The sequence below is a fragment of the Corynebacterium sp. MSK158 genome, assembly GCF_030229085.1.
Lineage (GTDB): Bacteria > Actinomycetota > Actinomycetes > Mycobacteriales > Mycobacteriaceae > Corynebacterium.
In genome coordinates, this window is sequence record NZ_JASPHJ010000006.1 from 1 (window position 1) to 57,032 (window position 57,032).

At 58.1% G+C, this 57,032-nt stretch carries 58 protein-coding genes and 1 tRNA gene (1 of these 59 running past the window's edge); 10 read left to right on the top strand and 49 right to left on the bottom strand.

Features of this window, described 5'->3' with window-relative positions; genetic code table 11:
• Positions 1-63: 63 nt before the first annotated feature.
• From QP915_RS06000 to QP915_RS06010, 3 genes are all read left to right on the top strand, one after another.
• Complete coding sequence (locus QP915_RS06000; RefSeq protein ID WP_502869324.1) at positions 64-705, top strand: nitroreductase family protein; 642 nt, start codon at positions 64-66, stop codon at positions 703-705.
• Positions 706-773: 68 nt separating this feature from the next.
• Complete coding sequence (locus QP915_RS06005; RefSeq protein WP_284768624.1) at positions 774-1,406, top strand: hypothetical protein; 633 nt, start codon at positions 774-776, stop codon at positions 1,404-1,406.
• A gap of 18 nt (positions 1,407-1,424) precedes the next feature.
• Positions 1,425-2,258, top strand: a complete 834-nt coding sequence (locus QP915_RS06010) for an aldo/keto reductase (RefSeq protein WP_284768625.1) — start codon at positions 1,425-1,427, stop codon at positions 2,256-2,258.
• An 86-nt stretch (positions 2,259-2,344) separates the two neighbouring features.
• Here the strand turns inward: QP915_RS06010 and QP915_RS06015 are convergent, their stop codons facing one another.
• Positions 2,345-2,818 carry a ribose-5-phosphate isomerase gene (locus QP915_RS06015; protein WP_005327249.1) on the bottom strand — a complete coding sequence of 158 codons (474 nt, stop codon included), beginning with the start codon at positions 2,816-2,818 and terminating at the stop codon, positions 2,345-2,347.
• 116 nt (positions 2,819-2,934) lie between these two features.
• On the opposite strand from QP915_RS06015, the gene QP915_RS06020 reads away from it, so the two are divergent.
• Positions 2,935-3,339 (top strand): MFS transporter, encoded by a 405-nt coding sequence (locus QP915_RS06020; RefSeq protein ID WP_284768628.1) that lies wholly within the window; start codon positions 2,935-2,937, stop codon positions 3,337-3,339.
• Here QP915_RS06020 and QP915_RS06025 read toward each other — a convergent pair.
• Positions 3,336-3,959: a mycothiol-dependent nitroreductase Rv2466c family protein gene (locus tag QP915_RS06025; protein ID WP_284768630.1), complete on the bottom strand. Its 624-nt coding sequence runs from the start codon at positions 3,957-3,959 to the stop codon at positions 3,336-3,338. The two genes, QP915_RS06020 and QP915_RS06025, sit on opposite strands and share 4 nt — an antisense overlap.
• 97 nt (positions 3,960-4,056) lie before the next feature.
• Between QP915_RS06025 and pepN the strand changes: the two genes are divergently transcribed.
• Positions 4,057-6,573, top strand: a complete 2,517-nt coding sequence (gene pepN, locus QP915_RS06030; RefSeq protein ID WP_284768632.1) for an aminopeptidase N — start codon at positions 4,057-4,059, stop codon at positions 6,571-6,573.
• On the opposite strand, the gene QP915_RS06035 is transcribed toward pepN, so the two are convergent.
• The 7 genes from QP915_RS06035 to QP915_RS06065 all read right to left on the bottom strand — a co-directional run bounded on the left by QP915_RS06035 (position 6,566) and on the right by QP915_RS06065 (position 14,553).
• On the bottom strand, positions 6,566-7,348 hold the full coding sequence (locus QP915_RS06035; protein ID WP_284768634.1) for a GntR family transcriptional regulator: 783 nt from the start codon (positions 7,346-7,348) through the stop codon (positions 6,566-6,568). The two genes, pepN and QP915_RS06035, sit on opposite strands and share 8 nt — an antisense overlap.
• 75 nt (positions 7,349-7,423) lie before the next feature.
• Entirely contained in the window at positions 7,424-8,140 is a 717-nt protein-coding gene (locus QP915_RS06040) for an SDR family oxidoreductase (RefSeq protein WP_284768636.1), read from the bottom strand.
• Positions 8,141-8,205: 65 nt separating this feature from the next.
• On the bottom strand, positions 8,206-9,420 hold the full coding sequence (locus QP915_RS06045; RefSeq protein WP_284768637.1) for an alkylhydroperoxidase domain protein: 1,215 nt from the start codon (positions 9,418-9,420) through the stop codon (positions 8,206-8,208).
• 29 nt (positions 9,421-9,449) lie between these two features.
• Positions 9,450-11,072, bottom strand: coding sequence for a dipeptide ABC transporter ATP-binding protein (locus QP915_RS06050; RefSeq protein ID WP_284768640.1), 1,623 nt, complete (start codon positions 11,070-11,072; stop codon positions 9,450-9,452).
• Complete coding sequence (locus QP915_RS06055; RefSeq protein ID WP_284768642.1) at positions 11,072-11,884, bottom strand: ABC transporter permease; 813 nt, start codon at positions 11,882-11,884, stop codon at positions 11,072-11,074. The genes QP915_RS06050 and QP915_RS06055 overlap by 1 nt, the downstream gene beginning before the upstream one ends.
• Complete coding sequence (locus tag QP915_RS06060) at positions 11,881-12,894, bottom strand: ABC transporter permease (protein ID WP_284768643.1); 1,014 nt, start codon at positions 12,892-12,894, stop codon at positions 11,881-11,883. Before QP915_RS06060 ends, QP915_RS06055 begins: the two co-directional genes overlap by 4 nt.
• 3 nt (positions 12,895-12,897) lie before the next feature.
• A complete protein-coding gene (locus QP915_RS06065; protein WP_284768645.1) occupies positions 12,898-14,553 on the bottom strand; it encodes a TIGR04028 family ABC transporter substrate-binding protein in 1,656 nt (551 codons plus the stop codon).
• A 202-nt stretch (positions 14,554-14,755) separates the two neighbouring features.
• On the opposite strand from QP915_RS06065, the gene QP915_RS06070 reads away from it, so the two are divergent.
• Positions 14,756-16,624 (top strand): FAD/NAD(P)-binding protein, encoded by a 1,869-nt coding sequence (locus tag QP915_RS06070; RefSeq protein WP_284768647.1) that lies wholly within the window; start codon positions 14,756-14,758, stop codon positions 16,622-16,624.
• A 35-nt stretch (positions 16,625-16,659) separates the two neighbouring features.
• Here the strand turns inward: QP915_RS06070 and QP915_RS06075 are convergent, their stop codons facing one another.
• Positions 16,660-17,817, bottom strand: a complete 1,158-nt coding sequence (locus tag QP915_RS06075; protein ID WP_284768649.1) for a cystathionine gamma-synthase — start codon at positions 17,815-17,817, stop codon at positions 16,660-16,662.
• 144 nt (positions 17,818-17,961) lie between these two features.
• Here QP915_RS06075 and QP915_RS06080 point away from each other — a divergent pair, with 144 nt between their 5' ends.
• Positions 17,962-18,972, top strand: a complete 1,011-nt coding sequence (locus QP915_RS06080) for a mechanosensitive ion channel family protein (protein ID WP_284768651.1) — start codon at positions 17,962-17,964, stop codon at positions 18,970-18,972.
• Positions 18,973-19,356 carry a globin gene (locus tag QP915_RS06085; RefSeq protein ID WP_284768654.1) on the top strand — a complete coding sequence of 128 codons (384 nt, stop codon included), beginning with the start codon at positions 18,973-18,975 and terminating at the stop codon, positions 19,354-19,356.
• Between the two features lie 101 nt (positions 19,357-19,457).
• Here QP915_RS06085 and ald read toward each other — a convergent pair whose 3' ends face one another.
• The 6 genes from ald to QP915_RS06115 all read right to left on the bottom strand — a co-directional run bounded on the left by ald (position 19,458) and on the right by QP915_RS06115 (position 26,617).
• Positions 19,458-20,549 (bottom strand): alanine dehydrogenase, encoded by a 1,092-nt coding sequence (ald, locus tag QP915_RS06090; RefSeq protein WP_284768656.1) that lies wholly within the window; start codon positions 20,547-20,549, stop codon positions 19,458-19,460.
• Positions 20,550-20,824: 275 nt separating this feature from the next.
• Positions 20,825-21,463, bottom strand: a complete 639-nt coding sequence (locus QP915_RS06095; protein WP_005327272.1) for a DUF8185 domain-containing protein — start codon at positions 21,461-21,463, stop codon at positions 20,825-20,827.
• 42 nt (positions 21,464-21,505) lie between these two features.
• Positions 21,506-21,922 carry an acyl-CoA thioesterase gene (locus QP915_RS06100; RefSeq protein WP_284768659.1) on the bottom strand — a complete coding sequence of 139 codons (417 nt, stop codon included), beginning with the start codon at positions 21,920-21,922 and terminating at the stop codon, positions 21,506-21,508.
• A 25-nt stretch (positions 21,923-21,947) separates the two neighbouring features.
• Complete coding sequence (gene ettA / locus QP915_RS06105) at positions 21,948-23,618, bottom strand: energy-dependent translational throttle protein EttA (RefSeq protein ID WP_204611117.1); 1,671 nt, start codon at positions 23,616-23,618, stop codon at positions 21,948-21,950.
• A 119-nt stretch (positions 23,619-23,737) separates the two neighbouring features.
• A complete protein-coding gene (locus QP915_RS06110) occupies positions 23,738-24,382 on the bottom strand; it encodes a single-stranded DNA-binding protein (protein WP_284768662.1) in 645 nt (214 codons plus the stop codon).
• A 183-nt stretch (positions 24,383-24,565) separates the two neighbouring features.
• Positions 24,566-26,617: a bifunctional copper resistance protein CopD/cytochrome c oxidase assembly protein gene (locus QP915_RS06115; protein WP_284768663.1), complete on the bottom strand. Its 2,052-nt coding sequence runs from the start codon at positions 26,615-26,617 to the stop codon at positions 24,566-24,568.
• A gap of 66 nt (positions 26,618-26,683) precedes the next feature.
• On the opposite strand from QP915_RS06115, the gene QP915_RS06120 reads away from it, so the two are divergent.
• Together QP915_RS06120 and QP915_RS06125 are read left to right on the top strand one after the other, a co-directional pair.
• Entirely contained in the window at positions 26,684-27,601 is a 918-nt protein-coding gene (locus QP915_RS06120; RefSeq protein WP_284768665.1) for a LysR family transcriptional regulator, read from the top strand.
• A gap of 39 nt (positions 27,602-27,640) precedes the next feature.
• Positions 27,641-27,714 (top strand) — tRNA-Arg (locus tag QP915_RS06125).
• 181 nt (positions 27,715-27,895) lie between these two features.
• Here QP915_RS06125 and QP915_RS06130 read toward each other — a convergent pair.
• The 33 genes from QP915_RS06130 to QP915_RS06290 all read right to left on the bottom strand — a co-directional run.
• Positions 27,896-28,255, bottom strand: coding sequence for a hypothetical protein (locus QP915_RS06130; RefSeq protein WP_284768667.1), 360 nt, complete (start codon positions 28,253-28,255; stop codon positions 27,896-27,898).
• A 2-nt stretch (positions 28,256-28,257) separates the two neighbouring features.
• Entirely contained in the window at positions 28,258-28,686 is a 429-nt protein-coding gene (locus QP915_RS06135) for a hypothetical protein (protein ID WP_284768669.1), read from the bottom strand.
• Positions 28,687-28,688: 2 nt separating this feature from the next.
• A complete protein-coding gene (locus tag QP915_RS06140; RefSeq protein WP_284768671.1) occupies positions 28,689-29,054 on the bottom strand; it encodes a hypothetical protein in 366 nt (121 codons plus the stop codon).
• Positions 29,055-29,867: a peptidoglycan recognition protein family protein gene (locus tag QP915_RS06145; RefSeq protein WP_284768673.1), complete on the bottom strand. Its 813-nt coding sequence runs from the start codon at positions 29,865-29,867 to the stop codon at positions 29,055-29,057. It lies immediately after the preceding gene.
• Between the two features lie 124 nt (positions 29,868-29,991).
• A complete protein-coding gene (locus tag QP915_RS06150; RefSeq protein ID WP_284768674.1) occupies positions 29,992-30,303 on the bottom strand; it encodes a hypothetical protein in 312 nt (103 codons plus the stop codon).
• Positions 30,304-31,239: a collagen-like protein gene (locus tag QP915_RS06155; RefSeq protein WP_284768675.1), complete on the bottom strand. Its 936-nt coding sequence runs from the start codon at positions 31,237-31,239 to the stop codon at positions 30,304-30,306.
• 146 nt (positions 31,240-31,385) lie between these two features.
• On the bottom strand, positions 31,386-32,975 hold the full coding sequence (locus tag QP915_RS06160; protein ID WP_284768676.1) for a hypothetical protein: 1,590 nt from the start codon (positions 32,973-32,975) through the stop codon (positions 31,386-31,388).
• On the bottom strand, positions 32,975-33,946 hold the full coding sequence (locus QP915_RS06165) for a hypothetical protein (RefSeq protein ID WP_284768677.1): 972 nt from the start codon (positions 33,944-33,946) through the stop codon (positions 32,975-32,977). Before QP915_RS06165 ends, QP915_RS06160 begins: the two co-directional genes overlap by 1 nt.
• 78 nt (positions 33,947-34,024) lie before the next feature.
• Positions 34,025-34,759, bottom strand: coding sequence for a phage tail family protein (locus QP915_RS06170; protein ID WP_284768678.1), 735 nt, complete (start codon positions 34,757-34,759; stop codon positions 34,025-34,027).
• Positions 34,760-41,857, bottom strand: a complete 7,098-nt coding sequence (locus tag QP915_RS06175) for a phage tail tape measure protein (RefSeq protein ID WP_284768679.1) — start codon at positions 41,855-41,857, stop codon at positions 34,760-34,762.
• A 25-nt stretch (positions 41,858-41,882) separates the two neighbouring features.
• A complete protein-coding gene (locus QP915_RS06180; RefSeq protein ID WP_284768680.1) occupies positions 41,883-42,581 on the bottom strand; it encodes a hypothetical protein in 699 nt (232 codons plus the stop codon).
• Entirely contained in the window at positions 42,581-42,919 is a 339-nt protein-coding gene (locus QP915_RS06185) for a hypothetical protein (RefSeq protein WP_284768681.1), read from the bottom strand. Before QP915_RS06185 ends, QP915_RS06180 begins: the two co-directional genes overlap by 1 nt.
• A gap of 135 nt (positions 42,920-43,054) precedes the next feature.
• The gene (locus QP915_RS06190) at positions 43,055-43,879 is read right to left on the bottom strand and encodes a hypothetical protein (protein ID WP_284768682.1); all 825 of its coding nucleotides are present in this window, start codon (positions 43,877-43,879) and stop codon (positions 43,055-43,057) included.
• A 71-nt stretch (positions 43,880-43,950) separates the two neighbouring features.
• On the bottom strand, positions 43,951-44,382 hold the full coding sequence (locus QP915_RS06195; protein WP_269966536.1) for a hypothetical protein: 432 nt from the start codon (positions 44,380-44,382) through the stop codon (positions 43,951-43,953).
• On the bottom strand, positions 44,372-44,671 hold the full coding sequence (locus tag QP915_RS06200) for a hypothetical protein (RefSeq protein ID WP_284768683.1): 300 nt from the start codon (positions 44,669-44,671) through the stop codon (positions 44,372-44,374). The genes QP915_RS06195 and QP915_RS06200 overlap by 11 nt, the downstream gene beginning before the upstream one ends.
• Complete coding sequence (locus tag QP915_RS06205; RefSeq protein ID WP_284768684.1) at positions 44,661-45,029, bottom strand: hypothetical protein; 369 nt, start codon at positions 45,027-45,029, stop codon at positions 44,661-44,663. Before QP915_RS06205 ends, QP915_RS06200 begins: the two co-directional genes overlap by 11 nt.
• Positions 45,026-45,451, bottom strand: coding sequence for a Gp19/Gp15/Gp42 family protein (locus QP915_RS06210; RefSeq protein WP_269966533.1), 426 nt, complete (start codon positions 45,449-45,451; stop codon positions 45,026-45,028). The genes QP915_RS06205 and QP915_RS06210 overlap by 4 nt, the downstream gene beginning before the upstream one ends.
• Before the next feature lie 18 nt (positions 45,452-45,469).
• Positions 45,470-45,802 (bottom strand): hypothetical protein, encoded by a 333-nt coding sequence (locus QP915_RS06215; RefSeq protein WP_284768685.1) that lies wholly within the window; start codon positions 45,800-45,802, stop codon positions 45,470-45,472.
• Complete coding sequence (locus QP915_RS06220; RefSeq protein ID WP_284768686.1) at positions 45,802-46,749, bottom strand: phage major capsid protein; 948 nt, start codon at positions 46,747-46,749, stop codon at positions 45,802-45,804. The genes QP915_RS06215 and QP915_RS06220 overlap by 1 nt, the downstream gene beginning before the upstream one ends.
• 29 nt (positions 46,750-46,778) lie before the next feature.
• Positions 46,779-47,195, bottom strand: a complete 417-nt coding sequence (locus tag QP915_RS06225; RefSeq protein ID WP_284768687.1) for a hypothetical protein — start codon at positions 47,193-47,195, stop codon at positions 46,779-46,781.
• Positions 47,196-47,207: 12 nt separating this feature from the next.
• Positions 47,208-48,626 carry a head maturation protease, ClpP-related gene (locus tag QP915_RS06230; protein ID WP_284768688.1) on the bottom strand — a complete coding sequence of 473 codons (1,419 nt, stop codon included), beginning with the start codon at positions 48,624-48,626 and terminating at the stop codon, positions 47,208-47,210.
• Positions 48,627-48,631: 5 nt separating this feature from the next.
• Positions 48,632-49,969, bottom strand: a complete 1,338-nt coding sequence (locus QP915_RS06235; RefSeq protein ID WP_284768689.1) for a phage portal protein family protein — start codon at positions 49,967-49,969, stop codon at positions 48,632-48,634.
• A 13-nt stretch (positions 49,970-49,982) separates the two neighbouring features.
• Positions 49,983-51,536 (bottom strand): terminase large subunit domain-containing protein, encoded by a 1,554-nt coding sequence (locus tag QP915_RS06240; RefSeq protein WP_284768690.1) that lies wholly within the window; start codon positions 51,534-51,536, stop codon positions 49,983-49,985.
• A gap of 16 nt (positions 51,537-51,552) precedes the next feature.
• The gene (locus QP915_RS06245; protein WP_284768691.1) at positions 51,553-51,876 is read right to left on the bottom strand and encodes a P27 family phage terminase small subunit; all 324 of its coding nucleotides are present in this window, start codon (positions 51,874-51,876) and stop codon (positions 51,553-51,555) included.
• A gap of 159 nt (positions 51,877-52,035) precedes the next feature.
• On the bottom strand, positions 52,036-53,238 hold the full coding sequence (locus tag QP915_RS06250) for an AAA family ATPase (RefSeq protein WP_284768692.1): 1,203 nt from the start codon (positions 53,236-53,238) through the stop codon (positions 52,036-52,038).
• Positions 53,239-53,831: 593 nt separating this feature from the next.
• On the bottom strand, positions 53,832-54,428 hold the full coding sequence (locus QP915_RS06255) for a hypothetical protein (RefSeq protein WP_284768693.1): 597 nt from the start codon (positions 54,426-54,428) through the stop codon (positions 53,832-53,834).
• A 78-nt stretch (positions 54,429-54,506) separates the two neighbouring features.
• Complete coding sequence (locus QP915_RS06260; RefSeq protein ID WP_284768694.1) at positions 54,507-54,851, bottom strand: hypothetical protein; 345 nt, start codon at positions 54,849-54,851, stop codon at positions 54,507-54,509.
• Positions 54,848-55,063 (bottom strand): DUF3310 domain-containing protein, encoded by a 216-nt coding sequence (locus tag QP915_RS06265; RefSeq protein WP_284768695.1) that lies wholly within the window; start codon positions 55,061-55,063, stop codon positions 54,848-54,850. The genes QP915_RS06260 and QP915_RS06265 overlap by 4 nt, the downstream gene beginning before the upstream one ends.
• Complete coding sequence (nrdF, locus tag QP915_RS06270; RefSeq protein ID WP_284768696.1) at positions 55,057-56,043, bottom strand: class 1b ribonucleoside-diphosphate reductase subunit beta; 987 nt, start codon at positions 56,041-56,043, stop codon at positions 55,057-55,059. The genes QP915_RS06265 and nrdF overlap by 7 nt, the downstream gene beginning before the upstream one ends.
• Complete coding sequence (locus QP915_RS06275) at positions 56,040-56,336, bottom strand: hypothetical protein (RefSeq protein WP_284768697.1); 297 nt, start codon at positions 56,334-56,336, stop codon at positions 56,040-56,042. Before QP915_RS06275 ends, nrdF begins: the two co-directional genes overlap by 4 nt.
• Positions 56,329-56,688: a hypothetical protein gene (locus tag QP915_RS06280; protein WP_284768698.1), complete on the bottom strand. Its 360-nt coding sequence runs from the start codon at positions 56,686-56,688 to the stop codon at positions 56,329-56,331. The genes QP915_RS06275 and QP915_RS06280 overlap by 8 nt, the downstream gene beginning before the upstream one ends.
• A complete protein-coding gene (locus QP915_RS06285; RefSeq protein ID WP_284768699.1) occupies positions 56,681-56,860 on the bottom strand; it encodes a hypothetical protein in 180 nt (59 codons plus the stop codon). Before QP915_RS06285 ends, QP915_RS06280 begins: the two co-directional genes overlap by 8 nt.
• Positions 56,861-56,907: 47 nt before the next feature.
• On the bottom strand, positions 56,908-57,032 hold the 3' portion of the coding sequence (locus tag QP915_RS06290; protein WP_284768700.1) for a hypothetical protein. 25 nt of this gene lie beyond the right edge of the window; 125 of the gene's 150 nt are visible here — the last part of the coding sequence; its start codon lies beyond the right edge, outside the window — the gene reads right to left on this strand; the stop codon is at positions 56,908-56,910.

Genomic DNA, 57,032 nt, shown 5'->3' on the forward strand with positions numbered 1-57,032 from the left:
AGCATATACTTTCCGGAAACCTACAGGTCAATCCGTGAAAATCCGCGATTCCGGACACACTTTTTGACCCTTAACCCGGAACCCATGCCGGTAGAAGACATCAAGCAGGTCTTGGAGGACGCTCAATCCGCACCGTCCAATTCCAATACCCAACCGTGGAACGTGCACGTGGTGGGCGGAGAAAAGCTCAAGGAGCTTAGCGCCGCATTGATCAAGGAATTCGATACCAACGGCCTTAGCCCAGACTTCACCACAGATTATGGTGAGGGCATCCATCCCCAGCGTTCCCAAGAACTGGCCGCCAAGATGTACGGGCTGCTTGGCATTAAGCGCGAGGATAAAGAAGGCCGCGTAGAGTTCGTCCGCGAAAATCTGCGCTTCTTTGGCGCGCCCCATGCGGTGCTGCTTTTTATCCCGCCGATGGGCGACCGCATCCGCGCCGCCTTTGACCAGGGAACCTACACCGAAAACTTCCTGCTTTCCCTCGAGGCACATGGTTATCACGGCATCCCGCAAGGCATGATTTCCCTGATTGCGCCAACCGCACGTAAATTCCTCGGCGTGGACGAGGACTACAAGCTGGTCACCGCCATTACCTTTGGTACGGCCGATGAATCTAGCCCAGTCTTTAATACGGCTCCGGGCCGCGCGCCGCTCTCAGAGACCGTAACTGTGCACGGCATCGAGGGACTAGAGCTCGACTAGATCCGCGGCGGTGATTTGTGTGGGCAAAGGTGGCCGAAGGGGGCGTCGGCAAGCATAGAATTGAGTCCATGGATATCACTCTTGCGACCTTTGACCATGCGCCGGAGTCCGCACTGCGCGGCGTTCGGTTTAAAAACACGTGGGTGCCTTCGGAGAACTATGCGGACTCCCGCCGCGGTACCCTGACCGGACAGTACCCACAGCGCCAAGCCACCACGCGCATCAGTGAGGTTTTTGCTGGGGTGGGCTACGAGGTGCGTGAAGACACGCACCCTGCCGGTGAAGACGTCTTTCGCTTGCTAGAACAGCCCAGCCTGGAGGAACTCGACCAGGTTGAAGGCGTCATTGCCGTCTGCTCCCTGCTAGGTGGAAATGCCCCGATGTCGGTGTTGTGGCCGGGCGTGGCGGAAAGCGGGGAGAATAACGAGCTGGTCTCCCCTATTGACTTGGCGCCCACCCTCGCCGCCATTGCCGGGCTGGATGTGCGACCCAATGCGCGCCTGTCCTTCGATGGGTTGAACTTGGTTCCGGTGCTGCGCCACGGCGCCTCGGGGCACGCCGCGTTGTTCTTTGACAATGGCGTGCGCATGATTGACGCCGCGCTTATCGACGGCACCGCTACCCCACCCCACGAGCGCGCCCGCCTGCAAGATGAGTGGGAGACATGGAATAAATTCATCACGCTCGGCCCACTGCAGTAGGCAGGTAGTCTGGGGCGCATGAGCGTACCTAACATCACCCTTAATGACGGCAATACCATCCCGCAGCTGGGCTTCGGCGTATTCCAGATGGATCCGGATAAGACCGAAGAGCTGGTAGCCGAGGCCCTGCGCGTGGGCTATCGCCATATCGATACCGCCGCTATCTATGGCAACGAGGAAGGCGTGGGCCGGGCAATTGCCAAGTCCGGCATCCCGCGCGAGGAACTTTTTGTCACCACCAAGCTGTGGAATGACCGCCAGACCGATGCCGCCGCAGCTCTTGATGAGTCTTTGGACAAGCTCGGCCTAGAGTATGTAGATCTCTACCTCATCCACTGGCCTACCCCGGCGAAGGGAACCTACGTCGAGGCCTGGCAACAGCTCATCGAGCTGCAGAAGCAGGGCAAGGCAAAGTCCATCGGCGTCTCCAACTTCGAACTCGAGCACCTGGACCAGCTGGAGCTCAAGACCGACGTCAAGCCGGCGGTCAATCAGGTTGAGCTTCACCCTTACCTGCAGCGCTGGCGCGAGCTGGACGCCTTCCGCGCCCACACCGTAGCTATCGAGGCATGGGGGCCTTTGGGCCAGGGTAAGAGCGATATCTTGGACGCGCCCGAGGTCACCGACGCCGCTGCGGCGCACGATGTCAGCCCAGCGCAGGTCGTCATCCGTTGGCACCTGCAAAATGGCGTCATCCTCTTCCCTAAGTCCGCCACGCCATCGCGCATCGCGGAGAATTTCGACGTCTTCGGCTTTGAGCTCACCGAGGACGAGATGTCTGCCATCACCGCCTTGGATGAGGGCGAAGAGGGACGTGGCGGTCCGCACCCGAATGACATGAATGACGCCTAAACCTTAGCGCCTCGGCCGACTCAGCCGGTGCGCACACAGAAACGCCGCGAAACCAACTTTGGTCCGCGGCGTTTATTCTTCGTGGCTTAGGCCTCCGGCAGCTCCGGAGCGATGCCGGTGCGCTCGTATTCCGCCAAGATGTCAATGCGACGCTGGTGGCGCTCCGCGCGGGACCATTCTTGGTCCAGGAAAGCATCGACGATTTCCAGTGCCTGCTCCTCAGTGTGCATACGACCACCGATGCCGATGAGCTGGGCATTGTTGTGTTCGCGGGCAAGGCGGGCGGTCTCTGCGGACCACGCCAGTGCGCAGCGAGCACCCTTGACCTTATTGGCGGCAATCTGCTCGCCGTTGCCGGAGCCGCCAAGCACGATGCCCAGGGAGCCCGGGTCATTGACGGTGCGTTGTGCCGCTTCGATGCAAAATGCCGGGTAGTCATCCTCGGCATCGTAGGTATGGGCGCCGCAGTCAATGACTTCGTGGCCCTGCTTGGTGAGGTGTTCAGCAATCAGGTTCTTGGTTTCGAAACCTGCGTGGTCTGCTCCTAGATATACGCGCATGGCCCATATCCTACCGGCCCGGCGCGCCTTGAGGAGGCTTAGCGCCCACCCTGTTTCGTATTACATTTTCCTGATAAGCTCGCGGGCAGCCACGATCGCTATAAAGGAGGAAAGCCATGCCTATAACCAAACCAGTCCTTGCGCTCTACGGCGGGAGCCTTCTTGCCTGCATCATCCTGCTTGGCGTTCAGGTTTCCGGCGCCGGAGGCTTCCTCCTCCCGCTTATCGCGAGCATTCTTGCCACTTTGGCTCACCTAGGCCTGGGTGTGTGGTGGATTGCACAAAAGGTGCGCGGGAACCCGCGGGCCAACGGGGGAGCGATTGCGGCCGGCATTATCGCGCTTCTCGCTGGAGCCTCGTGGGCCTCCTGGGCGCTTGTCGCGTGGGACGACTTTCGGACCGGCATGGAACTTCCCTCTATCAATATCGCAGGTCTGCCGGCATTTATCTTGACCCCGCTGACCATCGCACTGTGCGTCGGCGCCGCGATTCAGCTGCGCCGACGTGAAAAGACCGCTTAGTCCTCCTCCACCTGCGGCATCTCGGTGCGGGAGCGCTTGAGCTCGAAGAAGTAGGGGTACTGGGCAAGGCGCAGGGAGGCGTCGAAAAGCTCGCCTGCTTCTTCACCGGTAGGGATGCGGGTAATGACTGGGCCGAAGAAGGCGGTCTCGCCCAGCTTGATAACCGGGGTGCCTACCTCATCGCCCACAGAAGAAATGCCGTTGTGGTGGTACTCGCGCAGCTTTTCGTCACATTCCTCGGTATTGGCTACCTCGGCGAACTCTGCTGGGAGGTCCACCTCCGCTAGGGCCTGAGCGATGATGTCATCATAAGCGCCAAAGCCGGTGCGCCCGCCATTGCCCTTGGCGTGAACCAGGGTGCCCATCGCAGTGTAGAGCTCGTCTACCTTCTCAGGGCGTTCGGCCTTGACCTTGGCAAAGACGCGGGCTGGGCCCCAGTTAGCCTTCATCATGTCCATGTAGGTGGAGTCTAGATCGCGGCCGTCGTTAAGCACGGACAAGGACATAGGCTCGAACTCCACCTCAATGTCGCGCACCTTTTCCACTTCCTTAATCCAGCGCGAGGTGGCCCAAGCGAAGGGGCAGGATACGTCGAACCAGAACTTTACTGCGTCAGCCATAAATACTCCTCTGATTGAAAAAGTTTGCCCCACCAGCCTAGGTGCACGACTACTGTGGATGCAGAACTATTTTCGACTTAGAAGGAGAATATAGGCCATGACCTCTATAAACCTGACTCGCGAGGAAGCGGTTCAGCGCTCCCGAATGATCGAGGTGGACCACTACGATGTCACTTTAGACCTCAAGTATTCAGACACCCACTTCCTGTCCACCACGAAGGTGAGCTTTACCTCGCGGGAAATCGGCTCGACTTTTATCGATCTACGCGCCGAGGAAATCCAGGAGGTACGTCTCAACGGCAATCCCCTGCCCACTGCTTCCTATAACCCCACCTACGGCATTCCCCTGTCTGGCCTCCAGGTGGCCGACTACACGCTTGAAGTCACCGCCACGATCCCGTATTCCCGCACCGGTGAGGGCCTGCACCGCTTTGTAGACCCCGCCGATGACAAGGTCTACCTTTATACCCAGTTTGAAACCGCCGATGCCAAGCGCGTCTTTGCTTGCTTTGACCAGCCGGATATGAAAGCCACCTACGCGCTGCATTTCAAGGCGCCCGAAGAGTGGACCATCATTAGCAATGGCCCGATGAGCTGGGAGGGCGATGTAGCCAGCACGGCTATTGACTACCCACTATCTACCTACCTGGTTGCCTTGTGCGCCGGCCCGTACCACGAGGTCACCGATACCTGGCGCGGCGAGCTGACCGCACACCCAGAGGGTAAGCCGGCCCAAAAGCTCGAGGTGCCACTCGGCATCTATTGCCGCGCTTCGCTGGCCCACGCGCTGGATGCCGAGCGCGTGTTCACGGAGACTAAGCAGGGCTTTGATTTCTACCACCGCAACTTCGGTTTCCCCTACCCCTTTGGCAAGTATGACCAAATATTCGTGCCGGAGTTCAACGCCGGCGCGATGGAAAATGCCGGCTGCGTCACCATCCGCGATGAGTACGTCTTTACTTCCCAGGCCACGCACTATAAGTACGAGCGCCGCGCCGATACCGTCCTACACGAGTTGGCCCATATGTGGTTCGGTGACTTGGTCACCATGCAGTGGTGGGACGATTTGTGGCTCAATGAGTCCTTCGCCACCTGGTCCGCCGCCATCTCCCAGGCGGAGGAAACCGAATACGATACCGCGTGGGTGACCTTTGCCAATGTGGAAAAATCCTGGGCCTATCAGCAGGATCAGCTGCCGACTACCCACCCGATTTCCACCGACGCCAGCGATATCGAAACGGTGGAGCAAAACTTCGATGGCATCACCTATGCCAAGGGCGCTTCGGTGCTCAAGCAGCTGCAGGCTTATGTCGGCCGCGACAACTTCCTCGCCGGTGTGCGCCGCCACTTCGCCGCCCATGCATGGGGCAATGCCACCTTTGATGATCTGCTGCGCCACCTAGAAGAGGCCTCCGGCCGCGACCTTTCCTTCTGGGCGCAACAGTGGCTCAAGACCTCCGGCATCAATACGCTCAGCGTGGCGCTCAATGCGGATGAGTCTGGCACGATTACCCATGCTTACCTCACCCAGGCCGGCGATACCCTGCGCACCCACCGCGTGGCGGTAGGCCTGTATAACCTGCAGGACGGCAAGGTGGTGCGCACCGATCGCATCGAGATGGATATCGATGGCGCTACCACCGAGATTCCAGAGCTCATCGGCCGCCAGTTGGGAGACATTGACTTCCTCCTACCCAACGACGATGACCTGACCTATTGCCTCATCGAGCTGGACGCGGGTTCCCTGCAATTCCTGCTGGACAATATTGATAAGTTCGCCGATCCCATGGCCCGCACCCTGTGCTGGTCCACCGCCTGGGAGATGACCCGCGCCGGCACTATGCGGGCCCGCGATTTCATCCAGCTGGTTGCCCGCGGCATGCAGGCGGAGACGGAGCTCGCCGTCCTCGAACGCATTGTCCTGCAGGCCTCTAGCGCGCTGAAGAACTATGCCGATCCACAGTGGGCGGCTCAGAGCACCCTGCTTGCCGACGCCCTCCTCGACGGCGCCCACAGCCCCGATGCCCAGCGCTCCATCATCTGCACCCAGGCGCTGGCGAAGATTCGCCTGCATGATAGCGCACGCGAGTACCTGCGGGGCGTACTCGAGTCCTCCGCGGATGCGGGGCTGCGCTGGTCCGCACTGGCGGCACTCGCCGCAGATGGCGCGGTAGAGGACGCCGCTGCTGCCACGGATGCGCAACTCGAGCGCGATAATTCCGCCACCGGCTACTACTCTTCCCTGCGTGCCCGCGCAGCCGTGGCAACCGCCGAGAACAAGCGCGCGGTATGGGAAGAAATCGTGGCGGGAAATCTCACCAACCGCGAGCTCACTTCCAAGCTGGAAGGCCTGCTCTACCCGCATAGCGATGAGTTCCTGCCCACCGCAGAGTTCTTCGATATCGCGGAAAAGGTGTGGTCTTCCCAGTCTTCAGAGGTGGCGCTTACCACCGTGACGGGTCTCTTCCCTTCCTGGGATATCACGCACAAGGGCCTGGACCGCGCCGATGCCTTCTTGAAAAAGGAGCTGCCGGGTGGCCTGCGCCGTACCGTCACCGAGCAGCGTGACCGCGTGGCCCGCGCGCTGCGCAACCGCCAGGTCGACGCTAGCTAAGCCGGCTTCCCGCGCCGTTGCCCTGGCCCGGCAGAGGTTGCGGCGCGGGATCCTCACCCAGGACCACCTCGACGTTGGCGATATCAGAGCGCAGCGACTCTTCAACATAGGCAAAGACCGCGCCCGACTTAGTCTTTAGCAGCCGCACGAACCGAAGCAGTGGGTGTGACCGGCTCACGTGCAAAAGTTTCTGCTCTTCGGTGCGAGCGGTAGCGGCACGCATGCTCTCGCGCTTAAAGACGGGCTTGAGGTTGTAGCCAGCCAGGATTTCCATAATGGGCTCGCGCAGATCGTGCTGATTGAGATCGGGAGCCATATCTACCGGGATGGTGTAGCGCGAAAGGATGACGGGCTTGCCATCGACGGTATAGAGGCGCTTGATATCCCACGCAAAGGTGGAATCACTAACGCCCAGTACCGCTGCCACATGCTTGGGCACGTGGGCTTTATTGACGGAGACCACGCGTACGGCGGTGTCGTGCCCGCGCTCGCGCAGCTGGGTGACAATATTGTCTTTGTTGGTCAGGCTCAGTGTAGGGGGAACCGTGCGCACATAGGTGCCACCACTGCGCCCGCGGCGTCGGGCAATGAGGCCTTCTACTTCCAAAATGTCTAAGGCGTGGCGCACGGTCATGCGCGCGACATGAAATTCCCGGACCAATTCGCGTTCGGTAGGAAAACGCTGACCGGGTTCTAATTCATTGCGTTCGATCTTGTCGCGTAGGGCATCCGAGATACGGAGATAGGCGGGCCGCTTTCGGCTTTGGGAATTCACAGCCCCCGAGTGTAATGGACACCCCTGGAAACCAAACCCATTAATGTGTGATGTCCATTACCACCACTTGCGTTCTTACTTGCGCAGATGTAGCTCAATTCGCGGCCTGACCTGGATTTCCGTCAGCTGGGTGGTGGGCCCTGCCTCCACCACGGTACGAATGGCACGAGCCACCTCAGCCGGGGCAATAACCTGGGAGGGATCATAATCCTGCAACCCCTTAAGCATCGGGGTATCGGTAGGCCCTGGAGCCACGGTGGATACGCGGATTCCCGGCTCAGAGATGCGCAGTCCATCGGCGAGTGCATACAACGCGTGCTTGGTCGCCGCGTAGATGACGTTATCGCCGTAGCTGTGACGTCCAGCGCCAGAGTTAATAAAGACCACGGTGCCTTCCGCTTTGCGCAGCTGCGGCAGCAAGGCGCGGGTCAGCTCAGCAGGGGCATGCACGTTGAGGTCCATGTGCGCGCGCCAATTTTCCGGCGTGGCTTCCTCCACGGAGTACTTGGTAGCTCGCGCGGCCGCGTGGACGAGTACATCCACGCGGTCTAGCTCCGGTAGCTTCATGCCCTCATCGAGGCCGGCGACGAGGTCGATGGCTACCGGCGTAATGGAGTCCGATTCGGGCAGTTCTGCCGCGCTACGGCCCAGTGCATACACGTGGTAATCACCGGCTAGGTCAGCGATGATTTCGCGGCCCATACCGCCGGTAGCGCCGGTGACGACGGCGACCTTCTGCGGGGCTTCGCTCTCCGAGTGTGCTGGTGCGGTGACGTTCTCAGTATTAGTCATGCCGCCCCATCATAGGGATCCTTCGCCTTCAGCGCCGCGCCGGAGCAGTCGCCGCCGGTAGGCAGCTAGCGGAAGCGCTTAGGCACGTCCGGTTGCCCCAAGGTGAGCATCAAGCGATTAGCCCAGTTGAAGAAGGAGGAAGCATAAATCAGGTCCAGGATGGATTGATCATCGAATCCAGCCGCACGCAGGTCCGCGCATAGTGCCGCATCAAAGGCAAACGGGGTTTCCGTGAGCGCCACGGCGGCGCGACGGATAAGGTCCCATTCCTTTGAGCCAAGGTCAGCATCGATGCCCTCGTCCAAGAGGCGGTCTACGATTTCACGGTCGCCGCCTTCCTGCACGCACCGCGCCTGGTGCACGGAGGCACAGTACTCGCAGCCGTTGTAGCGCGAAGCCACAGTAGCGGCGAGCTCGCGGTCCGCACGGGAGAGCCCACCTTCGGTGTTGTAGAAAATGTCCAGGTCAGTCAGCGTGCGCGCCTTCAAGGCCGCAGGGTCGCGGGCGAGCAAGCGGAAGTACTCGGAATCGATGCGCTCGGGCTTGATGAGGGCATCGGTATGCACCGCGGTGAAATCCTCCTTCGCCAGCGCCTCTACCCAGGGCTTCCAGCCCAGGGAGTGGTTGACAAAGTGGTCCGGCAGCACGGTATCGGGCTGCAACGTAGTCTTGGTAGCCTTCCAACCCGGATCGGCCACGCCGGCGGTGCGCTCGGCTGCGGGGCGGGGTGCGGAATCCTCGCCAGAAAGTACGCGCAGGCCGTGGACCACGCGCAGCTGGAAGGCCAAAAATGCCACCAGCTGGGACAGGCTGACAATGTCCGTGGCAGACCATCCTGCGGCATCGAGGTGTCCGATCGCCTGCGGGGAGGCGTCCTTAGGGTGGAAGGCCAGAAGGTGCGCCCAATCGAAGGTCGCAGCTAGGCGCGTGCCCAGCGCGGCTTCCGCGGCGGTATCACCGAAGATAAGGAAATCACCCTGGTGATACGGGCCGGTGGACACACCGCGCTGGCTCGCGGCGCGCACGGCGGCAACAAGGTCCTCGTCGGCCTCATCTTCCAGCAAGTCGAAGTAGAAATCCGCAGCCTCGCTCGCCTGGTAGATTGCAGCGGTAAAAGCTGCTACGGCATAGCGCTCCGTATAAGAGAACTCGCCTGGTTCTGCAGGCTCGAGCAAAGCGCTAAAGCTCAGCTGCGCATTGTCCTGCGCATCATGGCGCGCACGGCGCAGCTGTTGCACCTCGGCGCTGGCGTGGGAGAGCTCATTAATAATGTCGGTCATATTCTCAGTCCAACCTTTCTGGGGCGCGGTTATAGCCCCAAGTTTAGGTCTCCGGCACGATAGCGGGAGCCTGGGATGGCGTCAATTAGCTGGCGCGTGTACTCGGTTTCCGGATGCGCAAAGACCTGCGCGGTAGGTCCAGATTCCACTTGCGTGCCGTGGGAGAGCACGGAAACGGTATCGGAAATTTGATTGACTACCGCCAGATCGTGGGAGATGAAGATATAGGTAAGCTCCAGCTCGCGCTGCAGCTCGTCGAGCAAGCGCAGGATCTGCGCCTGCACGGTGACGTCGAGCGCGGACACGGCCTCATCAAGCACCACGAGATCGGGCTCGATGATCATGGCGCGGGCGATGGCCACGCGCTGGCGCTGGCCACCGGAAAGCTCGCGGGGACGGCGGGAAGCCATGGAAGAATCCAAGGCCACCAAATCAAGAAATTCGCGGGCTTTGGCACGCGCATCCCGCTTGGAAGCGCCGGTGAAATTGCGCACCGGTTCGGCGATGGTATCGCCAATGCTCAAGCGCGGATCCAGCGAGCCAAAAGGATTTTGGTAGACCATCTGGATCGAACGGCGCAGCTCGCGGCGACGCTTGCCACGGGCGGAGCTAATGTCTTCCCCGCCCAAGCGAATGCTGCCGGAGGTAGGCGTGCTCAACAAGGAAATAGCGCGGCCGGTGGTGGTCTTACCGGAACCAGACTCCCCCACCAATGCATGGGTGGTGCCGCGGGCCACGGAAAAGTTGATGTCCTCCACCGCGGTGAAATCCCCGAAACGTTGGCTCAGCCCCTCCACCTCGAGCAAGGTTTCGCGTTGCGCGGGCGCGGCGGCCCGCACAGGAGATGCGGCCTGGGAGGAAGTGGGGGCGGTGAGCGAGGGGGCGTCGGCAAGCAGGCGCTTGGAGTAAGCGTGCTGGGGATCGGTGAGGACGCGGGCAGCAACGCCCGACTCGCGGACGGTGCCCTTTTCCATCACCACGATGTTATTGGCACGGTCACCCGCCACGGCCAGATCATGGGTAATGAAAAGGATGCCCATGGTGAGCTCTTCACGCATCTCATCCAGAAGGTCCAGGATGATCTTCTGCACGGTGACATCGAGCGCGGAGGTAGGCTCATCGGCGATGATGAGCTCCGGCTCCAATGCCACGGCCGCGGCAATGAGCACGCGTTGCTTCATTCCGCCGGATAGCTCATGCGGGTACTGGTGATAGCGGCGCTGCAGATCATCAATGCCCACGCGCTCCAAAAGCTCCAGTGCGCGCTTCTTCCGGGAGGCCTTATCACCCTGCCCGTGGATGGCCATGCCCTCCTCCACCGAGGCACCGATGGTCTTGAGCGGGTTAAGCGAGTTATTCGGATCCTGCGGAATAAGTCCAATACGGCGACCACGCAGCTCCCGCCACTGCTTTTGGGAATACTGGGTCACGTCGCGGCCGTCGAAAGTAATGGTGCCGGAGACAATCGAAGCATTGTCTGGCAGCAGACCAATGGCGGCCATGGCGGAGGTGGACTTGCCGGAACCGGACTCGCCAACGATGGCGGTCATCTCGCCAGGGTTTACCTCGAGCTCAATGCCGCTTACCGCTTCTACCTCACCGTGCGCGGTGCGGTAGGTAATGGATAGATCACTAATGCTAAGCAGGGACATTAGGCCGCCTTTCGCAGTGTCTGGCTGAGGTGGTTAGCCGCGAGGACCACGGCGACGATGACAATGCCCGGGGCGATGGTCAACCAGCCGGCCGTGGCGATGTAATCGCGCGATTCAGAGATGAGCAAGCCCCATTCCGGGGTTGGGGGCGGAGCGCCATAGCCCAGGAAGCCAAGGGTGGCTAGCTGCAAAATGGCCAGGCCAAATTGCAGGGCTGCTACAGCGAAGACCGCGGTGAGTGAATTGGGAAGAATATGGCGCACGAGCACTTGGAAGGAAGAACCGCCGGAGCCATAGGCGGCCTCGACGAAATCGGAGTCGGCAACACTAAGTACCTGGGAGCGTGCAAGGCGCGCAAAGGTGGCCACCGAGGTAATACCTACGGCGATGGCGGCATTGAAGATGCCGTGGCCCAGCACGATGATGACGGACAGGGAGAGCAAGAGTCCGGGGATGGACAGCAGCACATCCACGATGCGCATGATGACGGCATCGACCCAGCCGCGGCGCACGCCGGCGATAATGCCCAAGATGGTGCCGACGATGAGTCCAAAAAGTACGGCCAGCAGCGCGCCTAGTAGGGATTGGCGCGCGCCATAGACTACGCGGGTATAGAGATCGCGGCCGACGGCATCCGTGCCGAACCAGTGCTGGAAGCTGGGTTGCAATAGCGCCGTGGTGTCCCCGCCCTGGTTAGGGTCCTGGGAGGTAAATAGTTGGGGGAACAGGGCGCAGAGCACCGCCAGGCCCAGCACAATCAGCGAGATGATGGTGCCCGGGGTGAGCTTCAGCTGTGTGGATTTAAGCTTCATGCTTGGACCTTCTTCTCGTTCGTTGCGGTGGTACCGGCGGTGGTGGCAGCGGTGGCGGAGTTAGATGCAGTCTCGTGCTCGCGCTCGCGCAGGCGCACGTCAAGCACTGGGTAGAGCAGGTCCACAAGCAGATTGATAAGGACAAAGACGGCGGCGGCTAGCACCACAATGGCCAGCAGCACCGAGGTATCGCGGTTAGCCACCGCATCCACGGTGAGCGCACCGATGCCGTGGCGGGCGAAGACCGCTTCCGTCACCACGGAGCCGCCGACGAGCTCACCAAAGGTAAGGCCGGCCATGGTCAGTGCCGGCAGCAGCGCGTTGCGCAAGACGTTGCGCCACAACAACCAGGCACCGCTAGCACCCTTGGCACGTACAACCTGCACGAAGGACATATCCATTACCTCATCGATGGAGCGCAGCAGTACCTGCGCCAGCGGCGCGGCCACGAAGATGGCCAGGGTGATTACCGGCAGGATGAGGCTTTCGGCGTCGCTCGCGCCGATGACCGGCACCCAGCCCAAACCAAAGGAGAATATCTGGATCAAAATGATGCCGATCCAGAAGGTGGGCAGGGAAACCATCACGGAAGGCAAGCTGCGGAAGAAACTGCGCAGCCAGGAAAATGGGCCGAAGGTAGAGACAATAGCCACCAGGAAGGCCAGAACCACGCCTACGAGGAAGGCGAAGACTGCCAGCGCCAGCGTGGAAGGAAGGGCATCTGCCAGCATCTCCGATACGGCGGTACCGGTGGCGACCGAGAAGCCGAAATCACCGGTAAGGAACCCGCCGAGCGCGCTGAAGTAGCGGCTTAAGATCGGCTCATCGGCACCATAAACCTCGCGGATGGCGGCCAGCTGTTCGGCGTTGAGCCCCAAGTTGGGGTTGTCATAACGGGTCGCTACGGCGTCACCAGGCAAGGCCGCCAAAAGAATGAAGGAAAGGGTGAAGGTTGCCCAGATAACGAGCACGGCTTGGCCGATGCGCAGGGCAATAGTTTTCAGGCTCATGGTTTAGTCCTCCCCTTCTTTGGGGTTGATGTCTACCGCATAGAACGATGGGCGTCCGATGGCCTCGGTGCTAAAGCCCTCGATATAGGGCTGGAAACCATAGACCTGCGGCTCTTCAAACATGGGCAGGATATAGGCCTGTTCGGACAGATAGTCCTGCATGCGGCCGGTCATGGCGAGGCGATCCTTCTCACTGCTGAGGTTGAAGTAGTCCTCCACCATTTTCTGCAGTTTTTCATCGCCAAAGCTGTCGGTCTTCTCGTCGTAGTTGAGGAAAGAATTGCGCCCGGTGCCATCCAGCCACGTGGCCAAGGTGTCCACATTGGCACGGCCAGTCATGGTGTGGCGTACCTGCACGGTGTCTTGATCCTTCATGGCCTTTTGCTGCGCAGAGCGGTCACCTGGGTTGAGGTTGGCCTCGATGCCGACGTTTTTCAACATCTCCTGGGCCTTGGTAAACATCTCTTTAGAGCGCGGCTGTGGGACGGCTTCATTGAAGGTCACGGACAGGCGCTTGCCGCCCTTTTCGCGAATGCCATCTTCTCCTGGGCGCCAGCCGGCCTCATCGAGGAGGCGCTTAGATTCTTCTGGATCGAAGGCATAGTTCGCGGACTGATCCTTATAGCCAATAGCCGTCTTGGCCAGGATCGATGTGCCCTTGGGGTAGGAATCAGAAAAGAGGGTGTCCAGGATGTTATCGCGGTCAATGGCGTGGATGATGGCCTGGCGCACGCGCTTGTCTTCCAAGAGTGGATGGCGGAAGTGGAAGTGGAAGCTATTGTTTACGCCACGGGTGGGGGCGGCGAAAATCTGCAGGTTTTTATCCTTCAGGTGCTTCTCATCTGGGGCTTCGATCTGGCGCGCGACATAGGACTGGCCGGCTACAAGCGAGCCCACGCGCACGGAGTCTTCGGCCGCGAGCACGATATTGATGCCCTCAATATCGGCCGGGCCCTGGTGGTCCTTGCGGGCCGGGGGCGCCCAGTCATAATCCTCGCGCTTCTTGAGCACCAGCTTGGTGCCCAGCTCTTCTTCCTCAATGACGAAGGGACCAGAACCGGAAATCGCGGTGGCATTGCCCGGCGCGAAGCCGGTGTCATCCAAATCCAGGGTGGCATTAGAAAGCAGGCCCTGGTTCATCACGGAGGTGGACTGTGGGAAGCCCGGGGAAGGCTCGCTGAAGTAGAACTTCACCGTGTAATCATCGATGACCTCGGACTTTTCATAGTTGGGCAGCTGCTCCGATGGAGTGAGCATGCGATCTTCGTCGCCCAGGGCATAAAGGTCATAGTTCTTCTTCACGTTCGCGGCATCCAGGCGGGAGCCATCAGAGTAGGTCACGCCTTTGCGAATCTTGAAGGTGAATTCGGTGTTGTCCTTGTTTGCCTTGGGCATCTCCTCCGCAATCCACGGGTGCAGCTCGAGGGTATCCGGGTCCTGCCAGAGCAGGCGGTCCGTGATGTTATTGAGCACACCACCGTTGGGGTAATAGCCACCAGAGGGAGGATAGAGGTTGTTGAACATATTGGGCTCGACATAGGTGACCATGCCATCTTCCGCGGCGCGGGAAGTAGAGGCGCACGAGGTAAGCGAGAGAGCTAGCGCGCCACTGGCCAGGACCGCGGCCACGGGCCGCAGGAGCCGAGATACTTGCTTCATAAAAGCTCGAGTTCCTTTAAGTCTTAAGTAGTACTCGCCCATTAGACCACACCCATACCCCCAATTACAAGACTGGACGGTCTACCGATTTACCTGCCAAAACGGCGACCCGACAAGAACTCGGTAGACCAGATAGTCTACTTTATTCTAACTGCCACGTCCAATGATCCTGAAAGGGCCTGAATATGGCACGATAGGAGGTATGTCTACTCCAGCTATCGCGATCGTCGGCATGGGCCCGCGCGGCATTTCCATCTTGGAACGCCTTTCTGCCCGCATGGACGATTCCAGCGACCCCATTACCGTCCACCTCATCGATGACGCCCAACATGGCGCCGGCCGCATCTGGGAAACGGATCAAACCAAGACCCTGTGCATGAATACTCGCGCCGGCGCGGTCACCCTCTTTACCGAGCCCGGCTCCACCGTGGATGCCCCTGTGCTCGAGGGCCCCATCCAGTACGAGTGGATTCAGCTGCTGCGCGGCGATGGCGAGAATATCTCCGCCGCCAAGCGCGACCTTTTCGAGCAGCATCCACCGGCCGCACATATTGCCCAGGACTACCGCGAAGAGCTCGCGGCCACCCGCCCCGAGTCCAACCCTTCGCGCGCACTGTATGGCGAGTACCTGCGCTGGGTCTATGACGTGGTCATTGCACGCCTGCCTAAGAGCATTTCCACTGTTAATCACTTCAGCCGGTTGGAGACCATCACTGAGGACGAGGGCGTAGACGTCCTCCGACTGGCTGATGACTCCGAGGTGCGCACCGATGCCACGGTGCTGGCCTATGGCTGGATGGTTCCGGAATACAACGAGCAAGAAAAGCAGTTGGCCGCTTCCGGTTTGAACTGGATCGCCCCTAATAACCCGGTAGAGCAGGACTACGCCGCCATTCCGGGCGGCGAGGACGTGCTGGTGCGCGGTCTGGGCATGGGCTTTTATGACATCATGGCGCTGACCACCATCGAGCGCGGCGGCACATTCGTGGAGGACCCTTCCGCACGCTCCGGCCTGCGCTATGAGCCTTGTGGCCAGGAGCCCAACTTCATCATTTCCTCCGGCCGCGGCTACCCCTACCACCCCAAGTCCGAATACGGCGAGCTGCCGCCGACCATGCCTCGTCGCCGCCTGAAAAATGTCATTGCGGAGCTCAGTGGCACCCAGGACATCGACTTTGACGCCCAAGTTTGGCCCGCCATCGCGCGCGATAGCTACGAGGCCTATATCACCACCTTAGAGCGCGTGCGCCCGGATTCGCTTCTCCGCCCGCGCGCAGAAATCCTCGAGGTCATCGATGCCACCGCCCCCGATGAGCTGGGCGAGGCCATTGCCCCCATGGTCACCGAGCCATGGGACATGAACGATCTCATGTACCAGATTGCCGGGTTCACCGGGGACATCGCTGAGCTCACTGAGCACATTGCCCAGTCCATGGAAGGCGATATTCGGGAGGCCGCCGCCGGCCATGACTCCCCCATCAAAGCCGCGCTGTGGTCGCTATCGCAATCGCGCAAGCCGGCCTCCATCCTCGGCGCAGAGGGCCGCTACACCCGTGAGTCCCGCACCGGCCGCTACGGCCAGGTCATGTCCTTTGGCCAGATGATCGGTTCCGGCCCACCGCTCTTCCGCGTGCGCCAGTTGCTCGCGCTTGTCGACGCCGGCCTGGCCCACTTCCTAGGCGATCACCCCACCGTATCCATCGAGGCCGATCACTTCACTTTGACCTCCGGCCCGCGCTCGGCTTCGGCGCCCACGCTTGTCGACGCCTTTATGCACCGCCCCGACATCCGCACCGCCGGCGATGCCATGACGCGCTGCTTGGTGGATTCCGCCCGCGTGCGCCCCTTCCCCGATCACGGCCAGCCCACCGGCTCCCCAGAGACCGATGGGGCCACACGTCGCACCGTTCATCCGGACGGCGAGTTGGATGCGCGCCTGCACATCGTGGGCATCCCCACCTATTCCCAGTGGCCGGACACCACCATTTCTCCCATGCCGGGCACGGACCCGCTCATGCTGCAAGAAACCGACAAGGCTGCCGGTTCCCTTCTTGCCGTGGTGCGCTCCTAGCCACCGCACCTGCGCTATGGGCCCAGTGCCGCGGCCTATAGCGCGTCGAGGGCCTGCTCCAAGTCCGCGAGCAGGTCATCGATGTCTTCGATACCGATGGAGATGCGCGCCAGATCCTCCGGCGGCACCAGCTCGGACCCTTCCGCGGATACGTGGGTCATATTCTTTGGGTGCTCGATGAGCGATTCCACCCCGCCCAGCGATTCTGCCAGGCAGATAAGCCGCGTATTGAGACAAATCTGCTTGGCATGCTCCGCGCTGTGGAAGCGCACAGACATCATGCCGCCAAAGCCACGCATCTGCTGTGCCGCCAGTTCATGCCCCGGGTGATCCTTGAGTCCCGGGTAGAGCACCTGCTTAACCTCGGGTCGGCCCTGCAGAAATTCTGCTACCTTTTGCGCATTCGCGCAGTGGCGGTCCATGCGCACCGACAGCGTCTTGATGCCGCGGGCGGTTAAGTAGGCGTCGAAAGGCGAGCTCACCGCGCCCACATTGCCCTGGAAGTAGAGCAGACGCTCGTCCACGTGGGCGTCATTAGTAACTACCGCGCCACCCAGCACATCGGAATGCCCGCCCAGGTACTTGGTGGTCGAGTGCAGCACGTGGTCGGCGCCGAGTTCCAGCGGGTTCTGCAGGTAGGGCGTGGCAAAAGTATTGTCCACCAACACCTGCGCGTTGCCCTTAATCTTGGCCACCGCGGCAATATCGGTAATATTTAGCGCCGGATTAGTGGGCGTTTCCAGCCAGATAAGCTTGGTATTCTCTTGGACCGCGGCCGCAACCGCAGCGGTATCGCTGGTGTTCACGATGGACATCTCCACGCCCCACTCGGTGAAATCATTGAGCAGACGGTAGGAACCGCCGTAGGCATCATTGCCCAAAATGACGTGGTCCCCTGGGCGCACCAGGATGCGGATCAAGGTATCGGCAGCGGCCATGCCGGAAGAAAACACGCGTGCATACTCCGCGCCTTCCAGTGCCGCTAGGGTGCGCTCGAGCGATCGCACGGTCGGATTGGCCACGCGGCCGTATTCGAATCCGCCGCGCAGCTGCGCCAAGCCGTCTTGTGCAAACGTGGTCGAGGCATAGATCGGCACGTTGATTGAGCCCATGTGCGGGTCCGGGTGATAGCCGCCATGGATGGAACGGGACGTAAAGCCTTGAGCGAGGTTCTGCGTGCTGCGTTCAGTCATAGCACCACAGTCTAGACCAAGCTGTTCATTTCTAGCGGAGAGATAGGTATTTATTTTCACACTCTCGCACACCCACGACACATCCCCCTTTCAGCCTCTGCCCTTACAATGGGCGCCGTTCATATTGTCCTCGACTAAGAAAGAATGATGAATACGCAATTTTTAGCCTCCGCCGCTTCCACCACGGACTCGGCCATCGAGTCCGTGTCCAATTTTTGGAATGACGAGAAGGTGCAAAGCTGGCTTATTGAGCGCCCCATTCGCATCGCCATCATCCTTATTCTGGCCATTATCGCCCACTGGCTCCTCCGCAGAGTCATCAACAAAGTGGCCGAAAATAGCATCAAGTCTTCCGGACTAGATAAGCAGCGCCTGCGCGGGAAGTTCAAGAGTCGTGCCAATCGTCCCGAGCTCAGCCAACAAGAAGAGGCCATGCGCCAAACCCGCGAGACCCGGCGCGCCTCCCGCATCAAAACACTTGCCGGCGTAGCCCGTTCCGCTGCCGCCATCTTCGTCTGGGTGTGGGCCGTTATCGCCATCCTGGATGAGTTAGAAGTTAACGTAGCACCGCTTATCGCTTCCGCCGGTGTCATCGGCGTTGCCCTCGGCTTTGGTGCACAGGCGCTGGTGAAGGACTTCCTTTCTGGCATCTTCATGCTCATTGAGGACCAGTACGGCATTGGTGATGTGGTCGATTTGGGCAATGGCGTCTTTGGCGATGTTGAGTCCATCTCCCTGCGCATCACCACGGTCCGCGATATTGATGGCGCCCTGTGGTACGTGCGCAACGGTGAAATTCTCCAGGTGGCCAACCACTCCGATGAGTACTCCGTTGCCCGCATCCAGATTCCGGTAGGCCTTTCTAATGACCCAGAGGTTGCCGGCGAAGTCATCGAGGACGCGGTGAAAGAAGCCGCGCAGGACGATAAGGTGCGCAAGCTCATCCTCAGCACGCCCCGAGTGGACGGCATGTCTGGCTTTGAGCCGGATTATGTATCCTTCCGCGTCTCAACCAAGACCTTGCCCGGCAAGCAGTGGGACGTACAGCGTTTCCTGCAGTCCCGCGTGCTCAATGTCATGCACACTAAAGGTATTACTACCCCCTACCCGCACGGCATCGGTATTTCCGATCCCCGCAAGGAAGAAGAAGAGTAAATGGATTCTGTCTATGAGGCCATCGGTGGCATGGAGACCTTTGAGCGCCTCGTCCACGGCTTTTATTCCCAGGTCAAAGAGGACGATGTCATTGCCCCGATGTACCCCGATAACGACTGGGAAGGCGCAGAACAGCGCCTTACCTGGTTCTTGGCGCAATACTGGGGCGGCCCGCAGCTATTTTCTGAAAACCGAGGGCACCCGCGCCTGCGCATGCGCCACGCCCCCTACCCCATCGATATCACGGCGCACGACCGGTGGCTAGAACTCATGGGCAATTCCCTCGCAGACATCGACGAGGAAACCATCCCACCCGCCTACCGCGAGATGATGTGGGATCACATGCAGCGCGTGGCCGCCATGATGATCAACAAAGCACCATAACAACTCCATCCCCTTCAGCGCAGATAGCTCAAGCCCGGGCCCCGTTTCTAGCGGGGCGCCGGGCTTGTGGTGTATCTAGCGCAGACTACGCCGGGCGATGACTAGTCTTCCCAGTCAAAGGCCTTACGTACAGGCTCGGAGACCAGACGGCCACCGCGAGTCATAACGCCGCCTTCCAGACCTGGGAAGCGCTTGATGGCGGCATCCAGGCTGTCGTTGGCCACCGCGCGGATGTACGGCAGGGTCGCAGAAGACAACGCGCGGGTGGAGGTATTAGCCACCGCACCCGGCATATTCGCCACGCAGTAGAACAGGGTGTCATGCACCTTGAAGGTCGGTTCATCGTGGGAGGTCTTCTTGGAGTTTTCGAAGCAACCACCCTGGTCGATGGCTACGTCGACGAGCACCGCGCCCTTCTTCATCTTCTTGACGGTCTCCTCCCGCACCAGCTTCGGCGCGGCGGCACCCGGGATAAGGACGGCACCGATGACGAGGTCGGCCTCCTGCAGTTCCTTATCGATGGTGGCTGGATCGGAGATCAGGGTGCGCACGCCGCCGGCGTACTGGTCATCGAAGCGCTGGAGAACGTGCGGATCGAGGTCCAACACCGTCACCTCGGCGCGCAGACCGTGAGCCATTGCAACAGCGGACGCGCCAACCTGGCCGCCGCCGATAACTACGACGCGCGCCGGCTGGGTGCCCGGAACACCGGAGACCAGCAGGCCGCGTCCGCCCTGGGTGGACAATAGGTGGTGGGTGCCTTCGATGGCAGCAAGGCGGCCAGCTACCTGGGACATCGGGGTGAGAAGCGGCAGGGTGCCGTGGCGGTCGGTGACCGTCTCATAGGCAATGGCGGTGGTATTGGCGTCGACAAGTGCCTCAGTCAGCGGACGGTCCGCCGCAAGGTGCAGGTACGTGAAGACGGTGAGGTCTGGGCGCAGGTACTGGTACTCAGCTTCGAGCGGCTCCTTCACCTTCAGCAGCAGCTCTGCCTGTGCCCAGGTATCTTCCGCAGTGCCAACGATGCTGGCACCGGCAGCCTCGTATTCGGAGTCCGGGAAAGAAGCGCCCTCACCGGCACCGGTCTCAATGAGGACCTCGTGACCATCCTGAACGAGGGTCTGCGCGCCGCTCGGGGTAAGAGCCACGCGATTCTCGTTATTCATGATTTCTTTTGGCACTGCAATACGCATTACATAGTCTCCTTGTGGGTGCAAGAAATTACATCGACCATGTAAGAGTAACGCAGAGCACGTTTACGCGCGGCGCTCTGCTAGTGAATTCACACTGCGGGGGTAGCATTACGCTAACGACCCGGCTAAACGCGCTGCTCACAAGGTTTCGGGCGACACGACCCAAGGATCCCCTACCCCTAAGACAGACTACTTTTCGGGCAACGTCGCCCATTATGGGGCGTTGGTACACCGAAATTGTTGAACACCAGGGGGACGTGCCCCGGCGGCGAAAGCTAGAACAGGGACAAGCGGGTGGAACGGTAAATGCTGCCAAAGGGGGCATCGAGTCGCACCCAACGGCCCAGCTGAGCCACACGCAAGTGCCGCGGCACATCCATCGGGGCGGAAAATCCAGGAATAAGCCCCAGGTTGGTGCAGGCAAAAATCATGCGCATGGGGATTTCGACCGTGGCGCCATCGCCTTCCACCGTGACAACGGTCTGATTCAACAAGCTGGACGGCGGGCCCATAGGGCCAGAAAATTGCCGGGTAAGCTGTTGGCCTTTATCGGATAGATCGCGCACCACGGTAACCGGCAAGGTATCGACCACGCTGTAGCCCGTGGCCGGCGGCAAAGCTCCCGGCCAGGATGGATCGCGGGCGGGACCCAAATCTAACGTGCCGCTAGATTCATGCTCTTTGAGCTGCTCGGCGAGCGTGGCCGCGGAAACCACAGCCCCATCGCGGGACGCGACGCCTTGGACGCGGCGGGAGGCAACCACCTCGAAGGGGGTGGTGACAAAGACATCGACGACGTCGTCAGTCAGCTGGCGCAGCCGCACCGAAGCGCCCGCGTCCAAGCCGACTGCGCGCGTGACAAGGGCCCGAAGGCCAGGTCCACCGCTTCCAATTTCTAGAGTCTCGGTGACCATGCCTTCGGGCCCTGCCTTTCTAATCTGTGCTCTGCTCCGCTGCTAGTTAGCGGCGGTATTGTGCAGAATATCCTTTTCCTGGTCCGTCAATGGACGCGGGGTCTGCTGCTGACGGTCAATGACTACCTGCACGCAATCCACGGTTGCCGCGACCTCGCCCTGGGCGTTCTTAACTTTCTGAGTGGTGGTAAACGAGGTGGTACCAATCTGCGAAATGGTAGTTTCCACCTCCACCGTAGTGGTGTCCTTGAACTCCATCGGGCGCAGGAAGTCCACGTCCAGGTGGCGTACAAACGCAACGAAGTCGAGCCCCTTGGAATAGATATGTTCCTTCGCAAAGGCCAGGCGCGCTTCCTGGGCGAGCTCGATGTAGTTTGCGTTCATCATGTGGCCGTACATATCAAAGTCCGACCAGCGGGTCTGAATACGGTACGTGTGCACGCTTGGGGTTGCCATCATTCTCCTCAGTTAAGGCGCTAGCTACTTAGCGGGTCAGCTTGCGGTGGGTCACGCGGGAAGGACGGGCTGCCTCTTCACCGAGGCGATCGACCTTATTCTTCTCGTAATCGCCGAAGTTACCCTCGAACCAGAACCACTGACCTTCTTCCACATTGCCTTCCCAGGCCAAGATGTGGGTACAGGTGCGGTCCAGGAACCAGCGGTCGTGGGAAATGACCACGGCACAGCCCGGGAACTTCTCCAGCGCGTTTTCCAGCGAGCCGAGGGTTTCCACGTCCAAGTCGTTGGTCGGCTCGTCGAGGAGGATCAGGTTGCCGCCCTCCTTCAGGGTCAGCGCCAAGTTCAGGCGGTTGCGCTCACCACCGGAAAGCACCTTGGATGGCTTCTGCTGATCTGGGCCCTTGAAGCCGAAAGCGGACAGGTAAGCACGCGACGGCATCTCGTTTTGACCAACGTGAATGTAATCCAGGCCGCCGGAGACAACCTCCCAGACGGTTGCCTCAGGGTCGATGTTCTCACGGTTCTGGTCCACGTAGGACAGCTTGACAGTATCGCCCACCTCGACGGAACCTGCATCCGGCTGCTCCAAGCCAACGATGGTCTTAAACAGGGTGGTCTTACCCACACCGTTCGGGCCGATAACGCCCACGATACCGTTGCGCGGCAGGGTGAAGGAGAGGTCCTTAATCAGGACGCGGTCATCGAAGCCCTTCTGCAGGTCCTTGACTTCCACAACCTTATTGCCCAAGCGCGGCGGAGTAGGAATCTGGATCTCTTCGAAGTCGAGCTTCTTGTACTTCTCGGCCTCGGCAGCCATCTCCTCGTAGCGCTCCAGACGAGCCTTGTTCTTGGCCTGGCGGGCCTTTGCGCCGGAGCGAACCCACTCCAGCTCGTCCTTCAGGCGCTTGCGCAGCTTCGCATCCTTCTTGCCAGCAACCTCGAGACGCTCCTGCTTCTTATCCAGGTAGGTGGAGTAGTTGCCCTCGTACGGGTAGAGCTTGCCGCGATCAACCTCACAGATCCAGCCCGCGACGTGGTCAAGGAAGTAACGGTCGTGGGTCACGGCCAAGACAGCACCCGGGTAATCGGCCAAGTGCTTCTCCAGCCACTGCACGGACTCGGCGTCCAGGTGGTTCGTAGGCTCGTCGAGCAGCAACAGGTCCGGCTCGGTGAGCAAGAGCTTAGCCAGCGCTACACGACGGCGCTCGCCACCAGAAAGGTTGGTCACTGGGGCGTCGGAAGGCGGGCAGCGCAAAGCTTCCATCGCCTGCTCGATCTTGGAATCAACCTCCCATGCATCGGCGGCGTCCAGCTCTTCTTGCAGCTTGCCCATTTCTTCCATGAGCTCGTCGCTGTAGTTGGTGGCCATTTCCTCGGCGATCTGCTCGAAGCGCTGCTTCTTTTCAAAGATATCGCCCAAGCCCTCTTCGACGTTGCCGCGCACGGTCTTTTCGTCATTGAGCGGCGGCTCCTGCTGCAGGATGCCCACGGTCGCACCCGGATCCAGGAAAGCTTCGCCGTTGGAAGGCTGGTCCAGGCCGGCCATAATCTTCAGAATGGAGGACTTACCGGCACCGTTAGGGCCGACCACACCAATCTTGGCACCTGGGTAGAACGCCATTGTTACATCGTCAAGGATGACTTTATCGCCAATTGCCTTGCGCACGTTTTTCATCGTGTAGATGAATTCGCCCACTTTTACCCCTTTGCAAAAATTTGGGAGACGTATTTATCTACACAAACACTACATCAGAACCACCGCCCAAGTGCCTCGGGTCAGGTACACCCGAGGCGATCAAGCCGGTGGGGAAACGCTTAAGCGTTCACTGGGGCAGATTCCGCCTCGGCAGCCTCCTCTTCCACCTCCGCGTCGTCGAAGGAATCTTCTTCCCCACCCCGTGCGGCTGCGGCGCGCTCGGCTAGATAGCGATCCGCCGCGGTATCGGCAGCGGTATCTCCCTGGCCTGCCTGTTGCGGCGGGAGGCTGTGGTCCACGTCCGGTTCGATGGCGTTGTCCCCCAGTTCTGGGACCGCAATATTTTCCTGGTTGTACTGCGGAGCGAGACGCTTGGTACCGATAACGTGGCGGTTCAGATCCAGACCCACATACTGCGCCTTAATGAACGTGCGGAAGTGATCGGTGCCCTGGTCATCGCGCCATTGTTCTGTAACTAAGGAGCCCACGATGACCAGCGGCATGCCTTTAGCTAGGGATTTGCGCACATTGATGGCGAATTGATTCCACATTTCGACGTCGATGTAGAGGTGGTCCACGTCGCGCCACTGCGGGGCCTTAGGGTTGTTGCCTTCCGGGTCAGTAGCGCCGGCATCGATCTGACGGTCCGGAATTCGGCGGGAAGAGGCGACGCGCAGCTTAGCCTTATAGGCCCCAGTTGACGTCTTGGTCAGGATGGGATCGCGAGTAAGGCGACCGGTCAAAGTAATTGGGTATTGGGACATGGTGCTAGAAAATCCTTTGCTGGATAGTTGGATAGGCGAGTTCGGTTTTCCTCGCTCGCTTCCATATCCTGATGCCGGCACGCAAGCTGCACCATGCCGGCAACCCCTACCCTGTGAATAACTTGTTGCACCCGTCAACAAAACTCGGGTTTGGGGGGCGATTTTGGGCCGGTTATCCACAGGCTAGCGCCCGCGGAAACTTGATTCATCGCCGTGGCCCATATCCTGCAGCATCGCGTTATAGCGTTCCAGTTCGGCATCATCGTCCGCATCCGCCTGCATATCGTGGCGGCGGGCGGTAGCACGATCATCGCTGAGCCAATCCAGGAAGAGCTTGCCAAAGACGATAACCAGTGGGAACTGACCAAAGCCCCACGCGATGCCGCCGCCCACGCGTTGGTCTTGGAGCAGATCCTGATCCCAGGGCAGCTCCAAATACTGGTAGAAGTCTGCACCCAACACACTTTGCAGCTGCATCAGGTACACGCCGGCAAAGAGGTGGAATGGCATGGAAAGGAACAGCACGGCCAATCGGAACGGGGTGGAGTGGCGCTTGGGCAGCGGATCCGGCCCGATGATTTCCCAGAAATAGAAGCAGCCGGAGATGATGAACGCGAAGTTCATAATGAGGTGGCCGGCGTGTTCCGAGATGGCAAATTGATATAGGCCCGGGAACAAATACAGCACGTAGAGGAAAAATAGGTACTGCACGAGATTGACAAATGGATTAGTGATAAACCCGACGATCTTGGACTGGGTAGCCGCCAGCGCATAGTCGTGCAGGCTGGGTTTTCCCTTCGGCCCTGCCTCAAAGGCCTCCATGAGCAGGGTCAGTGGCGCACCCAGAACGAGCAGGAGCGGTACCGCCATCGACAAAATCATGTGCACCAACATGTGCATGGAGTACATCGCCGGCATGTAGAGGCCCATACCGGTAGACATCACAAGGGCCAGGCCCAGCGCACCGCACATAAACCATGCGGTGCGCCCCTTGCTCCAGGTCAGGCCGCGCTTGTGCACGCGGTAGACGCAGTAGCCATAGGCCACAACCAAAAGCAGGCCAATGGTGCCAAACATGATGTCAAAGCGGAACATGGTCCACACGTTGAGCACCGTGGGCTTTTCAAACAGCTCATAGCCCATCAGAATCTGCATCGAGTTGAGGTTGGGATCGCGCGGCGCCGGGGGCACAGTGCGGCCCAGCGTGATGGCTACGCCAATAGTGGCGGCCATGACCGCTACTTCCACGATGGCAATGCGAATAAAAAGGCGCGGGTTCTTGCCCAGCTGCGGGATGGTGAGTTCGCGGTGAGCGAGGCCGAAAATGCCCAGCAAAATCGTCAGCACGAACTTGGTAATCAGAATGATTCCGTACGCGGAATCCACCAGATCGGAGATATTCATGCGGATGAGGGTGTTAATCAAGCCCGATACCGCCAAGACCACAATGGCCATAAAGGCGATGCCGGAGTAGCGCTTCACCGCAAAAGCGAGGTTGGGACCTAGGCGCCGACCATGGGCGATTAGCGCCATAAGACCGCCTACCCAAAGCATGACAAAGACCAAGTGCCACAGGAGCGAATTGGTGCCGTAATCATGGTCACCGCCCGCCGCGGAGTGGCCTTCCATGCCAATGGGTACGACCTGCATTATGGACAAGAAAAGCAGGACCGGCTGCATGGACCAGCCACGGCCCACGAGTCCGAGGATGCCCACTACTAGGGCGATGAGCACGGAGATTGCCCAGACGATGGTGGTGGAAATTTCCGTCAAGGCCATCTTCATAATGGAAGGATTGAATACCTGAGAAAAGGGCGCGCCGGTGAGGTCGGACATAATGAGCGGTATTTCCACGAGCCCCACGGCCGCCATGCCAAAGGAGGCCCAGGTGCCGGTGCGGGCGGCAATGTGGCCGTCGACGGACAAGGAGGCATCGATAAGCGCGGCATTGTCCCCGCGCGGAGCGATGAGGAATGACGAGGCTAAGAATGAGCCCACGGACAAAGCCATGAGAATCCACGCCACACCCCGAAAGAGCGGCAAGCCAAAGGTGGTTATGCGGCCGGGGTCCGGAATGCCCAGGGCCGCCAGGGAATCAGCCAGGAGGAACAGGGAAATAAAACCGGCAAGCAGGCCGGCAATAAGCATCGCTGCGATATAAATTCCCCAGGAAGGGCGGGGCTTCTTGCCCGCCGCATTCACACTATTAACCTGCTCATTTGCCATAGTGCGCATTGTATAGCGCGACCTAGTTTCTCACCTAACACACATTTTGTCTTTACATGTGCCATTATGGAGCTTATGGACACCCGTCAACTTCTTTATTTTCGCGCCGTTGTAGACAATGGATCCTTCACGCACGCTGCCGAATCCCTCGATATGACGCAGCCGTCTCTGAGCCTTTCCATCCGGAAGCTGGAAAAGGAGCTAAACGCCCAGCTGCTTTCGCGCGGTCGCTCCGGTGTCTCCACCACTGAGGCCGGCGATTATGTCTACGAAACGGCCGTCAAGGTTGATGCCCTGCTGAGCGAAACCCAGCGCCATATCAGCGAAATAACCGGCGACAAGGCGAGCACCGTATCCCTCGCCTCCGGCGCCATTTTGAACTGGGAATTTACCCCTGCCGCCCTCGCTGAGCTCAAGCGGATTTACCCCACCGCCAATATCTCGCTGGATGACGCCGAGCCGGCCACCGCTATCAAGCACTTACTGGATGGCCAGGTGGACCTAGCGCTCTTGCCGACGTCCGATCCGAAGGCCTTCATCCGCCGCTACTCCCCCGAGCTCACCGTCCACCAGGTGGCCACGTTCGATTACTCCGTCGCCCTTCCCCAGCGCCTGGCCGAGTTGGAATCCCCCGTCTCCCTCGCTGACTTGAAGAAGGAAACATGGCTTGTCCCACCGCGCAGCCGCGAACTTCCGGAACTGGCCGAGTTCTACCATGACCTGTGGAATAGCCGGCCGGGCCTCAAGCCGGAAAAGACCCAGGAGGTCGCCAGCCTCAATAGCGCGATTCCTATGGTCTCCAGTGGCCTCGGCGTCAGCATCGTGCCCAATTGCGCACCTACTGTGCAGCCGCACGGCATCATCACCCGCCCCATTGCTGATGACCTGCCGCGCTACTACGCCATCGTGGCCTACCGCACGGATCGCGAGCTGACCGCAGCTACCCAAGACTTGGTGGACATCCTGCGCACGCCGCAGCGCACCCTGGCTTAGGTTTCCCCGCCCTCGTGGGCTACTATGAGTGCGTTGTAAGCCCCCATAGCTCAGCGGATTAGAGCAGTGGGTTTCTACCCCATGTGTCGCGGGTTCGAATCCTGCTGGGGGCACTTTTGAGAAACCCCCTTCTACCAGTAAAAACGCTGGTGGGAGGGGGTTTCTTCTTTCCAACCTATCCCGTGGTTTCCGGTGGTTTCCGGTGGTTTCCTGTCGTGGATGTCGTGGAAATGCATGGCCGTTTTGTCCCCTAAAACGAAAAAAGACCCCCACCCACAAGGGGTGAGGGTCAACCTAGAAATCGTTCTCTAGCTCGTCAGGAATCGGCAAATCAGCGATACTTTCCGGGTGGCGGAGCCTCCACTGGCGGATGTGGGTCACGGCGATAAAGTACCGACTTTTCCACACCTCCAGTTTGTCCCGGAGTTCCGCAATTTCGCCCCGCATCTCCGCAATGGACTTGTCGCGTTCTTTCAGCTGCTCATTCGTCCACTCACGAATGCTATTAGTAAATGATTCCCATTCGGGGCCTCGGGTTTCCAGCTCGGCTTTCTTCTTTTGGTTCCTCTCGGTCAGAACGCTACCAATCACAGTGCCAGCAACGCCGATGATGGCGACGATGATGGTGGCTAGTGGCCCATCCACGGGCATCATCGTCACCTCCCGTCTACTATTTTCAACTCACTAGTCTGCCCGCGGGCGTAGGCGTAGAGGGTCATGGCGGCAATACCGATATAACCGAGGGAGGACACCCAAGCGCGGGTGAGGTCACCAAAGATGGTGGCAAAGATGAAGCTGAGTGCCCACATGGAATGCAGCCCCACAACAGCCCCCACAGCGGCAGGCACCAACCTCGGCCACTTAACCCCGCACAGGCACAGCGCCCCCATGAGAAGCCATACCACAGCCCACGACGGCGGATTAAGCACACTCTCCATAAAATGCGTCGGCTTCCGCTCAGGGTTCACAAGCAGGGGCGTGTAGGACATGCCGCGAGCAATGGAGATACTGCCCAGAATAAACAGCCCGGCAGCGTCGGATACGAGCCATCGGGAGGCGCGGCGCTTAAATCTTCCCCAATCCATACTCACTCCCCCGCTGTGGTGGGGCCGTTGTAGACCGGCAGGGTGTTGGGAGCTTCTGCTGCTTCGCGGCGCTCCGCCTGGCCGGCTAGGCGCGGTGCCATAGACGGGGTGACACCATCAACGGTGAGACGGTTGGTCAGGGTGGTGACGAAGAAACCAATGCCGCCGATGAGGATGATTGTCCATTCTGGAGCGTCCGCAAAATACACGGGGATAACACCCGCAACCCACGCCACAGCCTGGAGTACTAGCATGATGGTGCCCTTGTAGCGTAGCCACCACGGCTGCTCCTGCAACTCCACCGCAACGGCCTCGGCCACGCGCTCAGACACTGAATTAAGAACAGCCTGATTATAGTGCTTTCCCATTTACTTCTTCCCCTTTTCGTCCAGCTTCTTCTCAATACGTGCCACGTCGGCGCGGAGCGCGGCAACCGCATCAACGAGGGTGAGATTCTGACCCTTGCTGTTCTGCCCTAGTTGGGGCCAGCCGTTACCCGATGGGCCTCGAAGTTGTCGCCATACTTCTTGAAGGGCATCAATCTGGGGCCCTAAATACCCGGTGATGAAAGCCCTGGTGTGGGCGTTGACCTGGTCCACTGCATTCATAGTTATCCCCTTGCTTTCTTTCTTCACCGGCTTAGCCGTAGAGGTCTTACCGGTAGTCATCTGGTCGTACCAGTACTGGGCGCGGCGAATGTATTGGTCGTGGTACTTATGGCCGGGGCGCAGGTGATACGGACAGGCGGTGGAACCACCGGACTCAATACTGTGGAACCGTACGTTCTTGCCAGATACGGGCCTGCCTAGTTTGTAGTAGCGGCACAAGGCGGCGACAAGGTGCGCACCCGCTTCCCGTGTGGCCTCCGAGATAGGCCAATCCTGGTCGGGGCCTGCACTGTTAGAATGCTCGATACTGATGGAGCGCTGATTAGACCACAGGTTCGCGTTACTCCAAGCGGTATCCACGTCATTGACGGCCTGGCCAATCATCCCGGTTGGGGAGATGGCGTAGTGGGCGCTGGCGGGACGGTCTTGCCACCCCCTTACGCAGTCGTCTACGTCTCCAATCATGGCCATGTGGTGCAGGGTGACGAACTCAATGTTCGCTCCTCCCCTGCCTGGTGTGTAGTTCTTTCTGAGCAGGTTGTATTTATCCGGCTCGACGTTTAACCAATCCATGCTGTGTCTCCTTGGGCAAAAATAAAAGCGCCCCGGAGGGCGCGGTCGGTGGGTGTGCGTGTTTATAGTTTCTTCCAGAGGGCGGGCACTGCGGACGGCTCCCAACCCGCTTGGGCGGTCTCCTCTATGCAAGACGAGTGATAAATACGGTTCCGCCGCCATAGAAGTAAACGGCGTTGTCACTACTGTGCACCTCTAGGTAGACGATAGAGGTATCGTAGGTGCCTATCTCTTCCCACGTCCTCATTGACAATACTTCGATTTTGCCCGCTTCTGTCCTGTCGATACGGTATCGACCGGGCCAGAGATAGATATAAGCATCCGAAAGAGTCATCCACAGGACATGCGAATCGCCAAGAATTTTAGAATCCGTACCACTTCTGGGTGACAGTTCGAACGCGGTAGACTCGCGGGAACCTATTTTCTTAAGACTCATTTACACCACCTGGTAGACGTTTCCGGTTTCGACGACTTGAATAAAATCACCCTTCTGACAGCTGGCTTCTTTCGTCTGAGCTTGGCCTTCCGTTTCAACCATCCACACCATGCCGACAGTGCGGGCCTTCTCCGACGCGATAGCTGTATCCAGCTGTTTTTCCGTCACCTCACCCGGAGGGCCAGCCGGGCCAGTATCACCCTTAGAGCCGGGCTCGCCCTTAGGGCCAGTAGGGCCGGTTAGCGATGGGCTGGTCTTACCGTTGACGGTGAGCTTGTCGCCATCCCAGCTAGTGGAGTCGGCGATGTTGGCGGCACGGTCAGCATCCTGCTTAGCGCTGGTGGCGCTACCTGCCGCATCACTAGCGGACTTAGACGCATTCTGCTCCGACGTAGCGGCCTTGGACGCGCTAGACTCAGCAGCCGTTGCGGATTCCTTGGCACCACTTTCCGAAGCGGCAGCAGAAGACGCACTATCCTTCGCGGAACCCGCGCTATCCGCAGCGTTGGACGCTTGGGCGGTCGCCGTTTGTGCAGATTCTTTCGCACTCGCCTCAGACTCCTTCACACGGCTCTCCGCCTGGGACACCCATACCGAGGACCGATTAGCTGACGAAGCGGAAGAAGTAGACCTACGGGCGGCATCCTCGGCATTAGACTCAGACTTCTTAGCCTCGCCCGCTGCTTTCTCGGCACGGGTAGCACCATCCTGAGCTTTGCGGGCATTCTCCGTAGAAGAATCCACCAGGTGAATCGCTTGGGCTGATAGCTTCTCAATTTCACGCTGAGTGGCATCATCCGCAATCTCCGCAGCATTAACCACCTGCCGCAGCGTCTGCGAATCCGACTCCCCCACCACAATAGGAACCGTGTCCACAGCACGGCCCTGACTAATGAGGGCAAGCACAGCCGGCCCTGGCACAGCCGTAAACGACACTTCCCCATCCTTAACAGGGAAACGGTCATTCCCAGTCGTTACCACACCCTCCGCATGAGTACGCACCTTTGGGGCACGCACCCACACCTCCGACACCTGCGCCGCCCTAGACGACACAAACAACAAATCACCATTAATAGTTGGCATTAGACCTCCTCAATCCACGTACCAGTCAACTCCACCTGCTCCACTCGACGCCCACCAGCAAGCGTCGCCGTCGAATAAACATCCACCGTAATATCCTCACCCGGTTCCACCGTCGCATTAGACACCGTCACAGACATCCAACGTCGGCCATTTTCCAAAAAGCTCCACGGCCCCAAATGCTCCATCATCCGTTCTTGCAGCACCCTGCCACCAGCACGAATACGGATACCGTAAGTATCGTCATAGGTAGCTGCTGACCACGTAACCTTCAACCGCAGCGCCACCTGCTCCGCAGTCTTAGCAGGAGCATTCACAGTCAAAACATTCGACCACGTGCTACGCGACACGGACCACGGGCCGGTAGCCTCATCTACCGTAACCTGCTTCTTCTCAGCAGCAGCCCAACGGGCGAAAAGGTATATATTCTTTGGATTAGCCCGCAATGTGTAGGAACCGCTATTTTGGGCAGTCGTCCTGACTAGCTCACTGCTAGGCTCCACCCAATCCCCGCCGGTGCTTGTCGTATCTCGCGATTCATACCATTTCACATAAAACAGCGAACCGCCCACCATGTCCGTCAACTTCACCTGCCACCCATCCTGACCATCATCACGAGACGTAGGACGAATATCAGGGTCTGATGTACCGCCAGGGGTGGCCATCAACTCACGAATTCGCCCCTGGGACTCCAGGGCCTGCTGCTTTTGCACCTCCTGTAGCTGCTTAATCTGTTCAGTCTGCTGCGCGTCAATCTCAGCGGTCAGGCGCTGAAACTCCTCATTCTTGGCGTTAATCTCCTTCTGCAGCTCCCACAGGCGCGTATTCATCGCAATATATGCGGGAATAAGACCAGGCTGCGGGTCAGACTGCGTCTCTTGAAGCTGCTTATTCAACCCCGCCAAAGAGGCCAACAAATCCTCCTGGCCTTCCCCCTCACCAGTCAACACACCACGCACCGACTCCACATCAGCTTTACGGTTGTTAGTCTCAGCTCGAATCTTCCCATCCAGGCCAGCCAACTCACGACGGTCATTAACAACCGCGTTATAAATATCAGTGTTCTCCGCCAGACGGGCTTCAGAATCAGAAAGCAGCTGCCCACCAACGTGGATTGACCAGTCACTGTCCGAGTGGTCTGTGCGCTTCGGTTCAATCCGCGTCACCGCCAGCGGCACGACGCGCCCCCAGATTTCAACGTTGGCAATATCCCCAACCTGAAAATCCACCATCGGCACCCACGGGCCAAGACCCGCCAAAGTAATATCCGACTCAAGGAAGAAATCACCCGACACACGCTTCGCAGCATCGTCCAGCACCCGCTCCACATCCGACGCGGGGACCATGTCCTCCCCCTGGGCGGTGATATTCACGTCCGCCCTGACGAACCTGCGGAACATGCCACCCACACGCCGCTTACCGCCAAGGCTGGACACGTAGGCCAGCTCATTGCCCGGCGCACTGACCTCATACACATCCTCGAGGTCGACGCCCTCGGGTAGGGCTACGCTGTATTTACCGAACGCGGTAGAGGCCAATGACCGCAGGACAGTAACCTGCGCTGAATCAGCAATAAGATACGGTGTTGGCATTAGGCCACCTCCTTTACTGTCAGCACGATCATCGCGTGTTCAAAAGTCCGATACCCCAGAGTGCGGGATGATTCCCCCTCACTCGGCGTGATATCAACATCCCGAGCACTCATACCTGATGTGGCCTGCGACCAGCACCTAACCGGCTCATCACCCGGCCACCAGATATAGGCACCTAGAATCACTCCGGCATTCTCCGCCTGCTTAGACACCGTCTCCCAAAGGAAACCATCACGGGCCTCGAGGCTGATTTCTGCGGATGTGTCCTTCTCCGGTACTTCCACCACGTGGTAGGGGTCATCGACCCACTTCACACCATCCGGGTCAGCCTGAGACCTCATTACGGCGTCAAGGGACTCCTGTGCCAGGCGACGAATCACGAATGCAGCCGGCCCGTGCTTCCACACAAACATGGCGTTCGTTGCAAGCTCCACACGGGCCATCAGCCGCTTCTGCTGATACTCAATCCCCGACTCGTCCGACCCCACCTCGTAGGGTTCTGCTTTCCACCACGCAGCCGGCCACGACACCGCGGGGATGGTGTGCCACACGTCCATACAATTCAGTGCGTTGATTGTAATCTCCGACGGGACACCATCATTGTCCTCATCGTTCGCAGTAGCATGCACGATTGCCCCACCACGACGCACCACACGACCACCAGGGCCAGGAAACGCTGCCAGGAGCATGTAGTCTCCCTCGGCGGTAGGTAATTGGCCGGATGGGTCGAACTTGTCTAGTGCGTCCATCACAAGAAGTTCAGCGGCGCGGTTCACGCTCCCATCAGGTTCACGGGCTGGGAACTTCACTTGTAGGTCTGCTGATTCCATCCACTGCTCAGGCGTATCCGGCTCCGACGGCATCGGAAGCGTAAACAATGGTGTTCCGTCCGCGTTACCGATTCCGTACCAGCGGCCTTGGGTTTTTACGGTGTAGTCAACGGTCTTTTTCCACGATGCCCAATCGGCCACGCTCACACCTCACAAAATTCAATTTGGTCATAAAAAGGGGAGGCAGGACTACACCTCCGAATGTTTAAAGTCCTCTTTTTAGCTCCACGGGTCAGCAACCCCGAGCGTCCACTCGAGCTGCGCACCCGCAGGCAACACCCACACCCCAGTGCCCCCGGGCGGCACATTCTCAGGGAATGCACCGTCTAGGCGAAGCACACGAGGGTTCAGGTCGATGATGGTTTCCTCCGCAGCGCGTGGAAGGGTGAACTTCGCCCCAGAAGGGTTGGTTACCACTCCCCCAGCGCCCTGATAGCGGATTTTGGGCCATACATTAACATCACCGTGATTCGTCACTGTGACTTTTTCTGTCCCGGTCATCACTGATGATTTAGCCACACCATCAGCACATAACACCGGCACAGACAAAGTCGCCGCCGAACGCCTCCGCATATCAACCGACACACCCGGCAACACACCATCCACCACTAACTCAAATGTCAACGGGGACAGTGGGTTATCCGACTCGATGCTAATCACGCACGGGTTAGACCACGTTGCTGCAGCCCACCCCTGACGGAACCTACGGTGCGTGTCCTCCAGGTCCTCACCTTCACGGGCTTTCAGGTAGAACTCCAGCACGGTAGAAATAGGCCCGAAACGCCGCGCCCCCGGCAGCACACCAGCACCACCGGGGACCTGCAAATCAGACCGGGTTACTTCCGGCTTAAGCGTCTCCAACATCCCATACGGGGCAAGAACCTCCGACTCCTGGTCCGTTCCAGACAGTCGCCACTCATCACCCAGAGCGGTAATCAACACCACATTCAGCAATTAGACCCGCTCCTTCCTGCGAGAAACAGCAACATCACTAGCAGACCGGACAATCTTGTACGAACCATTAGTTCCGGCAGTAACCTCCGCCAACAACTCATCAATCTGGTCCGCCGTGTACATCTTCTCCCCATCAAGGTGAATAGTTGTCTCACGACGAAGCTGGTCCCGAACACCCGCATTCGCGTACTTCGAGTCCAGCTTCCAATCCACACCAGCAGCCTCAGCCGCGTCACGATTTGCCTTAGCCGCAGCCAAATACTCACCGCGTAGCTCCTCGTTACCATCAGCCCACGCCTCAGAGGACTGCTCCAACGATTTAATCGTGTAGTCCAGCCCCTTAAGCGTGTGCTCCAGCGGTGTGGTCTTTTCGTACAGGTCAACTTCGGCGGTGAAGTCCTCAACCTTGCGGGCTAAATCGTCCCTCTGGTCTCGGGCATCATAAATCGGCTTCAGCGCATCATTGACTCGCAATGCCATTTCAGCCTGCGCCAACTCCGGCATGCGGGAGCGAAGCACGTCCATAGGGTCGCTGCCGCGATAGGCGGCGCGCCCCATTAGTTTGAGTGTGCGGTCCAGGTTGCCCTGGTCGATGTTTGCTCCGGTTGCTCCGGCTACCGCAAAAAGCGCCTGCTGCAAAGCATCATAGTGAGCCTTCTGGCCACGATACTCATTAGCGCGAGACCCCTTCGCGCCCATGGCGGCACCCCAGCGTCCTAGAGTGTTTTGGTCCATGGCCTGTTTAACCTCAGCCATTTCAGCCATGAGCTTCGCAATCTCAGCGGTGCCAGTAGCATCCTCTAACTCGATGCCCGCCACCTGAGCGGACATGCGAATCAGACGCTCCTGCGCCTTCAGTAGGTCCTGCTGATTACGCACGTTCTGACGCTGAGCCTCAGCCAGAGCGGCCTCTGCCTTAATCTGGTCAAGACGGGCAGAAACCTCACCCTTTAACGCTTCAGCACGCGCCTTCTCATACGTAAACAGCGCAGAAATAGCAGCATCCGACCATTCCTCCAGCACGCCCTGGGCCTCCAGAGCCTGATAGGCCATGTAGGAGTCCCAGTCCTCATGCAGCCCCATCATCTTCAACTGAGCAGCAACCGCGCCGCGTCGAATCTCCTCATCCAGGGCCAGACGAGCCTCAGCTACCTTCAACGCGCCTTCAGCTTCCGCAATGTAGCGGTCGTGCTGCGCCAGCATCAGGTTGTACTCTGCTTCACGCTGCTCATTCGCACCACGAATCAGAGCCTGCTGCAGAGAGGTAACCCTGCTTTGCAGGTCCACTACTAGCTTCGCGTAATCCGCGCCGATAGCCCAGCCATCAGCAAGCGTCTTCAGCGCATCCAGTCGAGCCTTACGAATCTTGGCAATAAACTCCTTAATTTTGCCAATCAGCTCCTTGACCTTAGCGATTGCCTTCTTAATCGCCCCAACAATTGCCTTGACGATAGAAATAGCAATCTGCACCATGTCAAGAGCCATGCCCAGGGTGATACCCGCAGGGCCAATAAGAGCAGCCACAGCAGATAGTCCGCCAGTGAATTGCGCCAAACCGGCACCTACCGCAGCGGCAGGAACACCCAGGCTAACCAGCTGGTCCGCAAACTTTTCAGCCATAGGAATAAAACCAGTGACCTGCTCTTGCGATACCAGAACAATATTGTCCAGGTCCATAGCCTGCTGTTTCCTCGCAGCGGCTAACTCCTGCTCCGCCTTAGCCACCTCTTCATTAGCCTTAGCTGCCTCTTCAGCGTTCTTCTTTCTATCCTCCTCCGAACTGTTTTGGAGTTTTTGCTGCGCCTCTCCAGCAGACTGACGTGCCTTCTGAAGAGCGTCCTCCTTCGCAGCAACATTTTCCATGTTCTTTGCGGCGCGGGCGCGAGAATCCCACAGTGCGTCCTCACCGTCTAACACCGTGTTAATTACATCAGCCCCCGGTAGGTCGATACCTAAGTCAAGAACACGACGCACACCCTGGCGGGCGGTAATACCTTCAATGCTGTTATAGTCACCGACCTTAAACATCCAGTCCTGCATATCGCCGACAGTCTTGGATACCCAGGCTTCCGTGTCGTCAACAGCCTTAGCAATCGCCTTAGTCTGTCCCTCAATCGCTGGAACAAGGTCCCCCAGGGAACGAATCATGTCCGACATTCTCGACCACTGCGATGCGGTAAACACCGGCTCCGGCCTGCCCGACAGGTTCTGAGCAAACCCACCATGCGGCAACCAACCACCCTGGTCGTACAGGCCGAGCTTCTCACCAGCCCACTCAGTAGCAGACTTGCCAGCAGACTTAACAATGTCGCCAACCTCGGACGCTGCCTCATAGACAGTACTTAGACCGTCCCCGAGCGCATCCACACCAGCCTTAACCCCCTTAGGTAAGACTTCCTTACCGGCGCGGTACACGCCGCGAGGAATTTCCTTCCACGCGGGCGGGCCAGACGGCAACATCGACTCAATCGGATTAAGGATGTGATTTATCGCGCCCTTAGCCTTATCGAGGATGAAATTCATCATCTGCTCCGGCGACGGTCCACCACTGCCCTTACCGACGACAAACGCGCCGCCAGGGCCAATCGGTAGGTGATAATGCGTAGTGAAGTACGAATCGTTAGCTCCAACAGCACCAGTGCCGTACTTCACCAGGGATGGTGAACCACCGGACTCGACGTTAACCGCGCCAATACGCGACGTCGCACCGAGGGTACCGGCAGTGTGACCGCCTGCAGCACCTCCGTTCGTCACACCAATAGAAAATGTGTGCGCCTTAAGACCCGCGACAAAACCCTGCGGGCCAGACGGGTGCTGCTGGTTGCCACCACCGTTAAACGCCATGGTAGCCCACTGACGAGCACCAGTACCGCCGCCAATCACATCCGCAATACCAGACATGAAACCGGAGCAGTCAGTACCGCCAGCACCGTCAGCAGACCCGCCCAGAACATACGGTCGTCCACTACGGGACTTCGCCCACTTGTGAGCACGCTCCAACTGAAGCTCCCACATCGGGCGAACCTCGCCACCATCCTTAAACGCCGGGAACAACGACGGCGCCGCACCAAGAAGATCACCCTTCTTGTTATCCACATGCTTAGGCAACAAGGTCAAGTCATTACCATCAAAGCTAAAGGCCTGCCCATTTTGGATAGCATCACGCATAGCGTAAACAGCCTGCTGGCCACCAGCCTTAAGCACATCCCTAGCCGTCCATACGTGCTCGCCATTCGACAACCACGCCGGAATATCATCCGACGTACCCGACCCCGGACCATGGATAGCACCACCAGTGGCATAACCACCAATGGGGCTCAACTTCGTCGCCGTCTTCGGCTTCAACGGCAAGAACGAACCAATGGTATCCCACGCCTTGGCAATACCGTCGTTATAGACCGTATTAATCATGAAGTTGATCGGAGCAGCAAGCGCGGACTTCAATCCATTCCACACCGTCTTAATACCATCAACAACCGTTCCAAAGAATCCCTTCAGACGATCGAGAGCACCACGGAACGGCGTAAACACATTGCCATCAATCCACTGAAACGTGGCGTGCATCGCATCCTTGAGCCAGTCCCACTTATCCGCAATCCAACCAGCAACAGACAAAACAGCTTCCCAAATACGGTGGAAGCCACGAATCTGGCGCTGGATGACGTTCTCATTCAACCAGTTCCAGATGTTCAGCAGAATGCCATAAAGCCAGTTCCACTTATCAGAAATCCAGCCCGCGACCGCAGATACCGTATTCCAGAGCAGGTGGAATCCATTAATCATAAGTTGGATTACGTTGTCACGAATCCAGCCCCATACCGTGGACAGAATCGACGACAACCAGTTCCACTTGTCCGCAATCCAGCCGAGGACCGACTGAATGGCCGGCCACAGTGTGTTCTGGAAGAAGTCCACCATGGGGTTGAGGACGTTGTCTCGAATCCAGCCCCATACTGCGGAGAACTTGTCCGACAGCCACTGCCACGCATCACCAATCCACTGGAACACGGTCTGCAGAGTTGTCCACAGAATCTCCTGGGCGAAGTTGGCTAGGGCCTGCCACACCGGCTGGATAACATTCTCCCACGCCCACTGAATAGCAGACGAAAGAAGATTCCAGGCGATAAGCAGCGGGGTAAGAATAACTGTACCAATCACTGCGAGAGTGACCTGAGCCAGTTCCCAGATACCGTTGAAGACTGGCTGAACAACGTTTTCCCACGCCCAGGACAAACCATCCCACAAGGCCGTGAAAGCATCACCAACGAAGCCCATAATGGCTTCAACAACGGGCCAGAAGTTCTCCTGCAGGAAGGTCAGGAACGTGCCAATCCACTCCAACACGGTAGTGAATGCCGCCATAACCTTCTCAGCCAGCCACGTGAATGCCGACACAACTGTTTCAATGATGAAAGCAGCAACCTGGCCCAGAATCTCAATAAACGGGCCAAGAATATTCTCCATAAGCCATGCGAACTTATCCGCAACCCACGCAAGAACCTCAGCCACAACCTTCAACGCCCCAATGAAGAGGAACACGGCACCGACAACAACGCCGCCAATGACCGCACCCACAACCTTCAAAACAGGCAGCAGCAAGTTAAGGAAGAACTCACCAATTGGTTGAACAGCCTCCCACAGAGACTGAAACGCCTTCCACAAGGATTGGATTACAGAGACTAGGGACTCAAACAGGGATACAGCCACGCTGCCCAGGGCGGAGCCTAACGACTCCCCAATAGACTTCAATGAATCCCACAGCGCCCCCAAAGTATCGCCCAGCGAGGACACCACGTCACGCATCACACCAGACAATATGCCAATAACCGGCTGCAGCATAGCCGCCAACTGGTCACGCTTCTCCTGCAGGAAACCCCACAGCTCCTGTACCGCGTCACGTACTCGGAACAGGAAATCAACTAGCCCGGAGTCCTCATCAACATTAAATGCGTTAGCAAAAGCCTCAGTAAAATCACCATCAACAAGGATGGACTTCATACCATTGAACGCATCGCTAAACCAGCCGAAGAACGCGCCAATTTTGTCCGACAGCCAATCCCAGCCGGCGGCAAACACACCAGAAATCCAGTCCCAACCGGACTGCAGCGCGTCAACAAACTTACCCCAAAGCTCACGACCCACTTCGGTCTTAGTAAAGAAAGCCCACAACGCAGCTCCAGCAGCAACAACTGCTGCAGCAATCCATGTAATAGGGCTAGTTAAAATTGCCGTAGCAAACGCCTTCATCGCAAAGGTTGCCTGCGCAGTAGCTAAGGTGACACCCTCAAGCGCAGCAGTCTCTGCAACAAACGCCGCAGCATTCGCCGCAGACAACCCAGTCATAACACCCTTAGCGGTATTAAGCAGAGCAGCCACACCTACAGAGCCAAGCATCGCTGCCGACAGGCCAGCAACAGCCGCAGCAGTCGCCACCAGAACAGCGGTCAACGCTTGCGACGCGCCCGGGATTTTTAGCAGCAATCCCCAAAACGAGCTCAACCCGTCAACGGCCTTAGAGGCAGCCTTAACCACAACCTCCAGAGGGCCTTTAATTTCCTCATACAAGGCAAGGCCAAGCTCTTCAACGTTGTTCTGCAGCTTCTCCATCGCACCTGGAAGGCCTTCCATCTTGGCGCCCGCCACATCAAGGGCCGCGCCACTACGCGATACAGAATCACGCATCTTATCGAAGCCTTCTACACCCTGTTCCGCTGCGATGCCGGCAAGACGCATAGCATCCGAACCAAACAGGGTGGCAGTTGCCGCTTGGTATTGTTCATCAGTCATGCGCCCAGAAGCCTCTTGAAGCTGCTCCATCAACGAACGCATACCGACGAACTTGCCGTTAGCGTCATAAATCGACAGACCAAGCTCTTCAATAGCACCCTTAGCCGGGGCAGATTGATTAGCAAGCTTCAGCAACGCAGTCTTCATCAACGTACCAGCATCAGACCCCTTAATTCCCGCATTCGCAAACATGCCCAGCATCGCAGAAGTGTCCTCCAAAGACACCCCAAACTGGTTAGCGACCGTACCTGCCTGCTGCATGCCTTCCGCAACATCAGTCAACTCAGCAGACGAGGCGTTAGCAGTATTCGCGAGAACGTCAGCCACACGTGTCGCCTGGTCAGCCTCGAGACTGAAAGTATTCAACGCGGCCGCCTGGATAGTGGCTGCTTGGCCCGCGTCAATCTGCGCGGCAGCAGCTAGAGCAATCGTGCCTCGAGCAGCATCCATCGACTCCGCAACATCCATACCACCCTTAGCCAACTCAACCATCGCATCAGTGGCCGATGCGGCAGAAGTAGCTGGTAGGGACACGTCATTGCCTAGTTCACGGGCCCGTTTAGCGGCAAGCTCCATAGTATCGGCACTAGCGCCCGATACCGCCTGAAGCGTGTTCATGGATAGTTCATAATCCATACCGGCAGTAACCGTTGATTTCAAAGCTCCCGCAAGACCTGCGCCACCCAGAAGGCCGACCATGCCTTTAAGGCGAGAAGAAATTGAATCCATGACAGGACCAACGGCGGACAGGTTACCTTTAAGACTGGAGAATCCCTGCCCCATGCCACCAAAAGCGCCACCGGACTTTTCCAACTCGCGATTCAGACCAGACTGCGAGTCCTGCAGCTTCCCTAGAGTGGAGTTTAGGTCATCAAGCTGGTCCTGGTGCTTTTGCTCCGCCACACGGACATCAATCTCGGCCTGCTCCAGCTTCTCAGTCTCGCCGATAACACGAGCCTTAGCCTCCTTGACCTTCGCCAGCTCAGCAACGCCCTTATCGCCCTTTTCCAGAGCCGCCTGGTACTTGTCCTCAGCATCTCGAAGTCTCAGGGTTGCGGCCTCGACTTTTTCCTTCTGGGCTGCCTGCTTGGACGCCGACTTCTCATAAGCGCGGTCTAGGTCCTGCAGCTTAGCGGAAGAGGCTTTAACCTGACGCTCAAGGTTCTCAACCCCCGACCCCAGGCCTTCAGACATGGCTTTACCGGCGCGCTCACCGGAAGCCTTAGCTGGCTTCTCTAGGCGCTCGGAAAACTCCTTGGACATGCCTTTGAAGGTGGGAACAACCGGGACTGATACGAAACCAGCAGCCATATTAAAAACCTCTCATCCCCCACCTCTAGGTGGGATTCAATTCCTGCAACATGCGCAAAGACTCCGCCTGCGACGACTTAAACGACTTACCGGAACCATCCGACAGAACACGACGCCGGTCCTGCCCCATACGTTCACGCTTTTCCGCAGCGATACGTGCCTGCTCCGCTTCCTGCTCCAAATCCTTGGGAGACTTCAAGAACGGGTGTTCAAAGCCCTTATCCATCTGACTCGTCTGGAACAAAGACACAGCCAAAGCAGCCTTATCGGCCGGCTTAATGTCCATGCGCTTAGCCCCAACACGAGACTCCGGGCGGTCCAATAAGTCCTGATACAAGGCCACAACCCGGCGCGTAGACAACGGCCCCTCCGGGTCCAGCCAATCCCGAACATCAAGACCAATGCGCAGCAAATCAACCTCAAGAAGGTCAATATCCTCCACCGCGTGAGCAGCCAGGGCAAGCTTAAAAATACTCAACCCACAAGCCTCAAGATAAGCCTTCAACTGCCCGGAAAGACCCCCAGACAGCATGGCCGCAGTCATGGACTTCACCCGCGATGATTCGTCATACAAGCGCCAAAGAATCCGCGGATTCTCCAGCAACTGCCCCAAATCCTCAAACCCGAGAAACATAGGGTCACGCCGCGCCCTATAACGAACCCCACCGCAGGTGAACTCCACCCAAGCACCCGGCTCATCCTCAAGAATCAGCCGGGCGGACATTACTTATCAGCCAGCTCCGTGCCACGCTGAACAACCGGACCAATAACCTCATGCAGGTCCTTACGAGTAGCGCCAGTCCAATCCAGCAGCTTACGGGTCTTAGCGGTCAGCTGAGCCATCAGCATGCCCTCAATATTTCCCTCATGGGCCAGGGACGATACAGACGCCGGCAGCATATCGCGGTCAACAATGACCTCAATATCTACCTTCACACCATTAAGCAGCTCAACCTCACGCTCGGTATAAATACCGTCAACAATCTGGCCCTCGCCACCAGCATTCTTGGTGGTCTCATTCTTCACGACCTCAACCTGGTCAGTGTTCTTCTTCTGCGCCATGGTGATTCCTCCTATGGAATTAAAAAGACCCCGCACTCTACGGGGCCAAACAGGGCGGTGATTCCTAGACAAAAGTCTTAGGTAGGGCCTTACGCGGAATCACCACGAAAGACGCAAGGCCCATCAAAGAATTAACTACGCGCCGGCACCAGCATCACCGGTGGTCTCACCGGGGTCAGACGGAGCAGCCGGCTGATCGCTACCGCGAACGCCTTCATTGCCGCCCGTAGCGGTCTCGCCAGTCTCCGGGTCCTCGTACTCATGCAGGGTCACGTCACCAGACTTATCGTCGGTAACAACCATGGCGGTCAGGCCATTGGAAGAAGCCTGCGGGTGGAATGCAGTACCGGCCTCAATCTGAGCCTGAACGTCTGCAACATCCTTAAAGACCTTCTCTTCAACGCGGACCACAGAGCCATCCTCTCCGACGATGTAGAAGCGCTCCTCGTAGTAGCGCTCATCGTCACCATTGTTGAACGTAATCTGAACCGGGCGGGCCTGCGGGTCTTTAGCGGTAACACGCTCGTTAACCACCAGGTCAGCCTTCTCACGGGACACCCAAATACGAACCAAGCCGGAGGTGAACTTGTGAACAAACGCCACATAGCCCTTAGCAACCTGGTCAGAGTGCTTGCCGTAGGTGGTGCCGTCCTGAACCACAGCGCCCGGGTTCTCGATGTAGCGCATAACCGGGGAGCCAGCGATACCATCCACAGCGGCGGTAATAGCACCAGCGGTGTAGGAGGTGGAGGACTGGCCACCGGTCAGGTTGGTGGTGTTGGAGGAAACCTCACGAGTGTGACCATGCTGAGAATCGGTCGGCTCAAGGCCGAGGGATTCCCACTCGCCGACAAACGCACCGGTCTTCTTATCAATAATCGGGTCATCAGAGAAGTTGACCAGTACCTCACGGTCCTCCAGGACGCGCAGGTCAAGGCCAACGCTACGATTCTGAGCCATTGTTATCCCCTTTCAAAGGACATAAAAATAACCACCCCGACCTTCGAGGTGGCAAAAGGAAAATGTGCGGATTAATTTGTTCGCGCCGGCGACTGGAAGAAAAGCTTGCCGATACCGACCGACAAACTCATCGTCGACACAAACCCAGTTGGCTGATACGACGGCCCGGACCCAAAGAATTTCGAGTCAGACCGCGACACACCAAGACCAACGCCGGTAATTCCCTGGGTCAAAGCCGTGTAAAGACTCCTCCCATAGCGACGAACCATCATGTGGTCCGGCCCGTACACGCTGACCTTCACGAGGTCACGCGAGTGGGCGGAATCATCAACTTCTTGCACGTCACTACTGACCACAATGGCTAAACCATCCTGGTGACAGTTGTAACCATCCGGCAAGAAGTGAAGATGAACCATGTCATGGTCCGCCTCCGGGATAAGCCGCAGTACGTGCTTGTGTACCAGGGCGGGCGGGTCAGGCGTTACCCCAAAATCAGGAAGCATCCTTCACCGCCTTAGTGAGAAAACCGTCCTTGGCCTGCTTAGCAACAGCGCCAGGGTGACGCACCGTCACCACATGCGTAGGGCGGTTCGTGCCACGAGTAGCGTGGGTGACCTTCACAACGTCACCGCCTTCGCCGAGGAAGGCTTTATCGCGGGAGGAAAGGTCATTAACATCAGGCCAGCGAAGTTCAATGTACTTCTTCACCTGCTCCGCCTTTTTGCGGGCCGCTTCCTGCACCTGCGGCTGCTTCGCCATCTGTGCGAAAAGCTCATGGTAGTTAAGCGACACCGTCACTCACCTCCCCACGCTCCACGATGAACACAACCTTCGGCTGATGCCAACTAACTACGGGCCGTCGACCTACCGAGTAATCAAACGACCGACGCTGCTGCACCGTGTAATCCTCACCACGAATGGTGACCGTATCCCCATCGGCCACCACCGTCCCAGGCGGGGCTAGCACCTGCAGCTTCGTAATATCCCCATGAGTAAACCCGTCGCCTTTAACGACCTGGTCACCCGCGGGGGATACTACACAGTGCTCAATCACACGGCCCGGCGCATACTGGGGCCGGCCACGATGGTCACGACCCACCATGCCGCCCTTAACCGTAATAGGCTCACCGGCTTGGTCTGGGCGAATCATGGTGACCACCTCTCCGGCCAACGCCGCGGTCGAGGAAACCTGCCACGGGCACCGCGATGCCACAGGCCAAGAAGTTTCAGTAGTTCGTCTGTGAGTCGAACACCGCCCCAAGAGACGGAATCCACATCAGAGAACGTCACCGAATCCGACTGTGGACCCGTAGTAGACGAAATAGACCGCATGCCAGTATTAGTGCCCACCAAAGTCGCAGCAGACACCATCTCGAGCACCACACGCCGCGCCGCAGCCTCCAACCATGGGACTGTTTCCAGCTCCGCGTGGAAGTCACGCCCGGCGCGAAGAAACGCCACCTCAATCAGTTCCACTGAATCATCAATGAGAACCTCGAGGCGCTGCTTCTCCGCTTCGGTCAGCTCACGAGGTAGGCGGTCAGCCACATACTCTACGTCGATATCAAGCACGGCTAACCTCCCTAACTGCTACTGAGTAGCGGCGATAATATCTTTCTTCGACAAGCCCTTAGTCACGATGCCCTGCGCCTCAGCATATTTCCGCCACTCATCAAGAGATGCGGCCTTAGCTGGGCGAGAAACATCACCCTTAGCGGGTTTGCCCGCGGGCTTGTCCTCTACAGCGGGCTTCTCTACTGGTTTACGTTTAGCTGGCTTCTTTTCAGCCTTATCAGGCGCATGAGAAACAGCACCGCAGCTGTCCAACCACCGAGCCGTTTCATCATCCACCTCAACGACAGCGCCCGGAGAATACAACTTATCCTCCGGACTCCAATGCTTCGCTAACGTGACCTTAACCATTAGGCGATACCGGTCAGCTTAACGACAGCCTTCGGATTATCCACCGCAATAGCACGCTTACGCACCAGGTCAGAGCGCCAGGACATGGTAGGTCCACCAAGCTCAGACTGACCACCCTCAGAGTACAGCGGGGTTGCGGTCAGCGGCATGGTGTCGGACTTGAAGCCCACACCCTGAGCCTCGAACACGTAGGCATTACCCGGCTCAATCAGACGGGAAGTAGCCACACGCAGAGTGCCGAACAGCTCAGTGTCACGCAGGCCACCAAAGATGGAATCACCATTCTGGTTCAAGAAGATTGGATTATCCAGAGCAGCGGCACCAATGTAGTACTTCTGCATCTGCTCATTACGAATCAGCTTCGTGTAAGAAGCCGGGTGCAGCAGGATGGTGTTCGGCTCATAGTCGAACTGGCGGTTCAGGTCATCACCCTCATGGGCGGACTGGACCAGCTCCACAGCGTCGAAAACATCCTTGACGGGGTCGCCACCGGTCCACGGTGCGGACGCCTGCAGTTCAGGCACCTTAGCGGACTCAAACACACCCAGCACAGCGTTAATGCCATGGCGGATGACGGTCTTTTCCAGAGCCTGAATATGGCGGTTAACCTGGTCAACCTTGTTCTCGTTGCGCATCTCGTAGGAAATGCGGATAGCCTCACCGGACTTAATGCCGTAGGCAGCGCGCAGCGGGCCAAGCTCCGGGGCGGAAACAGGAATCTCACCAAACTCGGCGATTTCCTCAGCATCGTCTGCAAGATACTCAGCAGCGGCCTCACGGAAAGCCACAACGCCCTTATTAGCCTCAGCCTGGCGGAAGAACAGGTCCTCCAGGAACTGGCCCTGCAGGCCATCTACAACACGCTGAGGGATGAAGGTCGGGTCCTCCATCATCTCGGACACGGTCAGCTTCGGGCCATCATAGGCGCTAGTAATAAGCTCACTCATTCTTATTTCTCCTTTTCAGAAAAGTTGGGTTAGCCCGCAGATGCCGGAGCAACAACAGGGGTCACGAGGGTGGCGCGCACGGTCTTGCCGTCACCATTACGGGCGGCAACACCAACGAGCAGGGAACCAGAGGTGGATACCTTGCCATCAGCGGCGGCATAAACAGGGGTGCCCTGCTTAATCTCAGCGGCGTCACCATCAACCTCGAGCGGCACGGTAGCCGGGCCGATGTGAACGGCGACGATGCCCGGCGCGCCCAGCGCTAGGGTGTTTTCCGCCTGCTTATCCTTAGGGGCAGTGGCATTCTCGGTTACGGCACCAAATACGGGGCCAGCAGCCGCAGCGTGCTTAACGCCATTCTCGCCTACCTGCACGAGGCGGAACTTAGTGACATCTTCTTCGGCCTTGTAGCTAATCGGGCCGGAACGGAAAGTCGGATTCGACATTACTTCTTCTCCTTAGTGAAAGTTCTTGCGGGTCAGGAAGCCAACCTTGTCGGCCTTATCTCGGACGGTCTTCCCCTCATCTGGCTCCGCGTCCTTGCCGTAGCCAATCTCCGCACGCGGGATGGTGCCGGCAGGGTTGGAGCCGTAGATGTCGCGAGCGGCTTCAGGGTCGCGCTTCATTGCCGCGATGGCCTTAGTGCGGCGTGCGGCGGAGATGCGGCCTTCCTTAATCCAGCCGTCCACCTCAGCGACGAGGCTTGCTTCCTTTTGCTGTTCCATGGCTTTCCAGCCGTGCTGTGCCGCGGCCTTCAGCTCAGCGTAGGTTTCAGCGTCCAGGGTGATGGTGTCCTCCGCTGGTGCGGAAGTTTCCGGGGCGGTCTCCTGGGTGGTTTCTTCCTCGGTGTTAGCCGCGGCCTTCACCGTGACAGGTACGGTCAGCTCTACCGGCTCGCCAGAACCACCGTTGACAGCAACAGTGAACTGAACCTCAGTGTCTGGTTCAACATTGGTCGGCGCGGTCACCTTGAGTACGCCAGTGTCCTCGGCAATCTCACCAGTCCAACCGTCCGGAGTGCCGGCCAGCTCGAACGTGACACCAGCGGGCACGTCCTCATTCGGAGCGACCTGAACTTCACCAGTTGGGACAACAGTGTTGTTCTCCGGGTAGGTCAGGTCAACGGTGGCAGTCACAGTGACCTCCTCATTAAAAAAGCCGGACAGCTTCTCACGAAGCACATCCGGCTCAACGCCCAATTCCTGGGCTAGATTCTTGATGCTCATCGCATCTCCTTCCTGCCCATCACTGGGCTTAGTTGAATTGTCCCCCGATTCCGACCGGGTGACAGGCGGCGGCGGAGCCGCAGCCCGGTTAGCAAACTTGAAACGCCGCTTCGCTAACGACGCAGACGGCGTCGGAGCCTCGGACTTCTCCGTAATGACTCCATCTGCCAGGCCAGCAGCTACCGCCTCCTCGGCGGTGTACCAGGTTTCCGCACTCATCGCGTCTAGCCAGTCCTGAATCTCACCACCAGCCTTACCGGCATAAATCGCAGCGAGTTTGTTGTCCTGGCGTTCCAAGTCCCCCAACGCCTTACGCGCATCATCCGCGTTGCCCTCAACAAGGCTCCACGCACGATGCACCATCATCTCCGAAGACGGGCGCATCAAGACACGGTCAGCACCACCAACCGCAATGAACGACGCGGCAGACGCCGCCAGTGATTCCACAATCACAGTGACCTTGCCGTCATGGTTCTTTAAAGCCGTCATAATGTCGATGCCTTCGTAGACGTCACCACCACCGGACGAAATACGCACCGTGACATCACCGGAGATTTCGGAGAGTTGCGACATCACCGACTTCGCCGTAATAGCGTTCTCAGGCTCCCAAAAATCCGGACCAATCGGCCCATACAAAAGAATCTCGTTCAACGGATTCACTCCCTAGGTTCTTCAACGGGTTTAACGTCAGTAGGTATCTCATCCTGAGCACTCAGCGTGACACCCATTTCTTCCTCAAGGCGTTGACGCTGCTTCTTGGACTCCAGCGCGTCGGTCAGCTTCTGCTTTGGTGGCAGCGTGTACCGGCGGCGCAGGTCCTCCTCCAGGTCCTTGTCGCCTAGAATCAGGCCGGCATTCTTCAGCCCGGCAAGGTCCGCGGCGCTGATTTCCTTCTTGGAAGCAATCGGGTCGAACGTCACCCTCGGCACCAGGCCAGTGTGTTCTGGGAATGCCACACGAACTAGGTCCTCCACCACGTGCTGGGTGGCAATGTCTGCTAACCATTCCGCTGTGGTTTGTAGGGACTGGATAAACAGGTCCGATTGGGTTTCAGCAAGAGCATACGAGCCACCCTTACCCTCAAGGTTCAAGAAGTGTGCCAACACGCTCTTAGCAATCATCGAATCGTGGTAATTAATCGCCTCACGAGGACTAACAAGCTGCCCCGACGTGCCCAACAACTGCAGCTTCGCACCCGTTGGAATCGACGCGCCAGAATGCACACCAGAACGAAAACCCTCAACAATGGACTGACCATCCTCAAGGTCCTTATCCGGGTCAGCAGCCACATCCGAACCCGTATAAACAGGCACACCCATACCATTACGGTCCAAGGTGTTTACCTCCAGACGCAACAGCGAATCCCGCAACTTCCAATGCTTATACGCCGCCCGCAGTACGGACTTACCAGTCCACTGCGAACCTTCATCGTCAAAGACGTAAGCCACAAGCCTGTCAACAGGAATAGTGCGTGCATCATCTACGCGGGAACGCGAAGCCAGCGGGGTCTGCCGAATCGACGCCAAACCACCATCATCATCCACATTGATTTGGTCAATCGTGCCCGGCCACCTAGGGGCCAGCTTCACCAAATGCTCACGCCCATCCAAGCCAGGCTCATACACCTGCTCAAAGAACATGTGCCCAAACTGCAAAGCCTTCAGGGCCTGCTCCAGGTGCTTCTCCCACGACACCCGGCCAGTACGAGGCGCGAACGGCTTATTAGGGTCCTCACCCTTAGCACGCAGACGCAGGTCCTCGCACACCGCGGCGACAATCTCATCGGGAGCGCCATTCGGGTCCACAAACCACGTAGCACGACGAATCGGCAACGTCACCGCACGAAGCACCGACGTAACCTGCGCATCCTCACGCCCCATCTTCGCAAACACACGAGCCGAGTGCGGGAACTGAAGCTCCCAATTATCCTCAGCCAAAGCATAATTACGGGTGGCCCGCGCATGGCCAACCTCACGAACATTCAAACCAGACATGCCGGCCACCTCCTTAGAAACTCATCTCAGCAACACGACGCCCACGCTTAACACCACGCGCCGCACTCACGTGACGCCGAGTCCGCTTAACATCAACCTCGACATCCCCAACGCCGAATTCTTGCAACCCCCACACCGCCAAAGATGCGGCAACCAGCACGGTCACATCACCGGAATAACGGTCAAGACTGCGATAACGCCCATTCTTAGAACGCTCCTCAGCAACCCCAAGCGCATCCAGCCAACGCTGCGAACCATCATGCGCAATACGCTTCTCCGCCCACATGCGAAGAAACAACTCATACGCCTTCGACACCTGCGCACCGCTTAGCGTTTCCGGTGCCACGCCAATACCGCGCAAAGGCTCAACCAGTGTGGAGCACTGCCCAGACGGGTCTAATACCACCGCGGACGGGTCATTCAACTCCACAGTCGAAGCAACCTTCTCCACAACCAGAGCACGGTCAAACTCCTCATACGGGGCCAAAGACAAATAAACCTTGTCACCCCACTGCGCCGCAGACACCATCCCAACAGACTCACCATCAGGCGTTACATCCACAGCCAAACACGACTCGCCCAGCGCAGACGGCATCAACGCAGACTTCGCAGACCACGCCTCAAAATCAATGACAGGGACAAAATCATCAACCACGTCACCATCTCGAGGCACCCACTCACCCTGCCCCAGTGTCTCCACCAGGAAAGGCTCCAGAAGTGCCTCCGAGCCTCGAGCCGACGCAGCCTCAGAACGAACCTCATCCAACTGCACACCAGGCCGCGGCTCATTCACCAACGACGGATTAGCCTTAATCCACGTCGCCTCATCGAACGGGTCATCATCCAACTCACGACACCACTCCTTAAAAAGCATGCCGTCTGCACCGTCCAACGCCGCCCAACGCTTCGCAGAGAAAATCGCGCCATGGAAATGCTCACGAATGTTCACCGGCGACGAAATAAACACCTTCTGTGCATTAGGCCGCGCCTTCGTCGTGTTATTCATCGCCGCATAAACCTCATTAGGGAGGTCAAAACACTCATCAAAAATCAACCAGTCAAACGACAAACCACGACCGGTTTTCTTAGTGCGAGTGCGGTAATAAATCTTCGCCTTATTCGGGAACTTAATAGCATCCTTGCCATTACCAAGCACCGGCTTCGGGAACTCCCCCGGATACTCATCCTCCCACCACTCCATAAGAGCAGGGTTAGCCTCAATAACATCCCACAGGCGATCCCTAGCATCCATGGCGGTATCCAAGAAGTGAGCCGAGTGCATGATACGCTCCGCACCACACAGGTAAATAGCCACCAACTCCAGCGCAACAAGGTAAGTTCCCTTACCGTTCTGGCGAGCTAGTGCAGTAACCACTTCACGCGACGACCACATTCCTTCTTCGTTCTGAAGTAAGGTGTCCCGCAACAGGTCCTCCTGCCACGGATACAAGTCAAGACCAGCCCAGCGGACAAACTCGCAAGCCTTATCAGCAAACTCACGGTCACCAGCAGGAACGTTCTGGTGAGTCGGCGTCTGACACCCAATCAACCAATCAGGCTTACCCATCAGACACCTCCAACATCTACTTCACCAGCTTGAAACCGCCGAACTTGTCACCCTTAGCGCCAGAATCCTCCTTCGAAGCATGCGAACGCTGACCAAACAAGTCCGGGCGCTCCTTAATCCAGCCACGAATCTCCGCCGAGGCCATACGCTCAACCTTCACAGCCGGATGCTCAATAGGCTCCCCTGATTCCTTAGCCGCAACAGGCCCCTCATCGGCAATAATTGCGCGAGCTTCACGAACACGACCAATCAACTGCGCCACAATCGCGACCGCACGGGCATCAAACTCGTTTAACTCTCTACCGTCCGCTAAGCCCGCCTCTAACTCGTCAAGGGTCATAGGTTAGGCCACCTCCTAAAAGGCCGTCAGAGGGCCATACAGGCCCCAAAAATCACGAATCTGAACGGGGAGAGAGACGGGCTGACTCGATGGCCGGGAAGGGGGAGTCAGGGGACGTACCCTCCTAAGATTGTTGGCGGCACCCATTGTTTTATTTTTTCACGCCCAGATGAATCCGCTGCCTTCAGGTTTGTCAAGTTTTACCCCCGTGTGGGTGGTGTGCGGCCGGTCCCACGCGCCGCCGGAGCGGTTGCAGGTGCGGTGCAGCAGGCGTGTCGCCTTCGTTGCTTGTTTGTCCTGGGCGTATTTGAGTGCGCTGCCTGGCCCGTGGTCGGCTTCGAGTGCTGCTCCGTCGAAGTTCTTCCCCGCGGTTTTGTACATTGGTTTGCCGCATTCTGGGCATGGTGTGCCGTCTTTAAGCTGTGCCATAAGCTTACGTCGTTGCTTTTGGTGCTGGTGGCCATAGCCGCGCTCATGCGTGCTCTTCATATCCTTGGGTTTGTTGTCGTACCACTTAGCAGCAGCGAACAGTGCCCCTTTGGGCCGCTCGGACTTGCAGCGTTTCATTACAATGTCTTTGCCTGGGTCAATTTCGTTAATGACCGCGCCCAGGGCTTGGTATTCATCTAGCTGCTTGGGTGTGGGCTTGGTGTGGATGAGCCAGACTGTGCATTCTTGTTTCATGGCAGTGTCGATGGCTGCTTGCCGTGCTGCTTTCGCCACGGTGAGGATGTGCGCCTCGTGCTCGTGATTATCGACATCAACGCCTGCGAGTGTGCTGGCAAGGTGGTCAAGGTCAATACGAACATCACCAGGTTTGGCGTGCTCGGCGACGTAGGTGGTCTTGCCAGCAGCGGGCGGGCCGGTAACCACGTGGAGCGTGGCCTTACCCTCCTTGGCGGGAGTTTCCTCTGTACCTTCGGCTGGCTTGAAGTCAGTAATTATCTCAGCGTTGCGTGGCCACTTGTGCCGGTTGGCGTACCAGTCTTCTACTTGTTTCTTGCGGTAGAAGGGGCGTTCTTTGGTGCAGCGCTCCAGGGTGATTTCTTTGCCTGGGTCGATGATGACGATGCGCGGACTGTAGGCGCGGTATGGACGCAGGGTTTGCATACTGAGGTTGGAGTGGATGATGTACACGTCGCGGGTGCGGGAGGCTTTGAGTGCTTCGCGGATGCCAGCCTCACGAGCAGCATGGCTAATTTTCTTTTCTTGTTTATCGTGATTGTGTCTACCGGCGGTCTTGCCGGTGAGGGTGTTGGTGAGATGGTCTCCGTCGAACCTAATGTCACCTGGTTTGGCGACGGTGCGCACCCATGTGGATTTCCCAGCGGCGGGTGCCCCGGTGACGATGATGAGAGCCATGGTCACCTCCGGGTTTGTTTGTGCCTTGTTCTGGTCGTGAGCCAGCGGCCTGCGCCTCGGTGTTGCTCAGGGTTGCTCTAACGTTTCAATGCGTGATTGACAGTTACAGGATGAGGTGGCTACAAGGCTAGTAAAACGACAAAAACCCCCAACGTGTGTTGAGGGTTAAAAGTATCGCTGGGGTCATTATACACAATTTGTGGGCGCGTGCATTCTTTAGCTGCCCATTATTTGGCTTCCTTGAATCTAAGGTTTTTCGACCTTGAATAGGGTGTCAGCGTCTGATGGGTACATTTCAATTAATGTATTGCTAGACGGGTTGATTACGGCAACCTTACCTGGGTGGAGACGCGTGTACCTGTCTCCGTTTTTGACTTTGATATATCGCAGTTCGTCACTTCCTTGTTTGACTTTCGCGTCGATTGACGCGCCGGGAAAAGTGTACCGGATTAGGTCTACAACCTTTTTGCTTTCTTCGATGGTGCAAGGTTTCGGCATGAGGATGAGGGCGTAGCTGTTGTCTCGTGGTGCCCCCTGCCGGATTAGGTTGTTTTCCCATTTTTTCATTGCGTGAGAGTGTTGTGATACTCGTGTCATTTCGTTTCCTTTTTCGCGTGGTTGAGGGCTTCAGTGAGTAGGTAGCCTGCTCGTCTGTTAGGCATGGTGGTGCGGGTGATGTGGCCTCGTCGTGCCCAGCCTCGAATGGTGTCTGCGGTGGTGGGGATGCCGCGTGCTCGGAGTTGTTTGGCGATGTGTTCTGCTCCGTGGCGGGGTTCTGGTTGGTTGGCTAGTGCTTGCACTTCCGGTGGGTTGACCCAGCGGTTAATTGTCCTCGCCTGGTCTTCTAACTCCTGCATGAGGTCTGCCGCCCATGGGAGTTCTGTGAGTGGTTGTGCGTGGTAGGCGATGAGGTGGCATAGGCGGGGGGCTGCTAGGTCTCCGTCGTGTAGGCGGATGTTGATGCCGTCGATGCCGAATGCGTTGAGGGCGAGTTCCCGAAGGTTTTGCTCCATCTCTACGTAGCGGTTTACCCATAGCCAGTTGCCGGGCGACTTCGGCCCCAAGCCTTTAACAACGTTGCGGGTCTTGACCTCGGGTGGGTTGGGGGTGGTGTGTTTGAGGGCGTGTAGTTGAAGGTAGTGAGCTTTTAGTTCGCGGGCGGTGTCGCGGAGTTCAAACTCGTTGGTCACGGTGTGCTCCTATACGAAAAGACCCCGCGGTGTGCGGGGCCTGGTGGTGTGTGGGCTAGTGGGCGTGGGGAGTGGGGCTCATTCTTCCTCCTGGTGGTTTGCGGCTGCGAGTATGGCGGCTGCGAGTTGTTTGGCTTCGGCGGGGTTGGTGATGAACCCGTGGCCGTGCCGTTCGATGAACACCTCGCCGATTAGACAGCGAACTGTGGCTACACCGCCGCCCTGGTCGTTGATGGGTATCTCCCAGTTGGGGCCGACTCCTCGTTCAAAGAACGGTTGGGGCGTGTCCGGGGCGATGATGTTGGCGTCTTGTAGGTCGTTTGCGAGGTTTTGCGCTGCCCAGTCGGGGTTATCATCCATCACATTTTTGTGCCGCTGCTGCCATGTGCGGATAACTTCTGCGGCCTGGTCTTGGTTACTCATTGTTGTTTGCTTTCTTCGCGTTGGATTTCCCTTTGTAGGTAGTAGAGGGCTTTGTGGAGGTCTTGTAGGCGGTTGTCTTTGCGGCCTGCTCGGGCGCAGTACTTGACGGTGTTGCCGAGGTTGAAGCCGATGTGTTCGGCAATGTCGATGGGTTGTGCCCCGTTGCTGAAGCCTTGGTAGTGGGTTGGGTTGATGGCGTCCATGGCTACCATGCCCAGTCGTCGTCGGTGGTGTCCTCGGCGGTGCCGATTACGTATGAGGAGCCGGAGCCGGAGAAGAAGTCGTGGTTCTCGTCTGCGCCTGGGTTGAGTGAGGTCATAACGGCGGGGTTGAACTGGCACATGTCTTTCGGGTAGATGCCGTCGTATCCGAGGTTGTTGAGTGCCTTGTTGGCGTTGTAGCGGAGGAATGCGAGTACGTCTTCTGTCCAGCTGAGGGGGTCGTAGAGTTCGCGTGTGTAGTGTTCCTCGTTGTCCATGAGGTCTAGGAGGAGGTCTACTACTTCGCCTTGTAGTTCTGCCTGTTGTTCTTCTGGTAGGTGTTTTACGGCTTGTTGGTACTTGTAGCCGATGTAGTAGCCGTGTACTGCCTCGTCTCTGATGATGAGGCGGATGATGTCGGCGGTGTTGGTGAGCTTAGAGTGTGCCGCCATGCGTAGTGGTAGGTAGAAGCCACTGTAGAACAAGAAGGATTCCAACAGTGTGGATGCGGCTTTGCGCATGTTGGCGTTGCCGCGCTTGTAGAAGTCCAGTACGCGGTGCGCCTTGTACTGTAGGTGTTTGTTTTGGCGGCCCCAGTTAAACGCTTTGTTGATGGTTGAGGTGTCCGCCAGCGTCATAAAGATGTTGGAGTAGGACTTGGCGTGTACGGATTCCATGAAAGCAATGTTGGTGTAGACGGCTTCCTCGTGTGGGGTTGTAGCGTCTGGCATGAGGCTTAGTGCGCCTACGGTTCCTTGCATGGTGTCGAGCATGGTTAGGCCTGTGAATACCTGCATGGTGGCCCAGTGCTCTGCGTCGTCCATGAGTTTCCATGTGGGAATGTCGTTCGATACGGGCACCTTTTCTGGAAGCCAGAAGTTACTGGTGAGCCTGTCCCACACGTCTTTGTCTACCTGGTCGCCAATCGTATTCCAGTTGATGGCGTCGATGGTGTCCTGCGGGGTGGCGTGGTTCGGGGTCGTGAGTGTCATTCTTCCTCCGCGTGGTTTGCTGCTGCGAGTAGAGCGTGGGCGAGGGTGCGAGCCTCTTTGGGGGTCATCCAGCCAAAGGATTCAGGTATGTCGGTGTAGACGGCAACCTCGTCGTCTTCTATCCAGACAGTCTCGTTGTGCCATAGCAGCGCTCCATCTGAACCAGCGGACGGCTCGGGTAGGTCTGGTGCGAGTAGGTTAAATTCGTTTAGCAGTGTGGCGATCTGTTCTGGGGTGTAGCCGCGTGCGGCCGCAAATTTGATTGCTTTTGCCGCCTGGTTTTGCTTACTCATTGGTTTCTCCTTGGATTTTTGCGACGGTGGTTTTTATGGCATCGGCTACTCGCTTTTGGACTACTACATCGTCGCTGTTTTCGGCGGCGAGCCGTGTTTCTTCTACGAGGTATCCGAGCGCGTCGCGTAGGTTGATTACTTCCTGTGCGAGTTCCGGGGCGAGGGCCGCGAGTTGTGGGTCGTGCTTCTTGTCTCCGGCCTCAAACTTGAAGCGCACCTGGTCTCCCCACCCCATGCGGTGTCCTTCGGCGTTGCCGATGATGATGTCGTAACCGTCGTCTTCTACTGTCCACGGGGCTGCGGTGGCTTTCTCTAGCAGGCATTTCAGGTTGGTGGTGGTGAGGTTAGTCATTGGTTTCTCCTAGGTATTGGTTGAGCTTGTCGCGGAGCGCTGCTGCTTCTTCGCGGCTGACATTCAGTACGGTGGTCATTCCTGGGCTGACTTCGAGAACTATGTCGATTTCGTGTTCACGCCAGATTCCTTTGGATTGGGTGATGTTGATGGGGCGCGGTGTATCAGTCATTGTTGCTCCTTGTGGTTGGTTGAGACGGTTCTAGTTGGGGTTGTTAGTCACTGCACGCACCCCGCGAGTGAGTTAACGCCGATTGCTATGAATGCGAAGATGGCGGCGACGAAACCTAGTGTGGAAAGCGTCTCCAGGACGATGAGGTCAAATTCTTGCTCTTCCCACCACT

Excerpts from the sequence above, each read along its gene's own strand:
- QP915_RS06185 (WP_284768681.1), bottom strand. The coding sequence starts at position 42,919 with ATGGCGCAGAAGAAGAACACTGACCAGGTTGAGGTCGTGAAGAATGAG.
- QP915_RS06005 (WP_284768624.1), top strand. The coding sequence starts at position 774 with ATGGATATCACTCTTGCGACCTTTGACCATGCGCCGGAGTCCGCACTG.
- QP915_RS06150 (WP_284768674.1), bottom strand. The coding sequence starts at position 30,303 with ATGAGTCTTAAGAAAATAGGTTCCCGCGAGTCTACCGCGTTCGAACTG.
- ald (WP_284768656.1), bottom strand. The coding sequence starts at position 20,549 with ATGCGTATTGCAGTGCCAAAAGAAATCATGAATAACGAGAATCGCGTG.
- QP915_RS06130 (WP_284768667.1), bottom strand. The coding sequence starts at position 28,255 with ATGATGCCCGTGGATGGGCCACTAGCCACCATCATCGTCGCCATCATC.
- QP915_RS06140 (WP_284768671.1), bottom strand. The coding sequence starts at position 29,054 with ATGGGAAAGCACTATAATCAGGCTGTTCTTAATTCAGTGTCTGAGCGC.
- QP915_RS06175 (WP_284768679.1), bottom strand. The coding sequence starts at position 41,857 with ATGGCTGCTGGTTTCGTATCAGTCCCGGTTGTTCCCACCTTCAAAGGC.
- QP915_RS06050 (WP_284768640.1), bottom strand. The coding sequence starts at position 11,072 with ATGTCCCTGCTTAGCATTAGTGATCTATCCATTACCTACCGCACCGCG.
- QP915_RS06025 (WP_284768630.1), bottom strand. The coding sequence starts at position 3,959 with ATGGCTGACGCAGTAAAGTTCTGGTTCGACGTATCCTGCCCCTTCGCT.
- QP915_RS06215 (WP_284768685.1), bottom strand. The coding sequence starts at position 45,802 with ATGGTTAAGGTCACGTTAGCGAAGCATTGGAGTCCGGAGGATAAGTTG.
- pepN (WP_284768632.1), top strand. The coding sequence starts at position 4,057 with ATGACCTCTATAAACCTGACTCGCGAGGAAGCGGTTCAGCGCTCCCGA.
- QP915_RS06115 (WP_284768663.1), bottom strand. The coding sequence starts at position 26,617 with ATGCGCACTATGGCAAATGAGCAGGTTAATAGTGTGAATGCGGCGGGC.
- QP915_RS06040 (WP_284768636.1), bottom strand. The coding sequence starts at position 8,140 with ATGACTAATACTGAGAACGTCACCGCACCAGCACACTCGGAGAGCGAA.
- QP915_RS06110 (WP_284768662.1), bottom strand. The coding sequence starts at position 24,382 with ATGTCCCAATACCCAATTACTTTGACCGGTCGCCTTACTCGCGATCCC.
- QP915_RS06080 (WP_284768651.1), top strand. The coding sequence starts at position 17,962 with ATGATGAATACGCAATTTTTAGCCTCCGCCGCTTCCACCACGGACTCG.
- QP915_RS06250 (WP_284768692.1), bottom strand. The coding sequence starts at position 53,238 with ATGGCTCTCATCATCGTCACCGGGGCACCCGCCGCTGGGAAATCCACA.
- QP915_RS06285 (WP_284768699.1), bottom strand. The coding sequence starts at position 56,860 with ATGACTGATACACCGCGCCCCATCAACATCACCCAATCCAAAGGAATC.
- QP915_RS06070 (WP_284768647.1), top strand. The coding sequence starts at position 14,756 with ATGTCTACTCCAGCTATCGCGATCGTCGGCATGGGCCCGCGCGGCATT.
- QP915_RS06205 (WP_284768684.1), bottom strand. The coding sequence starts at position 45,029 with ATGATTCGCCCAGACCAAGCCGGTGAGCCTATTACGGTTAAGGGCGGC.
- QP915_RS06010 (WP_284768625.1), top strand. The coding sequence starts at position 1,425 with ATGAGCGTACCTAACATCACCCTTAATGACGGCAATACCATCCCGCAG.
- QP915_RS06085 (WP_284768654.1), top strand. The coding sequence starts at position 18,973 with ATGGATTCTGTCTATGAGGCCATCGGTGGCATGGAGACCTTTGAGCGC.
- QP915_RS06060 (WP_284768643.1), bottom strand. The coding sequence starts at position 12,894 with ATGAGCCTGAAAACTATTGCCCTGCGCATCGGCCAAGCCGTGCTCGTT.
- QP915_RS06120 (WP_284768665.1), top strand. The coding sequence starts at position 26,684 with ATGGACACCCGTCAACTTCTTTATTTTCGCGCCGTTGTAGACAATGGA.
- QP915_RS06145 (WP_284768673.1), bottom strand. The coding sequence starts at position 29,867 with ATGGATTGGTTAAACGTCGAGCCGGATAAATACAACCTGCTCAGAAAG.
- QP915_RS06075 (WP_284768649.1), bottom strand. The coding sequence starts at position 17,817 with ATGACTGAACGCAGCACGCAGAACCTCGCTCAAGGCTTTACGTCCCGT.
- QP915_RS06240 (WP_284768690.1), bottom strand. The coding sequence starts at position 51,536 with ATGGGTAAGCCTGATTGGTTGATTGGGTGTCAGACGCCGACTCACCAG.
- QP915_RS06180 (WP_284768680.1), bottom strand. The coding sequence starts at position 42,581 with ATGTCCGCCCGGCTGATTCTTGAGGATGAGCCGGGTGCTTGGGTGGAG.
- QP915_RS06190 (WP_284768682.1), bottom strand. The coding sequence starts at position 43,879 with ATGGCTCAGAATCGTAGCGTTGGCCTTGACCTGCGCGTCCTGGAGGAC.
- QP915_RS06220 (WP_284768686.1), bottom strand. The coding sequence starts at position 46,749 with ATGAGTGAGCTTATTACTAGCGCCTATGATGGCCCGAAGCTGACCGTG.
- QP915_RS06260 (WP_284768694.1), bottom strand. The coding sequence starts at position 54,851 with ATGAGTAACCAAGACCAGGCCGCAGAAGTTATCCGCACATGGCAGCAG.
- QP915_RS06265 (WP_284768695.1), bottom strand. The coding sequence starts at position 55,063 with ATGGTAGCCATGGACGCCATCAACCCAACCCACTACCAAGGCTTCAGC.
- QP915_RS06280 (WP_284768698.1), bottom strand. The coding sequence starts at position 56,688 with ATGACTAACCTCACCACCACCAACCTGAAATGCCTGCTAGAGAAAGCC.
- QP915_RS06225 (WP_284768687.1), bottom strand. The coding sequence starts at position 47,195 with ATGTCGAATCCGACTTTCCGTTCCGGCCCGATTAGCTACAAGGCCGAA.
- QP915_RS06245 (WP_284768691.1), bottom strand. The coding sequence starts at position 51,876 with ATGACCCTTGACGAGTTAGAGGCGGGCTTAGCGGACGGTAGAGAGTTA.
- QP915_RS06235 (WP_284768689.1), bottom strand. The coding sequence starts at position 49,969 with ATGTCTGGTTTGAATGTTCGTGAGGTTGGCCATGCGCGGGCCACCCGT.
- QP915_RS06015 (WP_005327249.1), bottom strand. The coding sequence starts at position 2,818 with ATGCGCGTATATCTAGGAGCAGACCACGCAGGTTTCGAAACCAAGAAC.
- QP915_RS06100 (WP_284768659.1), bottom strand. The coding sequence starts at position 21,922 with ATGATGGCAACCCCAAGCGTGCACACGTACCGTATTCAGACCCGCTGG.
- QP915_RS06045 (WP_284768637.1), bottom strand. The coding sequence starts at position 9,420 with ATGACCGACATTATTAATGAGCTCTCCCACGCCAGCGCCGAGGTGCAA.
- nrdF (WP_284768696.1), bottom strand. The coding sequence starts at position 56,043 with ATGACACTCACGACCCCGAACCACGCCACCCCGCAGGACACCATCGAC.
- QP915_RS06020 (WP_284768628.1), top strand. The coding sequence starts at position 2,935 with ATGCCTATAACCAAACCAGTCCTTGCGCTCTACGGCGGGAGCCTTCTT.
- QP915_RS06065 (WP_284768645.1), bottom strand. The coding sequence starts at position 14,553 with ATGAAGCAAGTATCTCGGCTCCTGCGGCCCGTGGCCGCGGTCCTGGCC.
- QP915_RS06055 (WP_284768642.1), bottom strand. The coding sequence starts at position 11,884 with ATGAAGCTTAAATCCACACAGCTGAAGCTCACCCCGGGCACCATCATC.
- QP915_RS06135 (WP_284768669.1), bottom strand. The coding sequence starts at position 28,686 with ATGGATTGGGGAAGATTTAAGCGCCGCGCCTCCCGATGGCTCGTATCC.
- QP915_RS06195 (WP_269966536.1), bottom strand. The coding sequence starts at position 44,382 with ATGCTTCCTGATTTTGGGGTAACGCCTGACCCGCCCGCCCTGGTACAC.
- QP915_RS06275 (WP_284768697.1), bottom strand. The coding sequence starts at position 56,336 with ATGAGTAAGCAAAACCAGGCGGCAAAAGCAATCAAATTTGCGGCCGCA.
- QP915_RS06095 (WP_005327272.1), bottom strand. The coding sequence starts at position 21,463 with ATGGTCACCGAGACTCTAGAAATTGGAAGCGGTGGACCTGGCCTTCGG.
- QP915_RS06160 (WP_284768676.1), bottom strand. The coding sequence starts at position 32,975 with ATGCCAACACCGTATCTTATTGCTGATTCAGCGCAGGTTACTGTCCTG.